The 55927-nt window shown below is 66.5% G+C and carries 52 protein-coding genes (2 of these 52 cut by a window edge); 30 read left to right on the top strand and 22 right to left on the bottom strand.

Annotated elements, in window-relative coordinates; all coding sequences use genetic code 11:
- On the top strand, positions 1–1167 hold the 3' portion of the coding sequence (locus AC1DNE_RS08920; RefSeq protein ID WP_476803804.1) for an ATP-binding protein. The gene continues 1791 nt to the left of window position 1, outside the view; 1167 of the gene's 2958 nt are visible here — the last part of the coding sequence; its start codon lies beyond the left edge, outside the window; its stop codon occupies positions 1165–1167.
- Positions 1168–1300: 133 nt separating this feature from the next.
- Here AC1DNE_RS08920 and mgtE read toward each other — a convergent pair whose 3' ends face one another.
- The gene (gene mgtE / locus AC1DNE_RS08915) at positions 1301–2668 is read right to left on the bottom strand and encodes a magnesium transporter (RefSeq protein WP_441468800.1); all 1368 of its coding nucleotides are present in this window, start codon (positions 2666–2668) and stop codon (positions 1301–1303) included.
- 336 nt (positions 2669–3004) lie between these two features.
- Here mgtE and AC1DNE_RS08910 point away from each other — a divergent pair, with 336 nt between their 5' ends.
- From AC1DNE_RS08910 to AC1DNE_RS08875, 8 genes are all read left to right on the top strand, one after another.
- Positions 3005–3667, top strand: a complete 663-nt coding sequence (locus AC1DNE_RS08910) for a glutathione S-transferase family protein (RefSeq protein ID WP_476809103.1) — start codon at positions 3005–3007, stop codon at positions 3665–3667.
- Positions 3668–3739: 72 nt separating this feature from the next.
- Entirely contained in the window at positions 3740–4666 is a 927-nt protein-coding gene (locus tag AC1DNE_RS08905; RefSeq protein WP_441468802.1) for a DMT family transporter, read from the top strand.
- A 126-nt stretch (positions 4667–4792) separates the two neighbouring features.
- Positions 4793–5779: a LysR family transcriptional regulator gene (locus AC1DNE_RS08900; RefSeq protein WP_441468803.1), complete on the top strand. Its 987-nt coding sequence runs from the start codon at positions 4793–4795 to the stop codon at positions 5777–5779.
- Positions 5779–6297, top strand: coding sequence for a tripartite tricarboxylate transporter TctB family protein (locus tag AC1DNE_RS08895; RefSeq protein ID WP_441468804.1), 519 nt, complete (start codon positions 5779–5781; stop codon positions 6295–6297). Before AC1DNE_RS08900 ends, AC1DNE_RS08895 begins: the two co-directional genes overlap by 1 nt.
- 3 nt (positions 6298–6300) lie before the next feature.
- Entirely contained in the window at positions 6301–7812 is a 1512-nt protein-coding gene (locus AC1DNE_RS08890) for a tripartite tricarboxylate transporter permease (RefSeq protein WP_441468805.1), read from the top strand.
- A 65-nt stretch (positions 7813–7877) separates the two neighbouring features.
- Positions 7878–8852: a tripartite tricarboxylate transporter substrate-binding protein gene (locus AC1DNE_RS08885; RefSeq protein WP_476841011.1), complete on the top strand. Its 975-nt coding sequence runs from the start codon at positions 7878–7880 to the stop codon at positions 8850–8852.
- 239 nt (positions 8853–9091) lie between these two features.
- Complete coding sequence (locus tag AC1DNE_RS08880) at positions 9092–9523, top strand: DUF1236 domain-containing protein (RefSeq protein ID WP_441468807.1); 432 nt, start codon at positions 9092–9094, stop codon at positions 9521–9523.
- A gap of 137 nt (positions 9524–9660) precedes the next feature.
- On the top strand, positions 9661–10086 hold the full coding sequence (locus AC1DNE_RS08875; RefSeq protein ID WP_441468808.1) for a DUF1236 domain-containing protein: 426 nt from the start codon (positions 9661–9663) through the stop codon (positions 10084–10086).
- Positions 10087–10238: 152 nt separating this feature from the next.
- Here the strand turns inward: AC1DNE_RS08875 and upp are convergent, their stop codons facing one another.
- From upp to AC1DNE_RS08845, 6 genes are all read right to left on the bottom strand, one after another.
- The gene (gene upp / locus AC1DNE_RS08870) at positions 10239–10880 is read right to left on the bottom strand and encodes a uracil phosphoribosyltransferase (RefSeq protein WP_441468809.1); all 642 of its coding nucleotides are present in this window, start codon (positions 10878–10880) and stop codon (positions 10239–10241) included.
- Between the two features lie 40 nt (positions 10881–10920).
- A complete protein-coding gene (locus tag AC1DNE_RS08865) occupies positions 10921–12138 on the bottom strand; it encodes a URC4/urg3 family protein (protein WP_476764903.1) in 1218 nt (405 codons plus the stop codon).
- Positions 12139–12169: 31 nt separating this feature from the next.
- Entirely contained in the window at positions 12170–13432 is a 1263-nt protein-coding gene (locus tag AC1DNE_RS08860; RefSeq protein ID WP_476764902.1) for a GTP cyclohydrolase II, read from the bottom strand.
- A 99-nt stretch (positions 13433–13531) separates the two neighbouring features.
- Positions 13532–13693, bottom strand: coding sequence for a Thivi_2564 family membrane protein (locus AC1DNE_RS08855; protein WP_091855869.1), 162 nt, complete (start codon positions 13691–13693; stop codon positions 13532–13534).
- Positions 13694–14054: 361 nt separating this feature from the next.
- A complete protein-coding gene (gene glyS / locus AC1DNE_RS08850) occupies positions 14055–16436 on the bottom strand; it encodes a glycine--tRNA ligase subunit beta (protein WP_476764901.1) in 2382 nt (793 codons plus the stop codon).
- Positions 16436–17353, bottom strand: a complete 918-nt coding sequence (locus AC1DNE_RS08845; protein ID WP_476841069.1) for a glycine--tRNA ligase subunit alpha — start codon at positions 17351–17353, stop codon at positions 16436–16438. The genes glyS and AC1DNE_RS08845 overlap by 1 nt, the downstream gene beginning before the upstream one ends.
- A 255-nt stretch (positions 17354–17608) precedes the next feature.
- On the opposite strand from AC1DNE_RS08845, the gene AC1DNE_RS08840 reads away from it, so the two are divergent.
- The 3 genes from AC1DNE_RS08840 (at position 17609) to AC1DNE_RS08830 (ending at position 18731) form a co-directional block, all read left to right on the top strand.
- On the top strand, positions 17609–17878 hold the full coding sequence (locus AC1DNE_RS08840; RefSeq protein WP_441468813.1) for a hypothetical protein: 270 nt from the start codon (positions 17609–17611) through the stop codon (positions 17876–17878).
- Between the two features lie 132 nt (positions 17879–18010).
- Entirely contained in the window at positions 18011–18286 is a 276-nt protein-coding gene (locus AC1DNE_RS08835; RefSeq protein WP_441468814.1) for a hypothetical protein, read from the top strand.
- A 154-nt stretch (positions 18287–18440) separates the two neighbouring features.
- Entirely contained in the window at positions 18441–18731 is a 291-nt protein-coding gene (locus AC1DNE_RS08830) for a hypothetical protein (RefSeq protein WP_441468815.1), read from the top strand.
- A 65-nt stretch (positions 18732–18796) separates the two neighbouring features.
- Here AC1DNE_RS08830 and AC1DNE_RS08825 read toward each other — a convergent pair whose 3' ends face one another.
- Positions 18797–19567: a tRNA1(Val) (adenine(37)-N6)-methyltransferase gene (locus AC1DNE_RS08825; protein ID WP_476764900.1), complete on the bottom strand. Its 771-nt coding sequence runs from the start codon at positions 19565–19567 to the stop codon at positions 18797–18799.
- Positions 19560–19784: a putative signal transducing protein gene (locus AC1DNE_RS08820; protein ID WP_441468817.1), complete on the bottom strand. Its 225-nt coding sequence runs from the start codon at positions 19782–19784 to the stop codon at positions 19560–19562. The genes AC1DNE_RS08825 and AC1DNE_RS08820 overlap by 8 nt, the downstream gene beginning before the upstream one ends.
- A 140-nt stretch (positions 19785–19924) precedes the next feature.
- Between AC1DNE_RS08820 and AC1DNE_RS08815 the strand changes: the two genes are divergently transcribed.
- Entirely contained in the window at positions 19925–20941 is a 1017-nt protein-coding gene (locus AC1DNE_RS08815) for a polyprenyl synthetase family protein (RefSeq protein WP_441468818.1), read from the top strand.
- Positions 20942–20958: 17 nt separating this feature from the next.
- On the opposite strand, the gene AC1DNE_RS08810 is transcribed toward AC1DNE_RS08815, so the two are convergent.
- From AC1DNE_RS08810 to AC1DNE_RS08800, 3 genes are all read right to left on the bottom strand, one after another.
- Positions 20959–21828, bottom strand: a complete 870-nt coding sequence (locus AC1DNE_RS08810; protein WP_476764899.1) for a 4-(cytidine 5'-diphospho)-2-C-methyl-D-erythritol kinase — start codon at positions 21826–21828, stop codon at positions 20959–20961.
- 36 nt (positions 21829–21864) lie between these two features.
- Positions 21865–23631 (bottom strand): tetratricopeptide repeat protein, encoded by a 1767-nt coding sequence (locus tag AC1DNE_RS08805; RefSeq protein WP_476764898.1) that lies wholly within the window; start codon positions 23629–23631, stop codon positions 21865–21867.
- Positions 23632–24068: 437 nt separating this feature from the next.
- A complete protein-coding gene (locus AC1DNE_RS08800) occupies positions 24069–25748 on the bottom strand; it encodes an electron transfer flavoprotein-ubiquinone oxidoreductase (protein ID WP_476764897.1) in 1680 nt (559 codons plus the stop codon).
- Positions 25749–25922: 174 nt separating this feature from the next.
- On the opposite strand from AC1DNE_RS08800, the gene AC1DNE_RS08795 reads away from it, so the two are divergent.
- Complete coding sequence (locus tag AC1DNE_RS08795) at positions 25923–26747, top strand: uracil-DNA glycosylase (protein ID WP_476764896.1); 825 nt, start codon at positions 25923–25925, stop codon at positions 26745–26747.
- 270 nt (positions 26748–27017) lie between these two features.
- On the opposite strand, the gene AC1DNE_RS08790 is transcribed toward AC1DNE_RS08795, so the two are convergent.
- On the bottom strand, positions 27018–28736 hold the full coding sequence (locus tag AC1DNE_RS08790; RefSeq protein WP_476841010.1) for an arylsulfatase: 1719 nt from the start codon (positions 28734–28736) through the stop codon (positions 27018–27020).
- 721 nt (positions 28737–29457) lie between these two features.
- Between AC1DNE_RS08790 and AC1DNE_RS08785 the strand changes: the two genes are divergently transcribed.
- From AC1DNE_RS08785 to ypfJ, 4 genes are all read left to right on the top strand, one after another.
- Positions 29458–30783, top strand: coding sequence for an MFS transporter (locus AC1DNE_RS08785; RefSeq protein WP_441468824.1), 1326 nt, complete (start codon positions 29458–29460; stop codon positions 30781–30783).
- 244 nt (positions 30784–31027) lie between these two features.
- Positions 31028–32458 carry a cytochrome ubiquinol oxidase subunit I gene (locus tag AC1DNE_RS08780; protein WP_476764893.1) on the top strand — a complete coding sequence of 477 codons (1431 nt, stop codon included), beginning with the start codon at positions 31028–31030 and terminating at the stop codon, positions 32456–32458.
- A 12-nt stretch (positions 32459–32470) separates the two neighbouring features.
- Positions 32471–33475 (top strand): cytochrome d ubiquinol oxidase subunit II, encoded by a 1005-nt coding sequence (gene cydB / locus AC1DNE_RS08775; RefSeq protein ID WP_441468826.1) that lies wholly within the window; start codon positions 32471–32473, stop codon positions 33473–33475.
- 106 nt (positions 33476–33581) lie between these two features.
- Positions 33582–34469 (top strand): KPN_02809 family neutral zinc metallopeptidase, encoded by an 888-nt coding sequence (ypfJ, locus tag AC1DNE_RS08770; RefSeq protein WP_441468827.1) that lies wholly within the window; start codon positions 33582–33584, stop codon positions 34467–34469.
- A 52-nt stretch (positions 34470–34521) separates the two neighbouring features.
- Here ypfJ and AC1DNE_RS08765 read toward each other — a convergent pair whose 3' ends face one another.
- Complete coding sequence (locus AC1DNE_RS08765; protein WP_441468828.1) at positions 34522–35334, bottom strand: universal stress protein; 813 nt, start codon at positions 35332–35334, stop codon at positions 34522–34524.
- Between the two features lie 67 nt (positions 35335–35401).
- Positions 35402–35887: a hypothetical protein gene (locus AC1DNE_RS08760; protein ID WP_441468829.1), complete on the bottom strand. Its 486-nt coding sequence runs from the start codon at positions 35885–35887 to the stop codon at positions 35402–35404.
- Positions 35888–36011: 124 nt separating this feature from the next.
- Here AC1DNE_RS08760 and AC1DNE_RS08755 point away from each other — a divergent pair, with 124 nt between their 5' ends.
- From AC1DNE_RS08755 to AC1DNE_RS08740, 4 genes are all read left to right on the top strand, one after another.
- Positions 36012–37205, top strand: coding sequence for a PA0069 family radical SAM protein (locus AC1DNE_RS08755; RefSeq protein WP_441468830.1), 1194 nt, complete (start codon positions 36012–36014; stop codon positions 37203–37205).
- A 189-nt stretch (positions 37206–37394) separates the two neighbouring features.
- Entirely contained in the window at positions 37395–38006 is a 612-nt protein-coding gene (locus AC1DNE_RS08750) for a ribonuclease HII (RefSeq protein WP_441468831.1), read from the top strand.
- Between the two features lie 326 nt (positions 38007–38332).
- Positions 38333–39535, top strand: a complete 1203-nt coding sequence (locus AC1DNE_RS08745; protein WP_441468832.1) for a site-specific DNA-methyltransferase — start codon at positions 38333–38335, stop codon at positions 39533–39535.
- A gap of 104 nt (positions 39536–39639) precedes the next feature.
- Positions 39640–40368 carry a peptidoglycan-binding protein gene (locus AC1DNE_RS08740; protein WP_441468833.1) on the top strand — a complete coding sequence of 243 codons (729 nt, stop codon included), beginning with the start codon at positions 39640–39642 and terminating at the stop codon, positions 40366–40368.
- Here AC1DNE_RS08740 and mutY read toward each other — a convergent pair.
- Both mutY and AC1DNE_RS08730 read right to left on the bottom strand, forming a co-directional pair.
- A complete protein-coding gene (gene mutY, locus AC1DNE_RS08735; protein ID WP_441468834.1) occupies positions 40347–41420 on the bottom strand; it encodes an A/G-specific adenine glycosylase in 1074 nt (357 codons plus the stop codon). The two genes, AC1DNE_RS08740 and mutY, sit on opposite strands and share 22 nt — an antisense overlap.
- Before the next feature lie 170 nt (positions 41421–41590).
- Positions 41591–42310, bottom strand: coding sequence for a nucleoside deaminase (locus AC1DNE_RS08730; protein ID WP_441468835.1), 720 nt, complete (start codon positions 42308–42310; stop codon positions 41591–41593).
- Positions 42311–42731: 421 nt separating this feature from the next.
- On the opposite strand from AC1DNE_RS08730, the gene AC1DNE_RS08725 reads away from it, so the two are divergent.
- From AC1DNE_RS08725 to AC1DNE_RS08690, 8 genes are all read left to right on the top strand, one after another.
- Positions 42732–43229 carry a DUF721 domain-containing protein gene (locus AC1DNE_RS08725; RefSeq protein ID WP_441468836.1) on the top strand — a complete coding sequence of 166 codons (498 nt, stop codon included), beginning with the start codon at positions 42732–42734 and terminating at the stop codon, positions 43227–43229.
- A gap of 94 nt (positions 43230–43323) precedes the next feature.
- Complete coding sequence (locus AC1DNE_RS08720) at positions 43324–43944, top strand: DsbA family protein (RefSeq protein ID WP_441468837.1); 621 nt, start codon at positions 43324–43326, stop codon at positions 43942–43944.
- Positions 43945–44100: 156 nt separating this feature from the next.
- Positions 44101–47556: a chromosome segregation SMC family protein gene (locus AC1DNE_RS08715; RefSeq protein ID WP_441468838.1), complete on the top strand. Its 3456-nt coding sequence runs from the start codon at positions 44101–44103 to the stop codon at positions 47554–47556.
- A gap of 244 nt (positions 47557–47800) precedes the next feature.
- The gene (locus AC1DNE_RS08710; RefSeq protein WP_441468839.1) at positions 47801–48151 is read left to right on the top strand and encodes an AtpZ/AtpI family protein; all 351 of its coding nucleotides are present in this window, start codon (positions 47801–47803) and stop codon (positions 48149–48151) included.
- 43 nt (positions 48152–48194) lie between these two features.
- Complete coding sequence (locus tag AC1DNE_RS08705) at positions 48195–48959, top strand: F0F1 ATP synthase subunit A (protein WP_441468840.1); 765 nt, start codon at positions 48195–48197, stop codon at positions 48957–48959.
- A gap of 61 nt (positions 48960–49020) precedes the next feature.
- On the top strand, positions 49021–49248 hold the full coding sequence (locus tag AC1DNE_RS08700; protein WP_038360954.1) for a F0F1 ATP synthase subunit C: 228 nt from the start codon (positions 49021–49023) through the stop codon (positions 49246–49248).
- A 133-nt stretch (positions 49249–49381) separates the two neighbouring features.
- Entirely contained in the window at positions 49382–49957 is a 576-nt protein-coding gene (locus tag AC1DNE_RS08695; RefSeq protein ID WP_441468841.1) for a F0F1 ATP synthase subunit B family protein, read from the top strand.
- A gap of 11 nt (positions 49958–49968) precedes the next feature.
- Positions 49969–50445, top strand: coding sequence for a F0F1 ATP synthase subunit B family protein (locus tag AC1DNE_RS08690; RefSeq protein ID WP_441468842.1), 477 nt, complete (start codon positions 49969–49971; stop codon positions 50443–50445).
- A 210-nt stretch (positions 50446–50655) separates the two neighbouring features.
- On the opposite strand, the gene AC1DNE_RS08685 is transcribed toward AC1DNE_RS08690, so the two are convergent.
- The 5 genes from AC1DNE_RS08685 to gcvT form a co-directional block, all read right to left on the bottom strand.
- On the bottom strand, positions 50656–51915 hold the full coding sequence (locus tag AC1DNE_RS08685) for a L,D-transpeptidase family protein (RefSeq protein ID WP_441468843.1): 1260 nt from the start codon (positions 51913–51915) through the stop codon (positions 50656–50658).
- 125 nt (positions 51916–52040) lie between these two features.
- Complete coding sequence (gene gcvPB / locus AC1DNE_RS08680; RefSeq protein ID WP_441468844.1) at positions 52041–53615, bottom strand: aminomethyl-transferring glycine dehydrogenase subunit GcvPB; 1575 nt, start codon at positions 53613–53615, stop codon at positions 52041–52043.
- Positions 53615–54955, bottom strand: coding sequence for an aminomethyl-transferring glycine dehydrogenase subunit GcvPA (gcvPA, locus tag AC1DNE_RS08675; RefSeq protein WP_441468845.1), 1341 nt, complete (start codon positions 54953–54955; stop codon positions 53615–53617). Before gcvPA ends, gcvPB begins: the two co-directional genes overlap by 1 nt.
- Positions 54956–55097: 142 nt before the next feature.
- Positions 55098–55472, bottom strand: a complete 375-nt coding sequence (gene gcvH / locus AC1DNE_RS08670) for a glycine cleavage system protein GcvH (protein WP_441468846.1) — start codon at positions 55470–55472, stop codon at positions 55098–55100.
- Between the two features lie 33 nt (positions 55473–55505).
- A protein-coding gene (gcvT, locus tag AC1DNE_RS08665; RefSeq protein ID WP_441468847.1) for a glycine cleavage system aminomethyltransferase GcvT crosses the window boundary here: on the bottom strand, positions 55506–55927 show its 3' portion. 733 nt of this gene lie beyond the right edge of the window; the window shows 422 of its 1155 coding nt (coding positions 734–1155); the start codon falls outside the window, past its right edge; the stop codon is at positions 55506–55508.

The raw sequence follows: 55927 nt of genomic DNA, 5'->3' as shown, positions 1-55927 counted from the left end.
GCGGAATCGGCCGCCCGCGTGGAAGCGCTCAGGCTCGACGCCGAAGCGCGCGACGGCCGCATCGCCGAGCTCACCGCCATGCTCGACACGGCGACCGACGGCGTCGTTACCGTCGACGATCGCGGGCGCATCCTGTCGCTCAACAAGGCTGCCGAAGCGCTGTTCGGCTACGACCAGCGCGAGGTCACCGGCGAGCTGTTCACGCTGCTCTTCGCCAGCGAGAGCCATGCGCCAGCACTCGATTACCTCGAGGGGCTCAAGGGCGGCGGCGTCGCCTCGGTGCTGAACGACGGGCGCGAGGTCCAGGGCCGGGTGCGCCAGGGCGGCAAGATCCCGCTGTTCATGACCATGGGCCAGATCGCGCATGGCACCGAGCCGCGCTTCTGCGCGGTGCTGCGCGACATCACCGCCTGGAAGAAGACCGAGGGCGAGCTCGTCGATGCCCGCAAGGCAGCCGAGATGGCGAGTGCGCAGAAATCGGATGTGCTCGCCAAGATCAGCCACGAGATCCGCACGCCGCTCAACGCCATCATCGGCTTCGCCGAGGTGATGGCCGAGGAGCGCTTCGGACCCATCGCCAATGAGCGCTACAAGGAATATCTGCGCGACATCCATCAGTCGGGCGGCTACGTCATCAGCCTCGTCAACGACCTGCTCGACCTCGCCAAGATCGAGGCCGGCAAGCTTGATCTCGACTTCGTCAGCGTCAACCTGAACGAGATCGCGCTGTCGACCGTGGCGCTGCTGCAGCCCGAGGCACAGCGCGGGCGCGTCGTACTGCGCTCCGGCCTGTCGCCGAAGCTGCCGCCGGTGGTCGCCGACGAGCGCTCGATCCGCCAGATCGCGATCAACCTGCTGTCGAACGCGGTGAAGTTCACCGATGCCGGCGGGCAGGTCATCATCTCGACCGCGCTCGGCGATCAGGGCGAGGCGATCCTGCGGGTGCGCGACACCGGCATCGGCATGGATGACGACGAGCTGAAGCTCGCGCTCGAGCCCTTCCGGCAGGTGCCGACGACGCGCCGCGCCGGCGGCACCGGCCTCGGCCTGCCGCTGACCAAGGCGCTGGTCGAAGCCAACCGCGCCGCGATGTCGATCACCAGCGTCAAGAAGGAAGGTACGCTGGTCGAGATCACCTTCCCGCCGCAGCGCGTTCTGGCCAGCTGATCTTACGTTTCAAACGCTCGTCATGCTCGGGCTCGCCCCGAGCATCTCGTGACCGGTAGGTGCAGGAACCTCTTCCTACCTGAGATTCTCGGGTCGAAGCTGCGCTCCGCCCGAGAATGACGGGCCTCTTCGGTTAGAGCAGCGTCCCGGTCAGGATCGCCGCAGCGACACCGAAGTAGATGATCAGACCGGTGACATCGACCAGCGTGGCTACGAAAGGTGCCGAGGCGCTGGCGGGATCGAAACCGAGCCGCTTCAGCGCGAAGGGCAGCATCGAGCCGGCGAGCGAGCCGAAGGTGACGATACCGACCAGCGCGCCGCCCACCGTCGCGGCGACAAGCATCCAGTGCGGTCCGTAGTCGTAGAGACCGAGCCACTGCCACACCATGATCCGAACCACGCCGATCACGCCGAGAATGGCGCCGAGCGTGAGGCCGGTCGGCAATTCGCGCAGTGCGATCCGCCACCAATCTTTCAGCGTGACCTCGCGCAGCGCCAGCGCCCGGATGATCAGCGAGGTCGCCTGCGAACCGGAATTGCCGCCCGAGCTCATGATCAGCGGGATGAACAGCGTCAGCACGATCGCCTTTTCGAGCTCGCCCTCGAAGTATTGCATGACCGAGGCGGTCAGCATCTCGCCGACCAGCAGGATCGAGAGCCAACCGGCGCGCTTGCGGATCATCGAGAGGAAGCCGATCTCGTTGTACGGCTCGTCGAGCGCCTCCATGCCGCCGAGCTTCTGCACGTCCTCCGTCGTCTCGGCGATCATGGCGTCGATCACGTCGTCGAAGGTGACGATGCCGATGATGTGCTCGTCGGCGTCGACGACGGGAACGGAGAGCAGGTCGTATTTCGTGATGAGCCGCGCCACATCCTCGCGATCGACCTCGGGGGCAACGGTGATCGGCTTGTGCGCCGGAACGACCGACTCGACCGGCGCCTCGGGATCGCCGGCGATCAGGCGCCGCAGCGAGACGGCGCGGACCAGCTTGCGCGTCACGGAATCGAGCACGTAGATCGCATAGACCGTCTCGCGCGAGCGCTCGACGCGGCGGATATGGTCGAGCGTCTGCTGCACCGACCAGTTGTTCGGCACGCTCACGAACTCGGTCGTCATGATCGAGCCGGCGCTGTGCTCGGGATAGGCCAGCAGCTTCTTGAGATCGGAGCGGGTCTGGCGGTCGATGCGGCCGCTCAAGCGCTGACGTGTCTCCTCGTCGAACTCCTGGAAGACGTCGGCCGCGCGGTCCGCCGACATGGCCGACAGCAGCGCGCCGGCGCGCCCATCCGGCAGCAGCGCCAGCGCCTCGGCGGCAGCGGTGAACTCGGGCTGATCGAGCACCTCGACGGCACGGTCGAAAGGCAGCTCCGCCAGGACATGGGCGATCGTCGCCTCGTCCTGTTCGTTCAGCGTCTCGACGATGTCGGCGACGTGCTCTTGCGCCAGCGTCTGGGCCAGCGTCACGGCGAGGAGGTCCGTCGTGGCGACAGTATCATTCATGGCTCTGTTCCTTGCGATCGGGCCGTCATGGCCGGATCGCAGGCGAGCCGGACAACCCGGTCAGGCGCGCGAGGCGGCGGCAGACGGCTTCGACTGTCGGCTGGGACTGTCGCTGGGCATCGGGTTGAGGTTTCCTGTGAGCAGCCGGCCACGCGGGCCGGGAGCAGGAGGGCCAATGCACCCGCAAAGCGCCCGCGTCAAACGGTTTTTTGCATGCGGCAATCGGGGGCTTCCGCATTGGCGCAGCGCGATCCCGCGCCTAATGTCGCAGCGACGGAATCGGCGCCTTCGCCGGCTCAAGTCGCCAGCTCGCCATCTCTCACCGGAATCCCGCCGATGTCCCTGACGATCTACGGTTGCTATCGTTCGCGCGCCACGCGCGTCATCTGGCTCGCCAACGAGCTCGGTCTGCCGTTCACGCACGTGCCGGTTATCCAGGCCTATCGCGTGCCGGATCAGAACGCACCCGGCGTGCCGCTGCATACCCGCAGCGCCGAGTTCCTGAAGATCAACCCGAATGGCCACATCCCCAGCATCGACGATGACGGCTTCAAGCTGCACGAATCGCTGGCCATCAACCTCTATCTCGCGCGCAAGCATGGCGGGCCCCTGGCACCGCAGAACGCGCAGGAGGAAGGCCTCGCGGTGATGTGGTCGCTCTGGGCGGCGACGGAGTGCGAGACCCACGCGCTCAACCTGCAGTTCCACCTCGCCGCCTATCCGCCGGAGAAGCGCAAGCCGGAGCTGGTCGAGGCGGCGCTTACAGCCCTGCCCGGCCCCTTTGCGGTGCTCGACAAGACGCTGGCCGAGGGCAACGGCTATGTGATGGGCGGCCGCTTCACCGTCGCCGACATCAACGTCGCCGAGATCATCCGATATGCGAAGCCCGCGACGCAGCTCTTCGACGCCGCTCCGCGGGTCAAGGCCTGGCTCGATGCCTGTCAGGCGCGGCCGGCCTTCCAGGCGATGTGGCAGGCGCGCGACGCCGAAGCCGCCTGAAACAGAAAACGGGTGGAGAACGAGCCGGGGCGAGCCTATCGCTCCGGCTCGTTCCTTTTCAGCAGGCTCGCCATGTCCTCCTCCCCCACTTCGCAGCCTGCCATGGATCTCAGCGACTGGCTGCTGCTCCTGCTGCTCTCGGTGCTGTGGGGAGGCGCCTTCTTCTTCGGCAAGATCGCCGTCGCCGAATGGCCGCCGCTGGCCGTCGTCCTCGCGCGCGTCGGCATGGCCGCAGCGGCGCTGCTCGTTGTCGTCAGGCTGTCGGGGTTGTCCATGCGCGTCGGCAGTCGGATGTGGCTCGCTTTCTTCGGCATGGGTCTGCTCAACAACCTGATCCCGTTCGGACTGATCTTCTGGGGCCAGACACAGATCGCCAGCGGCCTCGCCTCGATCCTCAATGCCACGACCCCGCTCTTCGGCGTGGTCGTCGCCCATCTCTTCAGCCAGGACGAGAAGGCGACGGGGCTCAGGTTCGCCGGGGTCGGCGCCGGCATCGTCGGCGTTGCGATCCTGATGGGCCCTGATGCCGTCGGCGGCCTGTCGGGAGCGCTTCTGCCGCAACTCGCCTGCCTCGCGGCCGCCCTGTCCTATGCTTTCGCAGGCCTTTTCGGCCGGCGCTTCCGCGGCCTGCCGCCCCTCGTCACGGCGGCCGGGCAGGTCAGTGCCACGACGCTGATGGCCATCCCGCTCGTGCTTGCCTTCGACCCGCCCTGGCAGCTGCCTACCCCAAGCACCCGGGTCGTGCTCTCGCTTGTCGGACTCGCACTGCTTTCGACAGCTCTCGCCTATGTCATCTTCTTCCGGATCATGCGCCGCGCCGGCGGCACCAACGTCATGCTGGTGACGTTCCTGATCCCGGTCAGTGCGATTCTGCTCGGTTCGCTTTTCCTCGGCGAGGCACTGCAGCCGCGGCATTTCCTGGGGATGGCCGCTATCTTCGCCGGGCTTGCCCTGATCGATGGAAGGCTGTTTCGGAAGGCACGGACACGGCCGGCATGAGCCGAAGAGTTTATTGCCAAAAAATTATGAATTGCAGTAGGGTCGACTTGTCGGCTGGAGGCGCTAAGGGCACGTGCCACTGACAGAGATATCGCGGGAAGCGATACTGGGGAACAGGGGACGGCCATGGACGTGCGGCAACTGCGATGTTTCATCGCGGTGGCAGAGGAGCTGCATTTTGGCCGCGCGGCCGAGCGGCTCGGCGTCGCGCCTCCCGCCCTGTCACGCCAGATCAGCGCGCTCGAAGACGAGCTCGGCGTCAGCCTGCTGACGCGTACCACCCGCCAGGTCGCGATGACCCGCGCCGGGTTGATCATGCTCGAGGAAGCCAAAAGCATTCTCGTCAAGATGGAGCATGCATCCCGGGCCGTGCGCGAGGCCTCTCTTGCCTCGGGCAAGGTGCTGCGCGTCGGGGCGATCGACGCAGCCTCGTCCAGCTTCGTCCCTGAAGCGCTGGTAGCCTTCCGCGCCCGCTTCCCCGGCATCGAGATCAAGTTCGTCGAAGCGATGACGGCTGCGCTGGTGCAAATGCTCGAGTCCGGCAAGCTCGACCTCGCGCTCACCCGCCCGCCGCGCAAGCCGACGGACTGCGCCTTCGAGATCCTGCGAGTGGAGCGCCCGCTCGTAGTGCTCAACGAGGCCCATCCACTCGCCGCCCGCGAGCACCTGACGATGCTCGATCTCGTCGGCGAGCCCTTCGTCGTGCCGTCCAAGCGCATCCGCCCCTACGCCTACGATCTCGTCATGGCCTATTTCGAGAGCGTCGGCGCGGTGCCCAACGTCACCATCGAGGCAACCGAGAAGCCGGCGATGATGTCCGCAGTCGCGGCCGGGCTCGGCATGGCGCTGGCGCCGGACTGGGTCTCGCGCCTCTCCTTCCCCGGGGTGACGATGCGGCGGCTACGCGGCGCGCTGCTCGACCCGCCACCGCCAGGCGCGCTGGTCGGCGTGGCCTGGCGTCCCCAGCAGAAACTGCCGGCGCGCGACGATTTCCTGGCGATCCTGCGCGAAAGCGTGACCTTGCTCGACGAGCGCCACAGCGTTCCCCTCTCCCCTTCCCCCAAAACGCAGAAACGGACCGCCCGCCCCGGGTCGCCAGTCGGAGGAGCCTGATGAGTCTCAATCAGATAGAACGGGCGCAGGGTTTGCGCATACGATCGACGCAGGATCTGGCCGGCGGCCTGTTCATGGTGGTGCTGGCGATCGGCGCCTACATCTTCTCCTGGGATCTTCCGGTTGGAACGCTGCGCCAGCTCGGCCCGGGCATGCTGCCGAAGGCCTTCGCGGTGATCTGCGGTGCGCTCGGCATCATGCTCGCGCTCGCCTCGCTGCGCTACAACGGCGAGAGCCTCTCGGGCTGGTCTTGGAAGGGCATCTTCTTCGCACTCGGCGGCGCCTGCCTGTTCGCGCTGACCATCCGCGGCTTCGAATTCGGCCCGATCCAGGTCCCGGCGCTCGGCCTGCTCGTCGCCGGGCCGCTGCTCATCTTCATCTCCGGGCTGGCCGCGGATGACCGCAAGCTCAAGGAACTGCTGATCTTCGCGATCGCGATGTCGGCGGCCTGCATTCTTCTCTTCAAATACGCGCTGAGCCTGCCGATCCCGCTCGCGCCCTGGCTCCTGGGTATCTGAGCGATGATGGAGACGATCTCCCACCTTGCACTTGGCTTCGGCGTCGCGCTCACGCTCAAGAACATCGCGCTTTGCTTCGTCGGCTGCCTTGTCGGCACGCTGATCGGCGTGCTGCCCGGCGTCGGCCCGATCGCGACGATCTCGATCCTCCTGCCGATCACTTTCGGCCTCGACCCGACCGGTGCGCTGATCATGCTGGCCGGCATCTACTACGGCGCCCAGTATGGCGGCTCGACCACCGCGATCCTGGTCAACATCCCCGGCGAGGCAACCTCGGTCGTCACCACGCTCGACGGCCACCAGATGGCCAAGCAAGGGCGTGCGGGCGTGGCGCTGGGCACGGCCGCGATCGGCTCCTTCGTCGCCGGCTGCGTCGCCACCGTCATCATTGCGGCACTCGGTGCGCCGCTCACCAAGATGGCGCTGCTGTTCGGCCCCGCCGAGTATTTCTCGCTGATGGTGATGGGCCTGTGCTTCGCAGTGGTGCTGGCGCGCGGCTCGATCCTCAAGGCCTTCTGCATGATCATGCTGGGGCTGCTGTTCTCGACCGTCGGCACGGATCTCGAAACGGGTCAGGAACGGCTCACCTTCGGCATTCCCGCGCTTGCGGACGGCATCGACTTCTCGGTTCTGGCGATGGGTGTGTTCGGATTCGCCGAGGTGCTGCGCAACCTCGAGAGCCCGGAAGCCCGCGACGTGGTGAAGGGCAAGATCGGCCGGCTGCTGCCCGGTTGGGAGGACATCAAGCAGTCGGCAGCGCCGGTGCTGCGCGGCACCTTCATCGGCAGCATCCTCGGCATCCTGCCCGGCAACGGCGCGGTGCTCGGCCCCTTCGCCAGCTACACCATCGAGAAGAAGATCGCCAAGGACCCGTCGCGCTTCGGCAAGGGCGCTATCGAGGGCGTGGCAGGACCTGAATCCGCCAACAACGCCGGCGCCCAGACCGCCTTCATTCCGCTGCTGACGCTCGGTATCCCGCCGAACGCGGTGATGGCGCTGATGGTCGGCGCGATGACCATCCACGGCATCATTCCCGGCCCGCAGGTGATGACCCGCAACCCGGACCTGTTCTGGGGCATGATCGCCTCGATGTGGATCGGCAACCTGATGCTGCTCATCATCAACCTGCCGCTCGTCGGCATGTGGGTGAAGCTGCTCCAGGTGCCCTACCGACTGATGTTCCCGGCGATCCTGATCTTCTGCTGCATCGGCATCTACTCGGTGAACAACCAGCCGCTCGACGTCGCCTTCACGGCACTGTTCGGCCTGTTCGGCTACCTTCTGATCAAGCTCGGCTTCGAGCCGGCGCCGATGCTGCTCGGCTTCGTGCTCGGCAAGCTGATGGAGGAGAAGCTCCGGCAGGCGCTGATCATCTCGCGTGGCTCGTTCTACACCTTCATCGACTATCAGAACCGGCCGATCTCGCTCGGCCTGCTGATCGTCGCCGTCCTCGTGCTCGCGATCGCCCTGCTGCCCTCGATCTCGAAGAAGCGCGACGAAGTCTTCACCGAATGACGGGGTTGCCGCCACGGCGGCAATCCCTCCAATTTCGTTTCAAGCAATCTCTGGGAGGAATGCTGATGAAGAAGTTCGTTCTCGGCCTCGCCGCAGCTGCGGCGCTGGCCTTAACCGGTGGCGCACAGGCGCAGAGCTATCCGACGAAACCGATCACCATGATCGTACCCTTCGCGGCCGGCGGGCCGACCGACATCATCGCCCGCATCGTCGCCGATCACATGTCGAAGACTCTCGGCCAGCAGATCGTGATCGAGAACGTCGCTGGCGCCGGCGGCACCACCGGCATCGCGCGCGCCGTCACGGCCGCGCCCGACGGCTACACCATCGCGATGGGCCATCTCGGCACCTTCTCGGCGGCCCCCGCCACCTATCCCGGCCTGAAATACGACCCGATAAACGGCATGCAGACGATCGGTCTGGCCGGCGGGACGCCGATCCTGATCGTGGCGCGCAAGAATTTCGAGCCGAAAGACCTCAAGGAATTCGCCGCCTATGTGAAGGCGAACCCGGACAAGGTGAACGAAGCCCATGCCGGCCTCGGCTCGGTCTCCTGGACCACCTGCACCCTCCTCAAGGGCGTCCTCGGCACGCCGAAGATCAACGCCGTCGCCTATCGCGGCACCGGGCCTGCGCTGAACGATCTCGTTTCCGGTCAGGTCGACTTCATGTGCGACCAGATCGTCTCCGTCGCCGAGCAGGTCCGCGCCAACTCGATCAAGGCCTATGCCGTCGCCTCGGCGCAGCGCTCGCCGGCCCTGCCCGACGTGCCGACCACGAAGGAAGCCGGCCTGCCGGACTACCAGATCGAGGCCTGGAACGGGATCGCCGGCCCGAAGGGCATGCCGAAGGAGGCCGTCGACAAGCTGGTCGACGCGCTGAACAAGGCGCTCAACGACGAAGGCACCAAGAAGCRCCTGCTCGACCTCGGCACCGTTCTGCCGACGGCTGAGGAGCGCACCCCGGCAGGCTTCGCTGCTCTGATCAAGCGCGATGCCGACAAGCTGACGCCTGCGCTTTCGGCAGCCCCGAAGCAGTGAGATAAGGCCAATTCCATCGTCTTCGCGGCGGGCCTCGTGCCCGCCGTTTTCATTTCCAGCGAACATCCGCGCCCGGCGAGCGCCCCTCCGCCCCTCCGCAATGAACTGACAAGTCGTTGTTGCGCCTCATCTTCTCGACACTGATTGCAAACGTTAACATCTCGTGACCCCGTTTTTGGGGAACTGTTTCGGCTTGCTGCGGTTTTCCTTCCCGAAGTTCACTTCGAAAGGAGAACGTCATGCTCAAGAAGCTCGCTCTTGTTACCGTATTGACCATTACTCCGGCGATTGCCTTCGCCCAGAGCCAGCCTTCGGGCGGTGCGGTCGGCGGTGCGACCAGCGGTGCAGCTGCCGGCGCCGTCGGCGGCGCCGTGGTCGGCGGCCCTGTCGGAGCAGTTGTCGGCGGCGTCGGCGGCGCCGTGGTCGGCGCGATCGTCGGCGATGCTGCGGAGCCGCGCTTCCGCACCTATGTCGTCGAGCAGCGCGTCCCGTCCTATGCCTATGCCGAGCCGGTCGCGGTCGGCACGGTCTTGCCGGCGCAGGGCGTCGTCTATCACCGCGTACCGGCCGAGTACGGACCGTCCGCCTCGCGCTACAACTACACGGTGGTGAATGATCGCACGCTCATCGTCGAGCCGCAGACGCGCCGCGTGGTCCAGATCATCGAGTGACGCTCGTCTCTCGGCACAGAACGGCCCGCTCCAGCAACGGGGCGGGCCATTCTCGCTTTTGTGATCGTCGAGGCACGGAACTGCCGCAGAAGGCCCGCATTCTCGTACCGGGGCTAGGCAGATATCGGAGGTCGATCATGATCAAGCGGATTCTACTGGCTGCCGCTTTTGCAGCCATTCCCGCAACCGTTTTCGCACAGAGCATGGGACCTATCATCCGCGACCCCGCCAGCGGCGGCTTCACTCATGACCCGGCCCTCGTCGGCACCGAGACGAATATGATGCCGTTCGACGTATTCGCTCCGCCCCTCAGGCGGGATCCCGCCGGCGGTACGATGATCAACGACGACGCAGGGTTCCGGACGTATGTGATGGGACAGCATATGCGGTCGTATCGCTATGCAGAACCGATCGGGGTCGGCACCGTGCTACCGGCGCGGGGCGTGGTCTATCACAACGTGCCGGCGGCATATGGCGCGCCCGGCTATCGCTATACGATCGTGAACGGCGAAGCCGTCGTCGTCGAGCCGCGCACCCGCCGCGTGGTCGAAATCATCGAATGACGCTCGATCGCCGCGCGCCCCGTCGGACGCGATGGCGGCGATCCATCTATTTGTTGTCGCATCGGACTTTCCGAAAAGGGGATGCTGCTTTTCGGGCCGATGCCATAGGCGGCAAAGGCCCGTGCCAGTGACGGCATGGGCCTTTTCGGCGCTCAGCGCGTACCGAACATGCGATCGCCCGCATCCCCGAGACCCGGCATGATGTAGCCGTGCTCATTGAGGCGTTCGTCGATAGCGGCGGTCCAGATGCGGACATCGGGATGCGCGCTGCGCAGGTGAGCGATGCCCTCCGGCGCCGCCAGCAGGCAGACGAAGCGCAGATCCCGGGCGCCCCGCTCCTTGAGACGCTCGACCGCAGCCACGGCGGAATTGGCGGTGGCCAGCATCGGGTCCATCACCACGATCATGCGGTCGGCGATGTCCGACGGTGCCTTGAAATAGTACTCGACCGCCTGGAGCGTATCGGGATCGCGGTAGAGGCCGATATGGGCGACGCGCGCGGCCGGCACCAGCTCCAGCATGCCGTCGAGGAAGCCGACGCCCGCCCGCAGGATCGGCGCGAAGACCAGCTTCTTGCCGGCGATGACCGGCTGCATCGAGGTCGTCAGCGGCGTCTCGATCTCGATCATCTGGGTCGGCAGATCGCGCGTCACCTCATAGCAGAGCAGCATGCCGATCTCGTTGAGAAGCTGGCGGAAGCTCTTGGTGGAGCGGTCCTTCTGGCGCATCAGCGTCAGCTTGTGCTGGACCAGCGGGTGATCGACGACAGTGACGCCGTCCTGGCTCGAAGTCATACGCCGGCTACCCCTTTATCTCTCGCATCTTTGCTCACCGTCAAAATACCGTGCCATCGCTGACAATGGTCAAGGGCGGACCGCCATCCACACGCTTTTCACGCGCGATCCGCCGGCCCGCGGCCCAGGTCCCGCCTTCGAGCACCTTGGCAAGCGGCAAATCCTCGCGCGAGCGGCCGAGGCGCTTGCGGATCAAGAGGCCGATCTCGTCGAGCAACGCCACCGTCAGCGCCCGCCATTCGACGACCAGCGGCGATGCGACCTCATGCGACTTCGTTCGATCCGCCTCGTCCCTCAGCGCGATCACGCCGCTGTCGAGGAAGAGCCCGCCATTGCGATACTCGGGCAGGCCGGTGAGATCGTCGATGTCGATGACGGCAATGCCGGCCCATTGCAGCGGCTCGATCAACGAGTAGGTCAGCCATTGCGACAATTTGTGGAAAGGTACGAGCCCTTCCGTCACCTCGCCGGGCGCGATCAGGGGGTGACGCCAGGTATCGCCGAGCGCGACGCCGGCGAGCGTCAGGCGCGAAGGCCAGATGCCACCGAAGGTCGCGAGCACCTCGCCGAGCATATGCGCGGCTCGCAGCGTGCCGGTGTCGGCGGCGGCTTCGAAACGATCGAAGAGTTCGCCGGGGCGCGACAGGCCCTGCTTTTCCAGTTCCTCGCCGAGGCGGTTAAGCAGGGCGGCACGCCCTTCGAGCGCGAGCAGCGGATTGTCCGGCCCCGCCTGGAAGCCGCGCGCCAGCGTCGCCGCATCGAGGTGCTTCAGCCCGGCCGCATCGGCGCGCAGCGGATCGGCCGGATCGCTGGAGAACAGGCCGGCGGCGAACATGTCGAGCGAAGCGAGCGCCAGACCTTCGGAACGGCCGATCTCGCGGCCCGTCGCGGCGTCGCGATAGCGCCAGTCCTGACCGGCACCGGCATCGAGCAGGACGCTGACCACGGCAAGATCATAGGCGGCGCGGCCACGGGCCGCCGGGTCCGGGAAGCCCCTCGCCTGATCGAGTCGCTGCCAGCGATCATCGCCTGCGACCACGAAATGGCGCCAGCGCGCATGGAAGGGGATCTCGAGCGTGGGATAATTCGCGCGGATGGTTTCCAGCACGTAGTCGGCGCAGGCTTCCAGCCGCTCGGGCTGGACGCTGAAATGGAAAAGCTTGCCGGCGAGCCCCAACTCGAGCATCTCCCGCGCACGCTCACGCACGGCGGCAGGTTTCAACAGGGCGCGGAACGCCTCGGAATCGCGGTCAGGCATCGTCAACTCGGGGGACGTGAGCGGGGCGGGATCAGAACTTGTCGAGGTCACGGCCGACCGTGGCCTTGAGCGCATTGTCGCCGGGCGTGCCTTCCGGCGAATAATAGCCGGCGGCCTTCTTGGCCTCGATCTCGACCGAGGCGTCGGGTGGAATCAATTCGGGCGGGATGGCGACGCGCTCGCCGATGGTAATGCCGCTCTCGACCATGGCGTCGTACTTCATGTTCGACATCGACATCAGCCGGTCGATATGGGTGACGCCGAGCCAATGCAGCACATCCGGCATGAGCTGCTGGAAACGGGCATCCTGTACGCCGGCGACGCATTCGGTGCGCTCGAAATAGGTCGCGGCGGAATCGCCGCCCTCCTGGCGCTTGCGGGCGTTGTAGACGAGGAACTTCGTGACTTCGCCGAGCGCCCGGCCCTCCTTGCGGTTGTAGACGATCAGCCCGACGCCGCCGCTCTGCGCCTCCCGCACGCATTCCTCGATGCCGTGGATGAGGTAGGGCCGGCAGGTGCAGATGTCCGAACCGAAGACGTCCGAACCGTTGCACTCGTCATGGACGCGGCAGGCGATGCGTGTTTTGCGGTCGGCAAGGCCGGAGACCTCGCCCATGACATAGGCGGTGATCGAGCCGATCGGCGGCAGAAAGACCTTGAGGTCCGGCCGTGTGACCAATTCGGGATACATGCCGCCCGTCTGCTCGAAGAGCGTGCGGCGCAATTCGTTCTCCGTCGTGCCGAAGCGCTCGGCGATGCCGGGCAGGTACCAGACCGGGTCGACCGCGATCTTGGTGACGGAAATGTCGCCGGAGGGATGCAGGATGTTCCCGTCAGCCGCCAGCCGGTGCGCGGCCATGGCCGCGAGAATCTCGGGCAGGTTGAGCCTGGCCTTGGTGATGGCAATCGAGGGGCGGATGTCGATCCCCTCGCTGATCAACTTGCCGAAATCCTGCGCCACCGTATGGCCGAAAGGATCGAGCGAGACGATCTTCCTGGGATCGGCCCATTGCGGCTGCGGCGCGATCTCGGCCGTTGGGTAGGTGTTGGTGAGGTCCGGGCGCTGCGAGGGGTTCATCGCGCGGGCCGAGATCGCCAGCGCACGGTAGACCGAATAGGAGCCGCCATGAGCGCCGATGACGTTGCGGTCGCCCGGGTTGGTGGTCGAGGCGATGATCGGGCCGCGTTCGGCGGCGGTGGCTGCGCCCCATCGGATCGGAAAGCGAACGGCGGCGCTGCCGGGCTCGGGATGGGAGGTCAGCCTGATGTGGCCGGTACGGTTCGGCGCGTTCATGGTCTTGCCCTGAAACAGGAAAGGGCCCCGAGACGGGAGCGTCCGGGGCCCTCTGGACCTATTCAAGTCTGTACCAGCGCGCGGGCGCCGTCAATCGCCTTAGAAAACAGCGAGATAGCGCAGCAGCGAGATGATGCCGATCACGATCACGATGATCTGCACGACGTTCTTGATCTGCCCGTCAAGCGGCAGCATCCGCACGAGATAGAGCACGAGGCCGATGACGAGAACGGTGATCAGCAACGAGATCAGAATGGACATGCTTTCAGCCTTTTATCTCGGCCGGTGGCCGGCCCCCCGGGAGCCCTGCCGCGACGGATTCGCGACCTGTCAGCCCCCGCGGACAGAACGTCGCAGGGTGGGAATAGGTTCCGGTGAGGGGTTTGCCGGCGAAGGGGCGGGCGGGCTCGCCAGGGTAGCGCCCACCGTCATGGTCGGGCTTGTCCCGACCATCCAGGTCTTCCTCCGTCGAAACCGTCAAGACGTGGATGCTCGCCACAAGGGCGAGCATGACGCGCGCCCCTCATTCTCGGGCGGAGCACAGCGTAGACCCGAGAATCTCAGGATCAGAAGGCGCTGGTTTCCGAGATGCTCGGGTCAAGCCCGAGCATGACGGCGGGCGTCAGCCCGCGATGCGATCGAAATCCGCGACCGCGCGGGTCGCCTGGCGCAGCTGGTTGAGCAGCTTCAGGCGGTTGGCGCGCTGGGCCGGATCGGGATCGTTGACCGTGACCTTGTCGAAGAAGGCATCGACCGCCGGGCGCAATTCGGCGAGCGCCGCCATGGCGCCCTCATAGTCCTCGGCGGCGACGGCGGCCTCGGCCTTCGGCGTCGCCTGCGCCAGCGCTACGGCGAGCGCCTTCTCCTCGATGAGGCCGGCGGCGGCGATGAGGTGCAGGTCCGGCGCGCCAGCAAAGGCGCCCTCCCCGTCCTTCTTCTCCTCGGCCTTGAGGATGTTGGCGGCGCGCTTGTAACCCGCGAGCAGATTCTTGCCGTCCTCGGTGTCGAGGAAGCGGCCGAGGGCGGCGACGCGGCGGGTGATGAGGAGGAGGTCGTCGTTATCCGACGGGCCTTCGCCGATCACCGCATCAACGAGATCATGCCGCGCGCCCTGTTCGCGAAGCATGACCTTCAGGCGGTCGTGGAAGAAGGAGAGGAGATCGGCTGCAACTTCCTTGGGTCGGCGAAAAGCCCATTTCTCACCCAATACAATCTGCATTTTGCTGCCGGACGGGTCTGTAGAAAGTCTGTTGGTCCCGAACTGAATTCGGTCGATGTAAAACGAGCTATTCGACGCGGCAGCCTTTGCGACCTCACGCTGAGAACCGACTTCTGGGAAGTCTTCAGAGTGCCAGCCTAACATGAAGCGATCAGGCTGTAGTGCGGCCACGAACAAGCTCTCGATAACCTGCCCGACATAGGCGACAGGGCTAAAGCGCACTCCATTCTCAACCACCAACCGGATCACACCCAGGGCCGCTCGCCTCAGCGCGTAGGGGTCCTTGCTGCCGGTCGGCTTCTCGTCGATGGCCCAGAAGCCGACGAGCGTGTCGAGCTTGTCGGCCAGCGCCACCGCGACCGAGACCGGATCGGCCGGGACGCGGTCGGATGGGCCGAGCGGCTTGTAGTGCTCCTCGACCGCAGCAGCGACCGAAGCGTCCTCGCCCTGCAGCTCGGCATATTTCCGGCCCATCAGGCCCTGCAATTCCGGGAACTCGCCGACCATCTCGGTCGGCAGGTCGGCCTTGGCGAGCTTGGCGGCGCGCTCGGCCTTCTCGGGATCGGCACCGACGATGGGCGCCAGCTCCCTGGCCAGCGCAGCGATACGCTGGACGCGCTCGCCTTGCGTGCCGAGCTTGGCGTGGAAGACGACGCCGAGCTTGTCGAGCTTGGCCATGCGCTGGTCGAGCGGCTTGGCCAGATCGAGACCGAGCTTTGCAGCGCTCTCTTCGAAGGTGCCAAGGTCCGGCAGCGAGCCTCGGTCGGTCTGCCAGAAATAGGCGGCGTCCGAGAGGCGGGCACGCACGACGCGGCCGTTGCCGGCGGTGATCGCCACGCCGCCATCGCTGGCGAGGAGGTTCGAGACCAGGATGAAGCGATTGGCAAGATCGCCTGTCGCGGGGTCGCGCAGCACGAAGCATTTCTGGTTGGCGCGGATGGTGGCGCGGATCGCCTCGCCGGGAATGTCGAGGAAGCGTTCCTCGAAGGAGCCCATCAGCACGACCGGCCATTCGACGAGGCCGGCGACCTCCTCCAGCAGCCCCTCATCCTCGACGAGATCGAGTCCCTGCGCGAAGGCGAGGTTGCGGGCGTCGGTGAGGATGATCTCCTTGCGGCGGTCGGCGTCGAGCACGACCTTCGCCTTCTCCAGCGAAGTCACATAGTCGTCGAGCCGTTTCACCGTGATCGGGCCGGGCGCGTGGAAGCGGTGGCCATGGGTGACGTTGCCCGAGACGATGCCGTCGACTTCGAAGGGCACGATTTCCGGGTCCTCGGTCTCGGCGCCGAAGGTGCAGAGGATCGAGTGCAGCGGACGCACCCAGCGCAGGCTGGCGCCGGCGGCCGAGGCCTTGCCCCAGCGCATCGATTTCGGCCAGGGGAAGGAGCGGATCACGGCCGGGACGATCTCGGCGATCGCCTGAACGGTCTCCTGCCCGGGCTTCTCGATGATGGCGACGTAGCTGTCGCCCTTCTTCGGATCGCTGACGATGGTTGCCTGATCGAGCGAGGTCAGCCCTGCCGCCTTGAGGAAGCCCTGCACGGCGGCATCGGGCGCGCCGACGCGCGGACCTTTTCGTTCCTCGCGCACGTCGCGGCCGCGCACGGGCAGGCCGGCGATGTGCAGCGTGAGGCGGCGCGGCGTCGCGAAGGCCTTGGCGCCCTCATAGACGAGACCGCGCTCGACCAGCGCGTCGGTGACGAGCTTCTTGAGGTCCTCGCCGGCCTTGCGCTGCATGCGCGCGGGAATTTCTTCCGAGAACAGTTCGAGCAGAAGATCGGGCATCACGCAGCTCCCCCGCCGGCGGTCTTCAGCCAGGCCGCGCCGCAGGCCTTGGCGAGTTCACGCACGCGCAGGATGTAGCTCTGCCGCTCGGTGACCGAGATCACGCCGCGCGCGTCGAGCAGGTTGAAGATGTGGCTCGCCTTGATGCACTGGTCATAAGCCGGCAGGGCGAGCTGGTGGCGAGGCTGGTTGGCGCCGGAAGCCGGCTCGCCGGCTGCGAGCAGCGCCTTGCACTCGGCCTCCGCATCCGAGAAATGCCGAAACAGCATCTCGGTATTGGCATGCTCGAAATTGTGCCGCGAATATTCCTGCTCGGCCTGCAGGAAGACGTCGCCATAGGAGATGCGGTCCTCGCCATCGAGGCCATTGAAGTTGAGGTCGTAGACGTTCTCAACGCCCTGAACATACATCGCCAGCCGCTCGAGCCCGTAGGTCAGTTCGCCCGCGACCGGCGCGCATTCGACGCCCGCGACCTGCTGAAAGTAAGTGAACTGGCTGACTTCCATGCCGTCGCACCAGCATTCCCAGCCGAGGCCCCAGGCGCCGAGCGTCGGGCTCTCCCAGTCGTCCTCGACGAAGCGCACGTCATGCAGGCCGAGATCGACGCCGATCGCCCTGAGCGAGTCGAGATAGAGCTGCTGCAGGTCCGGCGGCGACGGCTTCAGGATGACCTGGAACTGGTAGTAATGCTGCAGGCGGTTGGGGTTCTCGCCGTAACGACCATCCTTGGGGCGGCGCGAGGGCTGGACATAGGCCGCCTTCCATGGCTTCGGCCCGAGCGCGCGCAGCGTCGTCGCCGGATGGAAGGTGCCGGCGCCAACCTCCATGTCGTAGGGCTGGAGCACCACGCAACCTCGCTCGGCCCAGAAGCGCTGCAGCGTCAGCAACAGCCCCTGGAAGGAGCGGTTCGGGTCCATCGCCGGGGAGGAAGCCGGGATGGTGGAAAGCGAGTGTGGCACGGGGGCGGACAAATGCCTGCAACCTTCCAATAACAAAGGAATGGCGGTGATTAGGGTTCGGGCCAGCCATGGTCAAGCGCGGGCCGGAACCGGAACCGGACAGATTTCGTTCATACCCGGTCTGCTAACCACGAGACGACCGCATGGTCCGCAATGTTCGGGGGCGAGCATTTGATGGCGGGCCAGCGGCTGGATTAACAAAGGAGTACGCCCATGTTGACAACCCGCATCATTGCCGCCGCCTTCGGCGCAGCAACCTTGCTCGGTGCCGCCATGAGCAGCGCCCCGGCCTCCGCAGCCCCGATTTCGGCCGGTTCGGCCCTGGGTGCGGGCGCCGAGACCGGTCTCGTCCAGCAGGCCTGGCACCGGGGTCGCCCGCATTACGGCCCGGGCCGCCCGCATGCTCGTCGCTGCTGGACCGAAACCCGCCGCGTCTGGAACGGCCACCGCTGGATCGTGCGCCAGCACCGCGTCTGCCGCTAAGCCGGCCACCCGCCTCGATGAAGGCAAGCTGAACGGCGCGGTTTCGCGCCGTTCAGGTGAAACGGCCCAAGTTCCTTGTAGGGACGACAAGTCGTCCATCGGCACGGCCGATGGCTATCGATGGAGAACACGATGTTCCGGACAACGCTTCTCGCGGCTGCCGTGACAGGCGCGCTTGGCGGCTTCGCCATGATGGCCGCCCCGGCCTCGGCCGCTCCGATCGCAGCTCCGGCCGGGCAGACTGCGCAAGCCGGCCAGGGCCTAATCGAGCAGGCTCAATACTACTATCGCGGCCCGCGCCGCTATTATGGCCCGCGCCCCTACTACCGTCCGCGCTGTTTCTGGTCGGAACGCCGCGTGTGGAACGGCTGGCGCTGGGTGATCCGCCCTGTACGGGTCTGCCGCTGAGGCTGACGCATTGCGGCCATGATTGGCCGCTCAATGAAGGCTGGCTGAACGGCGCGGTTTCGCGCCGTTCAGGTTAAGGGGGATAGTTTCCCCTCCCATGGACGGCGTTGGTCACCGCAAGCCATGACCGCCGACGCCATCGCAGGAGGATATCATGTTCAAGACGATGCTTCTCTCCGCCGTGACGGTCGGCACGCTGGGCGTTGCAGCCCTGAGCGCCGCCCCGGCCTCCGCCGCGCCGGTCGCGGCTGCGCCGCTGGTCGATGCTGCCGGCGGCATGGTGCAGCAGGCCCAGTACTATTACGGCCCGCGCCGCTATTACGGCCCGCCGCGCCCCTATTACGGCCCGCGCTACTACGGCCCGCGCCGCTACTATGGTCCGCGCTACTACGCCCCGCCGCCGCCTCCGCCGCTCTTCGCGCCGCCGCCGCGCTACTACTGGTAAGCCGCCAGGTCACCGCTATCGCATCGGATTATTCCGAAAAGTGGATTCCACTTTTCGGTCCGATGCTAAAGGCGCGCCTGCCCGCGATGCACGGCCTCGCTCTCCGCCGTGAAGCGGCCGTCGAGCCCGTTGATCACGAAGGCCGGCAACAGCTCTGCCGGCCTTCTGCTGTTCAGCACCGCCGTGACGACAACCCGAATCGCCGGCCTGTCGGCGACGCCATGGACGGGCCGGATCGTGACAGTGCCGAAGCCTGAGCCCAGGCCCGCAAGCAGATCCGGCAGCGCCTCGGCCCGATGGATGATCGCGAGCAGGCCGCCGGGCTTCAGTGCCCGCCGCGCGGCACGCAGCCAGGGCTCGAGATCGCCCTCCGCCACATGAGCCGCCCGGCGGTTGGGCGTCGGCGAGGCGCGCGTTCCACCCTGCGGATAGAAGGGCGGGTTCATCGCGACCGCATCGAAGGAAGCCGGCTTCAGGCCCGCCGATTCCAGTTGCGCCGACGGCGCGGTGACATCGGCCGCGATGACAATCCCGCGACCGGCCATGCCGTTCAGCGCGATGTTCTGCCTCGCCAAGGTCGCCAGTTCGGGATCGCGCTCCAGCAATGCGAAGCGCAAGGCAGGGCGCAACAGCGCAGCAGCGAGCCCCACCGTCCCTACGCCCGCGCCGATATCGAGGAGCGTTCCGCCATCGAGCTCGGGCAGCGCCGCCGCGAGCAGGATGGCGTCGGTGCCGGCGCGGTGGCCCTTGCGCGGCTGGTGGAGGCGAAGCCGGCCGTCGAGCAGCCGATCCTCGACGATTTCGCCCAACGCAAGCGGCGTTTTCACCTCACTCATCGCGCAGCTCGGCTCCGTAACCGGCTTCGATCAGAAGAGCCCGCGCCCGGCGCTTGTCCGCGGCGCGCACCAGCAGCCGGCGTGGAAAGGCGCCGGTCATGCCCTCCAGGGCGCTCATATGCTGGTCCGCGATCAGGCAATCCAGCCCGGCTGATTCCAGCAGGGCCTCGACGGCGCCGAGCAGGATGAGGTCGTTGGTGCGCATGAGTTCGTGCATCGCCCCATGGAGCCCGACCCGCCCCCTTCGCGCAAGCTGCGGCGTCGCGACGGTTTGCAGGGGGCTGGCGTCCCATGCAACGGTTGTGGCATGGCTGCGGGGCGTCGCCCTGGCGCGAGAATCTGATCCGGAGTGCTTCAGTGGGTGTCGTCGTCTCCCTCGAGGAACGGGAATCGAATCAGGCGAGCATCGAGCCGCTAGTCGCGCTGGCGCGCGCCGACATGGAGCGGGTCAATGCGATGATCCTGTCGCGCACCGGCTCCGAGGTCACGATGATCCCGGAGGTCGCGAACCATCTGATCTCCTCGGGCGGCAAGCGCCTGCGGCCGATGCTGACGCTCGCCATGGCCGATCTCTGCGGCTACCGGGGCGAAGGCCACGTCAAGCTCGCGGCGTCCGTCGAGTTCATGCACACCGCGACACTGCTGCATGACGACGTCGTCGACGAGAGCGACATGCGCCGCGGCAAGCTCGCCGCACGCATGCTCTGGGGCAACGAGGCGAGCGTGCTCGTCGGCGATTTCCTGCTGGGCCAGGCCTTCAAAATGATGGTCGAGGTCGGCTCGCTCAGGGCGCTCGACATTCTCTCCACGGCCGCGGCGGTGATCGCCGAGGGCGAGGTTCTGCAGCTCTCCGTCGCCAAGAACACCGAGACGACCGAGGACGAGTATCTCTCGGTCATCCGCGGCAAGACGGCGGAGCTCTTCGCCGCCGCCTGCGAGGTCGGCCCGGTGATCGCCAATTCCTCAAAGGCGGACGCCGCCGCCTGCCGCAGCTACGGGCTCAATCTCGGCATCGCCTTCCAGCTCATCGACGACGCGCTGGACTATGGCGGCGTCGCGGCGAAGCTCGGCAAGAACACCGGCGACGATTTCCGCGAGGGCAAAATCACCCTGCCCGTCGTGCTCTCCTTCCGCCGCGGCGACGAGGCGGAGCGCGCCTTCTGGAAGCGCACCCTTCAGGACGGCGAAATTCGCGACGGCGATCTGGAAGAAGCGCAAGCGATCATGCGTCGGCACAAGGCGCTGGACGACACCATCGCGCGCGCCGAACACTATGCCCGCATGGCCAAGGATGCGCTCGGCCTGTTCCCGGCCTCGCCGATGAAGCAGGCGCTCAACGCCGCCGTCGATTTCTGCGTGGCGCGGGCACACTGAAGCCGCGCCGGCGCGGCTCAACGCAGCAGCGTCGGCTTCACCCACCAGTCCGGACGAGCCTTCGCCAGCGCGCGCGCAGCCTCGGCGCTGGCCGAGCAATCGTCGAACAGCGCAAAGCAGGTCGCGCCCGACCCGGACATGCGCGCAAGCCGGCAGCCCGGCAAGCCGGCCAGCCGCTCCACCACCTCGTCGATCGCCGGTGCGACACGCCGGGCAGCCGCCGCCAGATCGTTCTGGGAGGCGGCGAGCGCCTCGAAGAACTCCCCTCTCGGCACCAAATCAGGCGCGGTACGCGAGACTGTCTTTTTTTGCCCCGGCTCCAGCCCCAGGGTGCGAAAGACCGCGACCGTCTCGACCGCCACGCCTGGATTGGCCAGCACGGCGAAAAGCGGCGGCAGGTGCAGCACCGGCCCGAGCCGCTCGCCGACGCCGGCCATCAGCCGCGCCCGCGAATCAAGGCAGACCGGCACGTCGGCGCCGACTTTCGCGGCGACGCCCAGCAGAGCCTGATCGGTTTGAGCAATGCCGTTCAGGCGCGCGACCAGACGCAGCGCCGCGGCCGCGTCAGCCGAACCGCCACCGATTCCCGAAGCGACGGGCAGTCGCTTGACGAGATGGAAGCGCCCCAGACGCAGGCCGGGACGGACTGTCGCGAGCGCGCGCGCAGCACGCAGGACGAGGTTGTCGTCCTCGGCAGACAGCCCCGCCGCGCGCGGACCGGCGAGGGACAGAGAGAGCGGCGCATCCGGCTCCAGCGTCAGCTCATCCCCGACCCCGGCGAAGGCCACCAGGCTTTCGAGCTCGTGATAGCCGTCCTCGCGCCGGCCCAGGACCCGCAGGTCGAGATTGACCTTGGCGCGCGCGCGCGTCGTCAGCGGTAGAGCCACAGCCGCTCCCGGTTCAGCCCAGCGCGGTGATCAGCGTCAGCCGCCGTCCTTCTTGGCCTCGTCGACCACATTGGCCGAAGGATCTTCCAGCCCGCGCTCGATCTTGCGCTGGATCTTCTCGAGATCCTCGGGCTCGGGCTTGAGATCGCGGGCATGGTTCCACTGATACTTCGCCTCGAGCTGGCGGCCCGTGCGCCAATAGACATCGCCGAGATGGTCGTTGATCACCGGGTCCGAGGGGCGCAGCTCAGCCGCGCGCTCGATCTCGCGAGCGGCATCCTCGTAACGGCCGAGCCGGTAATAGGCCCAGCCGAGCGAGTCGATGATGTAACCGTCGCGTGGGCGCAACTCGACGGCGCGGCGCAACATGCTCAGCCCCTCGTCGAGCTTGAGGTGCTTGTCGACCAGCGAATAGCCGAGATAGTTCAGCACCAGCGCGCGCTCGCGGCCGAGAGGATCGGGCAGCAATTCCAGCGCCTTGCGCAGATCGGCCTCGGCCTCCGGCCACCGGTTGATACGTTCCCGGGCGATGCCGCGGAAATAGTAGAGATCCCAGTTGGCGCGGCCGGGCGAGGCGAGCTTGTCGATGGCCTTGTCGTAGGCGGCGGCCGCCTCGGCGAACTGCTTGCGCGAGCGATAGATATTGCCCAGCGCGGCGAGCGCGTCGACATCGTCCGGCCGTTCCGCGATGACCTTCTGCAGGTGCTTCACGGCCTCGTCGGGCTTGCCAAGGTTCTCCAGCGCGAGGCCCGCCTGGATCTCGGCGTTCGAGCGCAGCGGCGAGGAGGCTGGCATCTTGTCATAGACCGCGACCGCATCCTCGGGCTGGCGAGCCCGCTCCAGGATGTCGCCCAGCGTCAGGATGGCGAGGTCATGACCGGGATCCAGATAGATCGCCATGCGCAGGTAGAGGAGAGCAGCGGCCTCGTCGCCCTGGCGATTGCCGGCGCTGGCGAGCCCGTAGAGCACCTCGGCCGCGCCCTGCTGCGGCGTCTGGATCTGGCGCGGCGGCGCCTCCTTCTTCGAAACCAGCGACATTCCTTCGCGGATGATCGGGTGGTTGGGCAGCAGCCGGTCGAAATCGGCGTAGGTCGCAGCCGCGCCGGCATAGTCGCCGCTGCGGGCCTGGAAGCGCGCCCAGAGATCAACGAGGCGCAACGTCGTCTTCTCGGCGTCGTAGGCGGCCTTCAGCCGCTTTTCGGCCTCCGCCTTGCGCCCGGCGGCGTCGAGAATCAGGCCGGCATGATAGTCGCGGAAGAGGTTGTAGGAAGGCTCGCCCTTCAGACGCTCCAGCGTCTCGATGGCGCGTTTGGAGTTGCCGGATCCAAGATAGGACCAGGCGGAAAGGAGCGTGGCCGTGATGTCGGCCGCCCGGCCGCGACCGCCGCGCTGGAGATGATTGCGGGCGGTCTGGTAGCTCTTCTGCTTGATCGAGCGGATGCCGATGACAAGCTGCGCCAGGCCATTGCTCGGATCCTGCTGGATCAGCTTGTCGGCAGCGCGGAAGGCGTCAGGCATGGCGCCGTCGGCGAGAAAGGCGACGAAAGCGCGCTCCAGCAACTCGCTGTTGCGCGGGTCTTCCCGCACGGCTTCGCGCAGATAAACCGAGGCCGCGCCGAGATCGCGCGAGGCGCCCGCCACGATGGCGGCAAGATAATTCCCTTCGAGGCTGTCGGCCGGCTCCAGCGAATCAGACGAACGCGGCGCGGTCGCTCCCTGGGCCGCGGCGGCCACCGGCAGAACCATCAACAACGACAAGGCAGCAGCCGTACCGGAGGCACGCACCTTCTTCAGAAATGTCACGACTGCTCTTCTCCCTCGGTCCGCCGCCCAATGCTCCGGGCGCTCATTCGGCGGACCGTGATGGCTCGCGTAGGCCGCCAAGATGGCGGTTTCCGGGCGAGCCGGCAAGCGGGGCTCAGCGCGAATGCGGCGGCTTCGTAGCGGCGGCGCAACAGTCCCAACGAACCCGTTTTCCCCGCAGGGTTCAGCGAGAAAACATTGGTCATCGGCAAAGGATACCGAGTCTATATTTCGTCTGCTCGCAGTGCACGCAGCAACATTATGGGGATCGTTCCAATGAAGAAGATTGTTCTGAGCTTTGCCGCAGTCACTCTTCTCGTCGGCTTCGCCAAGGACGAGCCGAAGCCGAGGCTCCGGTCGTGCGCAATGGCTGACAGCCTTTTCCAAAAGACTAAAGGGCGCGCCTCCCGGCGCACCCTTTTTCCTGAATCAGCCGATCACATATTCGCGTAGCCGGGCCCGCCGCCGCCTTCCGGCACCGTCCAGGTGATGTTCTGGGCCGGGTCCTTGATGTCGCAGGTCTTGCAGTGGACGCAGTTCTGCGCGTTGATCACGAAGCGCGGATTGCTCTTCGTCTCGGCATTCTCGTAGACGACCTCGTAAACGCCCGCCGGGCAGTAGAGCCGCGCCGGCTCGCCGTAAACCGGCAGGTTCTTCCCGATCGGGATCGAGGGGTCGGTGAGCTTCAGATGCGCCGGCTGATCCTCCTCGTGATTGGTCGAGGAGAGGAAGACCGAGGACAGCTTGTCGAAGGAGATCTTGCCGTCCGGCTTCGGATAGGTGATCGGCTCGACCTCGGCGAGCGGCTTCAGCGTCGCGTAGTCCGGCTTACCGTGCTTCAGCGTGCCGAAGGGCGACCAGCCGAAGAGCTGGTTCAGCCACATGTCGATGCCGCCGAGCCCGATGCCGACCAGCGTGCCGAACTTCGACCAGAGCGGCTTGACGTTGCGGACGAGCTTCAGGTCCTTGCCGATGGCGCTGTCGCGCCAGCTCGTCTCGATCTCGACGACCTCGTCATGGCTGCGGCCGGCCTGCAGCGCCGGGACGAGCTTCTCCGCCGCAAGCATGCCGGATAGCACGGCGTTGTGGCTGCCCTTGATGCGGGGAACGTTGACGAAGCCGGCGGCGCAGCCGATCAGCGCACCGCCCGGGAAGGTCAGCTTCGGCACCGACTGGAAGCCGCCCTCGGTGATGGCGCGCGAGCCATAGGCGATGCGCTTGCCGCCCTCGAAGGTGTCGCGGATCAGCGGGTGGGTCTTGAAGCGCTGGAATTCGTCGAAGGGCGAGAGCGTCGGATTCTGATAGTTCAGATGCACGACGAAGCCGACGGAAACCAGATTATCGTCGAAATGGTAAAGGAAGGAGCCGCCGCCGGTGCTGTTGTCGAGCGGCCAGCCGAAGGAGTGCTGGACGCGGCCCTTGTGGAACTTCTCGGGCTTGACCTGCCAGAGCTCCTTGAGGCCGATGCCGTATTTCTGCGGCTCGCGGCCGGCGTCCAAACCAAACTTCTTGATCGCGATCTTTGAAAGCGAGCCGCGCGCGCCCTCGCCCAGCAACGTATAGCGGCCGCGCAATTCCATGCCGCGGGTGAAGCGCTCGGAGACTGTGCCGTCCTTGGCGATGCCCATGTCACCGGTGGCGATGCCGGCGACCGAGCCGTCCTCGTTAAAGAGCAGCTCCGCGGCGGCGAAGCCCGGGTAGATTTCGACGCCGAACGCCTCGGCGCGGGCGGCCAGGAACTTCGCCACCAGCCCGAGCGAGCCGACGAAGTTGCCGTGATTGTTCATCAGCGAGGGCATGCCGAAATTCGGCAGGCGGATGCCGTTCGGCTGGGTGAGGAAATAGAAGACGTCTTCCTTGACCTCTGTGGTCAGTGGGCGGTCGGGATCGTCGCGCCAATCCGGCACGAGGCGGTCGAGGCCGATCGGATCGATGACGGCGCCGGAGAGAATGTGAGCGCCGACCTCGGCCCCCTTCTCGACCACGACGACCGAGATGTTCTCGTCGAGCTGCTTCAGCCGGATCGCAGCCGCCAGACCCGCAGGGCCCGCGCCGACGATGACGACGTCATAGTCCATGCTCTCGCGCGGTTCGCTCTGCGCTTCCTTGAGATCCATCCTGCCCTCCGCCTTGGCAACCCGCATCGCGCGATTAGTTTATATATGAACTGTTTCGCCGACTCGTTCAACGCTCGGCTTCCATCCAGTCTGGAACCCCTCTATCCAAGCGCCCGTTCCATTTTGCAACTGCGTTGGCTCGCGAAGCGGCTTTGCAGCGTATAGGATGCGCGGATGAGCCTGTCCGATACAGTCGGCCCCGACGCGCCAGACCCTTACGAGCTTTTGAGCTGGTACGCCGAGATGGGCGTGACCGAGGCGCTCGACGAGACGCCGCGCAATCATTTCGCCGAACCGCCCCCCTCCGCCGGCGCCGGCCAGCCGCGCCTGCGCCCGCTGCCGGGCCGACCGGCCGCCCCTGCCCGGCCGATCGCGGCGGCAGCCACCGCGCCTGACGACGCGACAGTCAGCGCTCGTGCGCTCGCCCGCGAGGCACGCACGCTCGACGAGTTGAAGGAAGCGCTCGCCAAGTTCGAAGGCTGCGCCCTGAAGGCGACGGCCAAGAACCTCGTCTTCGCGGACGGCAACCCGCAGGGACGGGTGATGATGGTCGGCGAAGCCCCCGGTGCCGACGAGGATCGGCTCGGCTTCCCCTTCGTCGGCCGTTCCGGCCAATTGCTCGACCGGATGCTGGCGGCGATCGGGCTCAGCCGCCAGAACGACGTCTACATCGCCAACCTCCTGCCCTGGCGGCCGCCGGGCAACCGCACGCCGACGCCGCAGGAGGTCGCGATCTGCCTGCCCTTCATCCAGCGCCAGATCGAGCTCGCCGACCCCGACATCCTGGTCTGCGTCGGCGGCCCCTCCGCGCAGGGGCTGCTCGGCTTCAGCGGCATCCTGCGCTCGCGCGGACAATGGGTGGAGTACGACACCGGCTCCCGGCGCATCCGCGCCATCGCGACGCTGCACCCGGCCTATCTGCTGCGGCAGCCGCTGCAGAAGCGCCTCGCCTGGCGCGACCTGCGCGCCCTCAAGGCCGCGCTTGCGGCAGGCTCCTAGAACCGAAGCCAGGCCTCCAGATTGGCGGTGGTGGGCGGGCAAGCGGAAATCTCGTTTCGGTCCTGCTTCGAACCGTCAGTGAGCGGCAGCGGCCCCCGAGCCCATAGTCCTGCCGCGGCTGCTGGTTTGCCGGTGGTGCGAGATCGATCCTCAGCGGCCATCCCTAAACACCGCGCGTATTCTGGATGACCTCGCACCGACTGGCGGGCGGCCCTGTCCGAGCCGCCCGCCGCGATGAGCCTCACTTCCTGCAGTCTGCCATGGCCATCCTTACTTGGCCATCGCCGCTTGGGCGGCCTGGATTTTCGCCTTCACGGCATCAAGATTGAAGCTTGCGCCCTTCTGCATCGGCGGGAACTCGATCGCCGTCATGGCCAGCTTCTCGACCTGGTCCTGCACGAATACGAAGCGCCAGAATTCGTATTTGAACCACTGGAAGTATTCCTGCGATCCGGACTTGGTACCGTTTTCCGGCCAGCCCGTGCGCTCGAACGGATCGAGGCGAAGGTTGGTCAGATAGGGCACGTCCGCCTTGGTCTTGTCGCCGAGCCAGCCGTCGGGCTGGTCGATGAAACGATACTTGTAGTCGCCGATACGCACCGCTCCGAGCTCGCTTTCCCCGAAGTACCAGATCTCGTTTCGGTTCGACGGGCCCTTGCCGGTGATCAGATCCATCTGATTGTAGCCGTCCAGATAGACCTTGTAGGTGCGGTCACCGATTTGCTTACCCTTTTTCAGCTCCTCGGCGATGTTCGGGTTGCCGGCCGCGGCCAGCAATGTCGGGAACCAGTCGAGCCCGGAAACGATGCCGTTCTCGACCTTGCCCGCCGGCACCTTGCCCGGCCAACGGATCATCGCCGGTGCACGGAACCCGCCTTCCATGATCGTGCCCTTGCTCTGCRCAAATGGCGTCTGTCCACCGTCCGGCCAGGTGAACGCCTCGGTGCCGTTGTCGGTGGTGAAGATGACGATGGTGTTGTCATCCACGCCCATGTCCTTGAGCTTCTTCATCACCAGGCCGACGTCGTCGTCGAGCTGAGCCATGCCGGCTTCGTGAATGCTCCAGCCGTTGGTCGAGTTCCGCATCGCCTCGTATTTGGGCGACAGATGCGTGACGATGTGCATGCGTGTCGGATTGAGCCAGAGGAAGAACGGCTTGTTGTCCGCCTTGGCCTTGTCGAGGAACCTGAAGGAAAGGTCGCGGATTTCATCATCCACGGTTTCCATGCGCTTCGGGCACAGTTCGCCCGCGTCCGCGATCGACTGCTTGCCGACCTTGCCCCAACGCGGATCGACCGTCGGGTCGTCGTTGGTCGTCGCGAACGTGTGAAGCATGTTGCGAGGCCCGACCTGCGACCTGAGGTTCTGCGGGTAGTTCGGATGGCAGGGGTCTTCCATCGCATCGAGGTGATAGAGATAGCCGAAGAACTCGTCGAAGCCGTGCACCGTCGGCAGAAATTCGTTCTTGTCGCCAAGGTGGTTCTTGCCGAACTGGCCGGTGGCGTAGCCCATGCCCTTAAGCGCGGTGGCGATCGTCACGGCTTGGGCAGGCAAGCCGATGGGTGCTCCCGCTTGTCCTACCGTGGTCATCCCGGTGCGGATCGGCAGCTCGCCGGTGATGAAGTTGGCGCGTCCGGCCGTGCAGCTCGCCTCGGCATAGTAGTCGGTGAACAGCATGCCCTCGGCAGCAAGCTTGTCGAGATTCGGCGTGCGGCCCGCCATCATGCCGCGGTGGTATGCGCCGATGTTCCAGATGCCGATGTCGTCGCCCATGATGACGACGATGTTGGGCCGTTGCTGCTGCGCGGGCGGCTGAGCAGGCGCTTGCGCGATTGCCGGGCCGGCCAAGGCCAGCGATATCAGCGCTGCCGTGCCGAGCAGCGCGGCGCTGGATCGCGCGCGCCAACCGTTCAATGCTTGTTGCAGGCCTTCTCGAGTGGTCGTCGGTATTCCGTTCGGTTCACAACTAGATACCATGTGACCCTCCAATACTTGGCAGACCCCATTCCCCAAAGACATGCGCGAGCGACTTCTCGCCGAATGCGGCGAGAACCGATTTCGTCGTACGAAATTAATCGGTTAGCTAACGCAAGCAGTATTGGCCTGCGGACCCGTCGGAAGGCTTCAACATTCCAGGCAGAAAAAATTGAACGGATGCTTCAGACCGTCTTGGATGCTATCCCAGCTCGCACGCTCGTGGCCAGCATAATCTCAGGAAATCTCGATGCAGAACGGAATTGAAAGATGCGAGATGACGGCCGCCGAGTCGCGTTTGCAGTCGCGGCGCCCGGACCGGGCCTGCCAAACCAGCGATCACCAAGCGTCCTGAGCGGGATCAGAGGCCGTTAGCGACGATGGGCAGGCCGGAATGGCGCGGAGAGCATTGGAAACCGGCCATCTCCGGGGCGACCGCTTTACCTTAAGGCATCCCCGGCGTGAATGCCTCAAGACCGCAACCACCTCCGCGTCATCGGGAACGAAAGCGAAGCAACCCGGAAGGGCTCGCGCCGTAGCCCCTGGATTGCTTCGCGTTGACGCTGCTCGCAATGCCGGTGGCCTCCGCCGGGAACCACGGGACGGTCGATCAACTTGAAGCGATTGCCCAACCGCCAGCGCTTGAGAAAATGGCCATTTCCGACAATTTGCGATATAATATTGTTTGATTTTGCAGCGGCCTGCGCAGCGGACCATCGATGCTTGGAGGCTGACCATGGCAGCCATCGATTTTGGCGTCGGCACGTTGTCCGAAGAAGAGCATGGCAGGCAACTTCGACGTGCCATCGTCGCAAGCACGATCGGGACCGCGATCGAATGGTATGATTTCTTCCTCTACAGCACGGTGACCGGCCTGGTCTTCGCCCGGCTGTTCTTCCCGCGATCGGAGCCGCTCGTCGGCACGCTGGAGGCCTTCGCCATCTATGCGGTCGGTTTTCTCGCCCGGCCAGTCGGCGCGGCGATCTTCGGCCATTATGGCGATCGCGTCGGCCGCAAATCGACGCTCATCGCCACGCTCATGCTGATGGGAATCGCGACCTTCCTCGTCGGACTCGTCCCGACCTACGAGAGCATCGGCATCTGGGGCGCAATCATCCTGACGGTGTTGCGCTTCGTCCAGGGCGTCGGGGTCGGCGGCGAATGGGGCGGTTCCGTACTACTCTCGATGGAATGGGCGCGGACATCCAACCATCGCGGCTTCATCGCGTCCTGGCCGCAGTTCGGCGTGCCTTGCGGCCTCTTCCTCGCCAATCTCGCGGTCCTCGCCTTCAGCTGGCTCTCCGGCGATCAATTCCTGACCTGGGGCTGGCGGGTTCCATTCCTGCTGAGCCTCGTGCTCGTCGCGATCGGCCTCTGGATCCGGCTCGGCATCATGGAAACGCCGATATTCCGCAGGCTCGTCGCCGAAAACAAGGTTGAGCGCGCGCCGATGCTGGAGGTGGTTCGGCGCCAGCCCAGGGAGATTCTGCTCTGCGCGCTCCTGCGCATGGCGGAGCAGGCGCCCTTCTACATCTTCACCGCCTTCGTCTTCGCCTATGGCGTCGGGACACTGAAGGTCTCGCGCGACTTTCTGCTCGTCGCCGTGCTGGCGGGCTCGATCCTGTCGTTCGTTTCGATCCCACTCTTCGGTCACATCTCCGATCTGATCGGACGCAGGCGCATGTATATGATCGGCGCCGCAGCTACCGGCGCCTTCGGCTTCATCTATTTCGGGATGCTGAATACCGGCTCGGCGGCGATGATCTTCCTCGCCATCGTCATCTCGCTCGTGCCGCATGACATGATGTATGGACCGCAGGCGGCGCTGATCGCGGAATCCTTCACCGGGCGCCTGCGCTATAGCGGCGCCTCGCTCGGCTACCAGCTCGCCTCGGTGATCGCCGGCGGCCCGGCTCCGCTCATCGCCGCCTGGCTGTTCGCCAAGTATGGGACGGCCTATGCGATCTCGTTCTACATCCTCGCCTGCGCCGTGCTCAGCCTGATCGCGACGGCGCTGATGACGGACTACACCGGCAAGGATATCGAGGGCGAATACGAGTAGCGCGAGGTCCCCGCAGGGGCGAGAGGGGCATTCCGTTTCGAGCAAGCGGGCGCGGAGCCTGGCGCCCATCCGTCACCGGCGGAGGCTGTGGATTTTCCGCCCCTGCGACAACGCGGCCCGGCGCCTGCGACATTGCCGCGCCTCGCCGGGCTTCGAATTTGACTAATCTGGGCAAGAGCGACGATGCTGCCTCAGAAGAGTCGTTTCGAGCCGCCCCAAGGCGGCAGCCGGCCGGAGCCTTGCGATGGAACTCGACGCTTTTCTGCTTTCGCGCATTCAATTCGCCTTCACCGTTTCCTTCCACATCGTTTTTCCCGCCTTCACCATCGGGCTTTCCGCCTATATCGCGACGCTGCTCGGCCTCTGGCTGAAGACCGGCGATCAGAAGTTCCACCTGCTCGCCCGGTTCTGGACCAAGATCTTCGCGGTCTCCTTCGCGATGGGCGTGGTCTCGGGCATCGTGCTGTCCTACCAGTTCGGCACCAACTGGAGCCGGTTCTCGACCGCGGTCGGCAATGTCGTGGGGCCGCTGATCGGCTACGAGGTGCTCTCGGCCTTCTTCCTCGAAGCCTCCTTCCTCGGCGTGATGCTGTTCGGCTGGAAGCGGGTGCCGGCCTGGCTGCACTTCACCTCGGCGCTGATCGTCGCGGGCGGCACGGCACTCTCGGGCTTCTGGATCCTCTCGGCCAATAGCTGGATGCAGTATCCGGCTGGACATGAGGTGCGCGACGGCATCGCCTATCCGGTCGACTGGGTGAAGATCGTCTTCAATCCGACATTCCCGCTGCGTTTCGCCCATATGATGACCGCGGCCTATCTGACGACCGCCTTCGTCGTGCTGGCGACCGGCGCACGTCATCTGCTCGCCGGGCACCGCACCGAATCGGCCAAGACGATGGTGCGGATGGCGATCCTGATGATAGCGCTGACCGCGCCGCTGCAGGCGGTGATCGGCGATTTCCACGGCCGCGACACCGCGACCTACCAGCCGGCGAAGCTGGCCGCGATCGAGGCGCACTGGGATTCCTCGAAGCCCGGCGCTCTCGTGCTCTTCGCCTGGCCCGACGAGAAGGCCGAACTCAACCGGTTCGAGATCTCGATCCCCGGCGTCGCCAGCCTCGTCACCCATGGCAGCATGAACGCGCTCTTCCCGAGCCTGAAGGATTTCGCCGTGCAGGACCGGCCGCCGGTCCTGATCCCCTTCTTCGCCTTCCGCTCGATGGTGGGCATCGGCATGCTGATGATCCTGTTCGGCTGGATCGGCGCCTGGCTCTGGCGCAAGGGCACGGTGTTCGAATCGCGGCGCTGGCTCTGGATCGCGCAGTATTCCTGGCCCGCCGGCTTCCTCGCCATCCTGTCGGGCTGGTTCGTCACCGAGGTCGGCCGCCAGCCCTGGCTGGCGACGGGCATCATCCGCTCGGCCGATGCAGTCTCGCCGGTCACGGCGACGCAGGTCGCGATCTCGCTCATCCTGTTCGTCTGCGTCTATTCGGTGGTGTTCACGGCCGGCATCCTCCTGATCAACCGCCTGATCGACAAGGGACCGGACGAAATCGGCGGCGCAGACGCTCCCGAGCAGCCCTCGAAACGCACGCTCAAGGCCGTGCAGGGGGAGGCCGCCACGATTTTCGGCGACGGCCGCCCCAGCGACGACAAGATCCAGCCGGCGATCTGAGGAGCCACGACGATGGAATGGTATCTTCCGGTCATCTGGGCCGTGCTGATCGGCACCGCCGTGATGCTCTACGTCGTGCTCGACGGCTTCGACCTCGGCATCGCCATCCTGTTCCCGACGACGAAGGACGAAGGCGAGCGCGACCAGATGATGAACTCGGTCGCCCCGTTCTGGGACGGCAACGAGACCTGGCTGGTACTGGGCGGCGGCGGCCTCTGGGTCGCCTTCCCGCAGGCCTATGCCATCATCATGCCGGCCTTCTACATCCCGATCACGCTGATGCTGCTGGCGCTGATCTTCCGCGGCGTCGCCTTCGAATTCCGCTGGGTCGCCAAGCCGCACCATCGGCGCTGGGACTTTGCCTTCTGGCTGGGCTCGACCGTCGCCGCCTTCTCGCAGGGCCTTGTGCTCGGCGGGCTGATTCAGGGCGTCACCGTCAAGAACGGCCAGTTCGCCGGCGGCCCGCTCGACTGGCTGACGCCCTTCACGGTGATGTGCGGCGCCGGTGTGATCGTCGGCTACGCCCTGCTCGGCGCGACCTGGCTGCTCTACAAGACAGACGGCCCGGTCGCCGAACGGGCGCGGCGGCAGGCGAAGACATTGCTGCTGGGATTGCTGGCCTTCGCGGTGCTGGTCTCGCTGTGGACACCCTATGCGCATCCGCGCATCGCCGAGCGCTGGTTCACCCCGGCCAATCTCGTCTGGCTCTGGCCCTTCCCGGTGCTGACGGCGCTCTGCGGCTATCTCGCCTGGCGGCGGCTCCATGGCGCGCATGAGTTCACGCCCTTCGCGCTGACGGTCGCGATTTTCCTGCTCTGCTTCCTGGGGCTGTCGATCTCGAACTTCCCCTATCTGGTTCCGCCCGGCGTCACGATCTGGGATGCCGCGGCGGCGCCCTCCTCCCATATCTTCGTGCTGATCGGCGTCTCGTTCCTGCTGCCGATGATCCTGTTCTACACCGCCTTCGTGTACTGGACCTTCCGCGGCAAGGTCAGGGCCGACAGCGGCTATCACTAGGCAAGCCGGAGGCCGTCAGGCTTCGTTCAGCCGGAACCTGCAATGACGGCTTGAGTTCCCTGCATCTCCCGGCGAGATTGCGGGGAGTTTCGTCGAGGAACCGTCCATGCAGTGGGAAGATTATCGCCAGTCCGAGAATCTCGAGGACCGGCGCGGCGGCGGTGGTGGCGGCGGCTTCGCCGGCATGCCCGGCGGGCGCGGCGGCATCGGCATCGGCACCATGGTCGTGCTCGGCCTGCTCGGCTGGGCGCTCGGCATCGATCCGCGCCTGCTGATCGGCGGCGCCGAGATGATTGGTGGCATCGGAGGACGCGAACAGACGCAGGAAACCCGCCGCTCCTCCGGACCACCGCAGGACGAGATGGGCCGCTTCGTCTCGGCCGTGCTGGCACAGAACGAGGACGTTTGGACGAAGATCCTGCCGCAACAGGCCAATATCCGCTACCAGGCGCCGCGGCTCGTGCTGTTCTCCGGCGTCGACCGTTCAGGCTGCGGCACCGCTCAATCGGCGATGGGACCGTTCTACTGCCCCGTGGACAAGAAGGTCTATCTCGATACTTCCTTCTTCCAGGAGATGCAGCGCAAGCTCGGCGGCGGCGGCGATTTCGCCTATGCCTATGTGATCGGCCATGAGGTCGGCCACCACATCCAGAACCTGCTCGGCATCCTGCCCAAGGCCAACCAACTCCGCGAGCGCTCGTCCGAGCGGGACGCCAACGCCATCTCGGTGCGGATCGAGCTGCAGGCCGACTGCTTCGCCGGCGTCTGGGCTCACAACATCCAGGCCATGGGCCGCCTCGACCAGGGCGATATCGAGGAGGCGATCCGCACCGCCTCCGCGATCGGCGACGACAAGCTGCAGAGGGCGGCGCAGGGCGTGGTCGTGCCGGATTCCTTCACCCACGGCTCCTCGGCCCAGCGGACGAAGTGGTTCAACACCGGCTTCCAGTCGGGCTCGATGCAGAGCTGCGACACCTTCCGCAACCAGGTATAGGCATCCTCGCACGGCCTGCCCGAATCCGAGCCCGGTTAGCTCATATGGATGATCAGGCGCCGGGCGCGATCAGGATGTCGGCCCGGACCGTGCCCAAGATCGTTTCGGCGGTGCTGCCGATCACCGTTTCGGAAAAGCCGCCCTGGCCGTAGCGGCCGACGACGACCAATTGCGCTCCGGCCGCGGCGCGGCAGCGCTCGATGGCCGCAGTGGCATTACCTTCGACGACCTGCGTATCGAGGCGTGCGCTGAGGCTCGCCGGAAGCTTTGCCGCGTCGAGGAAGGCCGTCATCCCGGCCTCGGCCTCAGCCCGCAGGAAATCGCCCTTGCCTTGGAAATCGGTCCTGGGGCCGGGGCCGGGATAGGCATGGACCAGAAGCAGGCGCGCCTGCGGGAAGAGCTCCGCCGCCGCCAGCAGAGCCCGGCGCGAGCCCTCCGAGAAATCCGTGCCGACGACGATCGCCCCGTAAGGGCGGTCGGCGCGCCGGCGGACGATCAGCACCGGAACAGCCGCCCTGCGAACGATATAGTCAACGGCGGTGCCCACCACGTAGTCGCGGACGTCGTTGTAGCGAGCCACGCCGGTCACGATCAGCCCGCTGCCACGCTCGGCGGCCAGTTCTGCCAGGACATCCGGCAATGAGCCGCTGCGAACCAGCAGTTCCGCTTCGCCCGCTGCCAACGGCAGCTCGTCCCGCCACGCCGCCATCGCAACGGCGGAACCGGCCTGCTCCGCTGCACTCACGACATGCAGAATCGCAAGTTTCGCATGCCATTCCCGCGCCAGCAGCAGCGCGCGATCCGCCGCCCTGTCGGTGCGCGAGGAAAGATCGCTCGCCAGAAGAATCTCGCTCGGTATCGTCATGTCAGCCTCCCGACAGCTCCAGCCTAGGAGGAGTACGACGCGATGTCATGCCGGCCCGGCCATTGCCCTACCCGGCCCGCTCGCGCCACACCGGCAACCGTTGCGGCGCCTGGTCGAGGCGCCCTTCCATGACCATCGCCTTGGGCAGCACGAGCCCGGACCGGAGCCTGAGCCCGGCAAAGGACAGCGCGACGCGCTCGAGCAGCGCGGCGCGGGCGGCGTGCAGCGGTATCAGGGCCGGCACCTCCGGCGTGACGAGCAGATGGCGCTCGACCACCAGCGCCCAATGTGCCTGTGGCACGTCGCCGGCCTCGAACAGCACGAGCCGATCGCCGCGCGCCACGGTGGCTCCTCCCTGCCAGGCCTCGGCCGGGCCGATGCGCAGATAGCAGGCGCCGGTCGTGTCGGCGACGCGCTCGAAATCGGGAGCGCCCACTGTGTCGACGATCACCGCATGGCCGAGCAAGCCTTCCGCCACCGCCGGGATCAGCACGGCCAGCGTGGCGGCGAGAGCTCGCGGGGAACCATCGGCGCGGATCACGGCTGTGAGCATACGCAGTGTTCTATGCCGCAGCGCAGCACGTCGCAATGCAGCTCTTGCCTTTTGTTCCTGTTATGTTCACTCTATCTGAGACCAGAGCGTGCCGATTCCCGGCACATGAACCGGTTCGAAAGCCATGCCCCAGGCCAGACCCACCGAAAGGCCCTATCCGGCGGCTCAGCCGCTGCGCCGGCACGACAGGGAGCCGACCGTCTCGGCGCCGGTCGTCGCGCCGGCCGATCCGCTCGCCTATGCCGGTCATCGCATCGACCCGGAGCGGCGGCGCGGACGCGGCGCCACGGTCAATCCCGGCGGGCGCTACGAAGCGGAGCAGCGCGTCACCGAAGATGACGGCTGGGGCTCTCTGGAAGAGCTGCCGCCGTTCAAGACCGAGATCGCCTACGAGAAGGCGCGCAGCATCATCACGCGCAACGACTCGCCGGACATCTCCTTCGACCGCTCGATCAATCCCTATCGCGGCTGCGAGCATGGATGCGTCTACTGTTTCGCGCGGCCGACCCACGCCTATCTCGGGCTCTCGCCCGGCCTCGACTTCGAGAGCAAGCTGACGGCGAAGCCCGATGCCGCGGCCTTGCTGGAGAAGGAGCTTTGCTCCCCCTCCTACCAGCCGCGCACCATCGCCATCGGCACCAACACCGATGCCTATCAGCCGATCGAGAAGAAGCTCAGGATCATGCGCCAGATCCTGGAGGTGCTCTCGAAGTTCAACCACCCGGTCGGCATCGTCACCAAATCGGCGCTGGTCCAGCGCGACATCGATATCCTTGCGCCGATGGCGGAGAAGGGGCTGGTCAAGGTCGCGATCTCGGTGACGACACTCGATCCGAAGACGGCGCGGGGCATGGAGCCGCGTGCCGCTTCGCCGCCCAAGCGGCTCGAGACGATCCGCAAGCTGTCCGAGGCCGGCATCCCGGTGACGGTGCTGGTCGCGCCCATCGTGCCGGCGATCAACGAGCACGAGATCGAGCGCATCCTCGACGCTGCCAAGGCGGCGGGCGCACAGGAGGCCGGCTATGTACTGCTGCGGCTGCCGCTCGAAGTGCGCGACATCGTGCAGGAATGGCTGCTGGCGCACCATCCCGACAAGCTCAGGCATGTGATGTCGCTGATCCGCTCGACGCGCGGCGGCAAGGACTACGATTCGCAATGGGGTCAGCGCATGGTCGGCTCCGGCCCCTATGCCTGGATGATCGGGCGGCGCTTCGAGCTGGCGGCCGAGCGCATCGGCTTCAACACCGCGCGCCGGCGGCTGCGGACGGACCTGTTCGTGAAGCCCGAGAAGGAGAAGGCGCAGCTGAGCCTGTTTTGAATGGACACGCGCGGAGGTCATCCCGGGCGCAGCGAAGCGTGGACCAGCGATCGATTCCGGAGCCCCTCTTATTAAAGGCTCGGGCATGGATCCCGGATCGGCGCCGCCCTGGGCGGCTTGTCCGGGATGTCGGTGGAGGAGGACGACAGCGGTCTAGCTCGAAACGGCACTCTGTTGCATAAGCCCGCCATGCCCGCTGATTTCAGCCGCGAGACACACGCCATCGCCAACAGCCTCTGGCCGCTGGCCGGCATCGATGAGGTTGGGCGCGGGCCGCTCGCCGGTCCGGTCGTGGCTGCGGCCGTCATCCTCGATCCGGCCCGCGTGCCGCATGGCCTCGACGATTCGAAGAAGCTGCCGGCGCCGATCCGCGAGGAACTCTTCGGCGAGATCATGGAGCGAGCGCTCGCCGTAGCCGTCGCCAGCGCCACGGCAGTCGAGATCGACGCGCTCAACATCCGCCAGGCGACGCTGCTGGCGATGCGCCGGGCGGTGGCCGCTCTGCCACTCGCGCCGCTGCATGTGCTGGTCGACGGCAACGATCCGCCGCAGCTGAGCTGCGGCTGCGAGGCGATTATTCAGGGGGATGGCGCCGTGGCCTCCATCGCGGCTGCCTCGATCGTCGCCAAGGTTACGCGCGATCGGATGATGGCGCGGCTGTGTCGGCGCTATCCTGCCTATGGCTTTTCGGGCCATGTCGGTTATGCGACGCCGCAGCATCGCAAGGCCATCGCCGAACACGGCCCCTGCCCCGAGCATCGCTATTCCTTCGCTCCCGTGAAGGGCGTCTGGTTCCGGTAGGGTTCTGGCGGTCTCCGCCGTCATTGCGAACGTCGCGAAGCCATCCAGGGGACTGGGTTCAACGGCCCACCCACTCCACCTGGATTGCTTCGTCGCTCTCGCTCCTCGCAATGACGGGAGCGGCGACCGTCGTCCCACGCCCTCGGCACCTGCCCCAAGGACAGGTCCAGACGTTAATTGCCGTTAGGAATTTCCCTTCATCTCCAATGATGTAGGCAAAATCTGCAGCCCCAAAACGGGACGCATTTTTTTCAAAGCGGAAACCCGGCCTTTACCCTGTCCGGCCAATATCGCGCTCGTTGAAGTTGCGTAACGGTCTTGGCGTCATGGGTATCTCGCGTACCGGGACCGCCAGCGCTCCCGTCCGGATTCAGGTTTCGCGTACCGGACGGCCAGCGCTGGGGGCTCGGATGAAGGCCAGGAGCCTTCCCGAACAAATCGGCGTTCCGCAGGAACTGCCGCTCGATCAGATCCTCGTCGGCGACTGCGTCGCGGCGATGAACGCCTTGCCGCCGGCGAGCGTCGACCTGATCTTCGCCGATCCACCCTACAACCTCCAGCTTGGTGGCGATCTGCGCCGGCCCGACGACAGCCTCGTCGACGCCGTCGACGACGACTGGGACAAGTTCGCCTCCTTCTCGGACTACGATCGCTTCACCCGCGACTGGCTGTCGGCCGCACGCCGCATCCTGAAGCCGGACGGGGCGCTGTGGGTGATCGGCAGCTATCACAACATCTTCCGCGTCGGCGCGACGCTGCAGGATCTCGGCTTCTGGATGCTGAACGACATCGTCTGGCGCAAGGCCAATCCGATGCCGAATTTCCGCGGCCGGCGCTTCACCAATGCGCATGAGACGCTGATCTGGGCCGCCCGCGGCGAGAGCTCGAAATACACCTTCCATTACGAGGCGCTGAAGGGCGGCAATGACGACCTGCAGATGCGCTCGGACTGGTATCTGCCGCTGTGCACAGGCGATGAACGCCTGAAGGACGAGAGCGGCGCCAAGGTGCACCCGACGCAGAAGCCGGAAGCGCTGCTCGCCCGCGTGCTGCTCTCCGCTTCCAATCCCGGCGACGTGATTCTCGATCCCTTCTTCGGCACCGGCACGACCGGCGCCGTCGCCAAGGCGCTGGGCCGCCGCTTCATCGGGCTCGAACGCGATCCGGTCTATGCCAAGGCGGCGCGCGAGCGCATCGATGCAGTGACGCCGCTGGCACCGGAGGCCTTCTCCACCGCGCCCTCCAAGCGCAGCGAGCCGCGCGTGCCGTTCCTCAGCCTGGTCGAAGCCGGGCTGGTGAAGGCCGGCGAGACGGTCCATGACGAGAAGCGGCGCTACAAGGCCGTGATACGCGCCGACGGCACGCTGATCCTCGGCCCGGCAGTCGGCTCGATCCACAAGGTCGGCGCGCTTGCCCAGGGCCTGCCGGCCTGCAACGGCTGGACCTTCTGGCATGTCGAGCGCGAGGGCGGACTGACCGTGCTCGACGCGCTGCGCGGCGAGATCAGGGCGCAGATGGCGGCGGCGTAAGCGCCCTTCGGCCATAACTCCACCCCTGCAATCATTCGTTCGGAGGATGCGTGCGCCGAGGGTGCGCGCCCATTCTCGGCGCATGAGATCGCAGCGGGGATGCCATGCCCACGATCCTGAAGAACGGCTCCCGCGGTCCTGAGGTCAAGAAGCTTCAGGAAGCGCTCAACGCCAAGCTGAAGCCGCTGCCCCCGCTCGTCCCCGACGGCCAGTACGGCAACCTGACCCGCAGCGCAGTCCTCGCCTTCCAGCACAAGAACTGGCTGGTCGAGGACGGCGAAGCCGGGCCGGCGACGCAATCCTGCCTCTATGGCACCGAAGCCTTCGCACCGATCCTGCACAAGGTCTCCTTCATCGCGCAGCCGACGAACACGACCTGCTGGGCGACATCGACGGCGATGATGAAGAACTCGACGGTGCCGATCATCATAGCCAAGACACCGCCGGACATGATCGCCTCCGATGGCGGCCTGCTGAATTCCTCCGAAAGCGACCAGGCGATCGTGACAGGACAACGCTATGCACGCATCCACGGGCTGCGCTGCAACGCGCCGATGTCGTGGTCGGTCGAGCTGCTGCGGCAGGCCCTGTCGCGCGGGCCGCTGATGTTCGACATGCTCTGGCGCGTGGACGAATACACCGCCGGGCGCGGCAGCCCCGGCCACATGATCGTCGTGGTCGGCATGCGCGGCGACGGCAATCCCGACGGCACCGGCACGACGCTGCGCATCCACGATCCCTGGCCGCCGCGGCGCGGCAAGATCTACTCCAAGGGCTATTTCAAATGGTCGGTCGATCTGCCGACGATGACCTACCGCGTCTTCGAACGGTAGAGCCCGGCGCGCTCGACGACCTTCAGCATGACGCTCGGCAGCGGCTCGCCGGCGAGTTTCGCCAATGGCGTGAAGCGCATGCCGGGCGGGGCGAGCGTCCGGTCCGGAACGCTGCCGGTGAACACCGTCAGCTCCAGTGGAAAATGCGTGAAGACGTGGCGCACTGGCTCGGGCAGCCGCGTCCAGCGCAGCGGCAGCGGCGCGTCCTGCGCGGCGCCGTCGATCTCGTAATCAACACGCCATTCGCTGGTCGGCACCTCTGCCATACCCCCGAGCAGCCCCTTGGCCGGGCGCGTACGCAGCAGGATCGCGCCGTCGGGTCGGGTCAGCACGAAGGCGGCGCCGTAGCGGGTCTGGCCCGCCTTCTTGGCGACCTTGCGCGGGAAGCGCTCCTGCGTGCCGTCCACCCGCGCCCGGCAGGGCTCGCGCCAGGGACAGAGCCCGCAGGCCGGGTTGCGCGGCGTGCAGATGGTCGCGCCGAGATCCATCAGCGCCTGCGCGAAATCGCCGGGGCGATCCGTCGGCAGCAGCGCCAGGACCTTCTCGCGGATGAGCGGTCGTGCGCCCGGCAATTCATCCGCAATCGCAAAGAGCCGCGTCATGACGCGCTCGACATTGCCGTCGACTGCCGCGGCCGGCTGGTCGAAGGCGATGGCCGCCACGGCGCCGGCCGTGTAGGCGCCGATGCCCGGCAGAGCCCGCAGCCCCTCCTCCGTATCGGGGAAGCGACCGGCGTGATTCTCCATGACCGCGCGGGCGCAGGCATGGAGGTTGCGGGCGCGGGAATAATAGCCGAGCCCGGCCCAGGCCTGCATCACATCCTCGGAAGGCGCTTCGGCGAGGGCCTTCACCGTCGGGAAGCGCGCCATGAAGCGCTCGTAATAGGGCTTCACCGCGGCGACCGTGGTCTGCTGCAGCATGATCTCGGAGGCCCAGACGCGATAGGGATCAGGGCGCTCGCCCGCGACGGCACGCCAGGGCAGCGCGCGGCGATGGCGGTCATACCAGGCGAGAAGGTCGGCGGCGCGGGCCATCGGAACGGAGGCGTCCATGCGCCCGGTGTAGCGCGAGGAGCCGAAGTTGCGAAAGGCCGAACCGTTGCGGGGATTGAATCCAGGCGTCTGCTATGGCGCCCGGCCCCGCTTCGGCGAGGGCCGGGTCATTTTTCGTCTCGGCTTCCAGCCTTCGGCAACCGCATAGCTGCCGATCTCGGCCTCGCGCCTCAATAAGGGTGGCGATCCTTCTTGTTCGTCCACGCCTCATAGGCTTTGAGACCAACCTCTCGCTCGAAGTTCTCGGTCACCTTGATCCGCCTGTCGCCCCACGGCTTGGCGAAATCCTCGTACTGGAAGGCGTCGTCGAACCCGATTGCGCTGGTGTCTTTCAGGCTGGCGGCGAAATAGACGTGGTCGATGCGAGACCAGTAGATCGCGCTCATGCACATCGGGCAGGGCGCGCCGTTGATGTAAATCTCGCATCCCTTGAGCATGCGCGCGCGCTCCGGCACCGGATCGGGAGAGCCCGCCTCGCGGGGGATCATTTCCAGGATTGTGCCCGCGTTGTATTCACTGCCCAGCAGCGCCTTGGGATTGAGGCGCGCCGAAGCATCCATGATCGCGGTGATTTCGGCATGAAAGACCGGAATGCCCGTGAGAAGCACGCGGTTCTGCCCGCGTCCGATGATTTCGCCGTCTTTGACAATAACGGCGCCAAACGGGCCGCCCCATCCCTTCTCGACCGATTCTATGGCCAGCCGCGTCGCCTCTTCCATGAATTTCCGCTTTTCGGGCGAAGGCGTGGCGGCGACAGCCTTGACGGCAGGCAGGCCCACCGCTCCGGCTGCGCCCAAGGCAACGGCCGCTGTGAAGAATTGGCGGCGGCTCGGATCATCAGGAGCATCGCAGCCGAACGTATGAACAGTGGTGCAGGAGCAACTCGGCATCGTATTCGAACCTTCAGTCGTAGGCCCAACCCAAGCCGAGTCCGCCGACGCGCTCGGCGACAGCCCCCACAGGAGCTGCCATTGCGCCATTTAGTGCTGAAATGCTGCGGGCGAGTTAATTTCAACTCCTGGTTTCAACCCAGCGGAGCCGAATTGGTCCGCCAAGCGATCTCGATCGCCAAAGGCTATCGGCGCATGCCGCTCCGGTTCAAACGACCGGCATTCCATTTCCCGACAATCAACTGTGAACACGAGCGCCACACATGTTTTGCCGGATAGCCTGTCGAGCATCCCCGCGGTCCGCCAAGGGGTGGTGAGCGGGCACCTGCGAACGTCTCCGACGGCCTCGCCTTCGGACACGACAACGCCCCTGCCGCGCAACCGACTTGCCAGGCCGCCGGCCACTCGCGCAAACTGAGCCATGGCCGCAAAACCTCTCGCAGAGCTGATCGACGACTGCATCGCGCCCGCGCTCGCCGCGCAGGGCTTTGCCGGACGCGCCATCGTCTCGCTCTGGCCGGAGATCGTCGGCGAGCGACTGGCGGCGCGCTCGCGCCCGCTCAAGATCGACTGGCCTCGCCGCCGGCCTGCCCCCGGCGAGGCGACGGAGCCGGCGACAATGGTCGTGCGCGTCGAGAGCGCCTTCGCGCTGGAGATGCAGCAGCTCGGCCCGCTGGTGATCGAGCGGGTCAACACCCATCTCGGCTGGCGCGCCGTCGGCAAGCTCGTGCTCAAGCAGGGGCCGGTCGCGGCGCCTGTGACTGCGAAGCCAGCGCCGAAGCTCGACGGCGCGGCCGCCGCGCGGATCGACGAGCAGGTCGCCGGCGTTGCCGACGAGGGCTTGCGCGAAGCTCTGGCGCGGCTCGGCCGGGCTGTAGCGCTCAGCGCGAAAACGCGAGACCATGACACGGCTTCGTGAGGAGACCGCCCAGCGGCACGATGTGCTCTTGCCACAATCGCGCTGGCCTCTATAGCTCCGCAACCGCTTTTGGACCTTTCGGGGATTTCTCACGATGACGAACAGGCGACAGCTCCTGACCGGCGCGGCCGGCATCGCCGCTGCCGCGCTCGCCGGCGTTAGCGCCGCGCGGGCCCAGACCAAGCTTCCCGACGCCGGCCCTCTGGGCGATGTCTGGCTGGGATCCCCCGACGCCAAAGTCACCATCGTCGAGTACGCCTCGATGACATGCTCGCACTGCGCCCATTTCCATCAGGCGACCTGGCCGGAGCTGAAGAAGAAGTACATCGACACCGGCAAAGTGCGCTTCACGCTGCGCGAGTTCCCGCTCGATCCGCTGGCGACAGCGGGCTTCATGCTCGCCCGCTGCAACGGCAACGACAAGTACTTCCCGATGACGGACCTGCTCTTCGCGCAGCAGCGCAACTGGGCCTTCACCGACAAGCCGGTCGATGCGCTGGCCGCGCTGGTGAAGCAGGCCGGTTTCACACAGGAATCCTTCGAGGCCTGCTTGAAACGGCAGGATATCTATGACGCCGTCACGGTCGTGAAGGATGGCGGGGCCAAGGCTGGTGTGGATTCGACGCCGACCTTTTTCATCAACGGGCAGAAGCGTTCCGGTGCGCTCACGATCGCCGAGTTCGACAAGATCCTGGAGCCGCTCCTCGGCAACTGAGGGGGCGCGTGCTCTTTCCTTCTCCCCTCGGGGGAGAAGGTGGCCCGGCGAAGCCGGGTCGGATGAGGGAGGGATGGCAGAGCGGTCCATGACCGCCCTCATCCGTCCGCTTCGCAGACAGCTTCTCCCCCGAGGGGAGAAGGACATGGTGGCGCAATGCATCTGACGCGCCTCAAGCTCGCCGGTTTCAAGACCTTCGTCGAGCCGACCGAGTTCCTGATCGAGCCGGGGCTGACCGGCGTCGTCGGGCCGAATGGCTGCGGCAAGTCCAACCTTGTCGAAGCCCTGCGCTGGGTGATGGGCGAAAGCTCGTTCAAGAACATGCGCGGCTCGGGGATGGACGACGTCATCTTCGGCGGCTCGAACGAGCGCCCGGCCCGCAACATGGCCGAGGTCTCGCTCACCCTCGACAACAGCGACCGCAAGGCGCCGGCCGCCTTCAACGAGGCCGATGTCCTCGAGGTCACGCGCCGGATCGAGCGCGAGGAAGGCTCGACCTATCGCATCAACGGCAAGGAAGTGCGCGCCAGGGACGTTCAGCTCCTCTTCGCCGATGCCGCGACCGGCGCGCGCTCGCCAGCCCTCGTCCGGCAGGGGCAGATCAGCGAGATCATCTCGGCCAAGCCGCAATCGCGCCGGCGCATCCTGGAGGATGCCGCCGGCATCGCCGGCCTGCATAGCCGCCGCCATGAGGCGGAGCTGAGGCTGCGCGGCGCCGAAGACAATCTGACCCGGCTGGAAGACGTGCTCGGCGAGATCGACGGGCAGATCGACGCCCTGCAGAGGCAGGCGCGGCAGGCCGGGCGCTACCGCAGCCTCGCCGCCGATATCCGCCGCGCCGAGGCAACCCTGGCGGTGATTGCACTGCACGATGCCCGCGCCCAGGAAGCGCAGGCCTCCCGGGTGCTGGAAGAGGCGGTGCGCGGCGTCGCCGACCAGACCGGCATCCAGGCCGAAGCCGCCAAGCGGCAAGCCATCGTCGCCCATGAATTGCCAGCACTGCGCGAGGGCGAGGCGACAGCCGCAGCCGCTCTGGTTCGCCTCAAACGCGGCCTCGACGAGCTCGAAGCCGAGAATCGCCGCGCCCGGCAGCGAGCAGAAGAACTCGGGCGCCGTCTCGCGGAATTGCAGGCCGACCTCTCAAGGCAGGACAATATCGGCCGCGATGCCGCCGAAAGCCTTGCCCGGCTATCGGAGGAAGATGTCGCGCTCGCCCGCGAAGGCGAAGGCGCCGGATCAGGCGCGGAGGCCGCGACGGCAGCGCAGCGTACGGCCGAAGCCGCCCTCGCAGCGGCCGAAGCCGAACAGGCCGCCGCCCAGGCCGCACTGTCCGACCTCGCCGCGCGACGGGGCGCGCTGGAGCGTTCGTTGCGCGAGGCGCGCGAGCGGCAGGACCGTGCGGGCGGCGAGCGCGACAAGCTGCGCCGCGAACTCGACACGCTCGATGCTTCCGATACGAAGACGCTGCTCGACAAGCTGCGCGAAGCACTTGCGACGGCCGAGAAGGCGGTGAAGGCGGCAGAGGCCGATGTCGGTGCGGCGCGCACGGCGGTCGCGGCAGCGCGCGAGCGTGAAGCGGAGCTGCGTGGTCCGCTTGCCGAGGCGGACCGCCGGGCGCAGCGCCTCGACACCGAGATCGGCACGCTGCGCAAGCTGCTGTCCCCTGCCGCGGGCGACCGCTGGCCGGCGATCCTCGAAGCGGTCAGCGTCGCCAAGGGCTACGAGGTCGGGCTCGGTGCGGCGCTCGGTGACGATCTCGACGCTTCGACCGAAGCGGCAGCCCCCGCGCATTGGGACGATACCGGAGAAGGAAGCGGCGATCCTGGCCTGCCGAAAGGTGCCGAATCGCTGCTTGCATACGTCAAGGCACCCGCGGCCCTGAGGCGACGACTGGCACAGATCGGCGTCGTCACACGCGGCGAAGGCGAAATCCTGCGGCGAGAACTGAAGCAGGGCCAGATCCTGGTCTCGCGCGAAGGCGATCTCTGGCGCTGGGACGGCTTCACGAGTGCGGCCGATGCCCCCTCGCCCGCCGCCCGACGGCTCTCGGAGAAGAATCGCCTCGTCGATCTCGAACGTGAGGCACAGGCCGCGCGCGAGGCGGCGGACGCCGCCCGTAAAGTGCTGGATGCCGTCGGCGCCGAGGCGCGCAATGCGGCGCAGGCAGAAACCGCTGCGATCGAGGCCTCGCGGCTGGCGCGCCGCACTGTCGATCAGGCCCGCGAACAGCTCACCGCCGCCGAGCGCAAGGCGGCTGAGACGCTGGTCAAGCGTTCGACCCTGGCCGAGGCGATCAAGCGGCTCGGCCAGGCCGTGTCCGAGGCCTCTCAGCAAGCTGCAGCACAAGAAGCAGGGCTCGCCGCCCTGCCCGCCTCTGCCGAGCTCGAAAACACGCTGCTCAAGGCCCGCGTGCTGCTGGGCGAGGCCCGCGCCGCCGCCTCCGATGCGCGCGCTCGCGTTCAGACCCTGGCCCGAGAAGCCGAACTGCGCACCCGGCGCCGTGCCGCTATCGCCGCCGACATCAAGGCCTGGAAGGAACGAACGACGGCCAGTCTCCAGACCGCCGAGGAGACGCGGCACCGGATCGAGGTCGCCAGCGCCGAGCAGAAGACGCTGCTGGAAGCGCCCGACACCTTCCTGACCGAGCGGCGCCGGCTCGTCGCCGAGATCGAGCAGGCCGAGGGTGCGCGCCGCGCGGCGGCCGACAAGCTTGCCTCCGGCGAAACCGCGCTGGCGGAGGCCGACCGGCAGGCACGCATCGCCCTCGAAGGGCTGTCCGGCGCGCGTGAGCGCCGCGCCTCGGCAGAGGCGAGGCTGGACGCTGCGCGCCAGCGGGTCGCCGACATCACGCGCCAGATCGAGGACGGGCTCGAGACCGGGCTCGACGGGCTGCAGACCATCGCCGGAATCAAGCATGGCGATGCGCTGCCGGAGCCGGAGACGGTCGAGCGTCGGCTCGCCAATCTCAAGGGCGAGCGCGAGCGACTCGGCGCCGTCAATCTGCGAGCCGAGGACGAACTGGCCGAGGTGAAGGCCAAGCGCGAGGGACTTTCCGGCGAGCGCGACGACCTGACCGAAGCGATCCGCCGGCTGCGGCAGGCGATCGGGGCGCTGAACCGCGAGGGGCGCGAGCGGCTGCTCGCCGCCTTCGAGATCGTCAACGGCCATTTCCAGAGGCTCTTCGGCGTGCTGTTCGGCGGCGGCGAGGCGGAACTCAGGCTGGTCGATTCGGAAGATCCGCTCGATGCCGGGCTCGAGATCTTCGCCCGCCCTCCCGGCAAGAAGCCGCAGGTGATGACGCTGCTCTCGGGCGGCGAACAGGCGCTGACCGCGACCGCGCTGATCTTCGCGGTATTCCTGACAAACCCCTCGCCGATCTGCGTGCTCGACGAGGTCGACGCGCCGCTCGACGACGCCAATGTCGAACGCTACTGCGACCTGCTTGTCGACATGGCGCGAAACACCGAAACGCGCTTCATCCTGATCACCCACAACCCGATCACCATGGCACGGATGGAGCGGCTCTTCGGCGTGACCATGGCCGAGCGCGGCGTCAGCCAGATGGTTTCGGTCGACCTGGCCACCGCCGAGCGCATTCGCGACGCCGGCTGAGGACGCCGTTCTCCCGGCTGAAAAAATGCCACAATCGGCACCGCATTGCGGCAAGAATGTCGCACCTAGCCCGAATTTCCAAATATTCCAATGTGTTAGGTGTTATCCACGTGCCTTGACAGCGCCGGGGGCTGTCAATAAAGGAGGCCGTGCTGACGACGGCTCGATGCGCGGGTTTGATCGTGGTTATAGTGGTTTTTCGCTGGATCGCGGCGTAAACGCGGTCAAGACGGAGGCCAAGACCATGTCCGAACCCGACCCAAACGCCTCAGACTCGGAGTTGCGCGCAAGACTGGGTTCCCTGAAGTCCGCGATCAAACGGGCGGAAGAGACCGAAAAGCCGGGCGCGGGCCCGGCTGGAGAGGACAAAGCCCTCGCGGGTGCGATGTCTTCAGGCTTTCGCGCCGCGACGGATCTCGCAGGCGGCATCATCGCAGGCGCCCTGATCGGGTACCTCGGCGACCGGTGGCTGGGAACGTCCCCGTTCCTGCTGATCGCCTTCCTGGTGATCGGAGCCATCGCGGGCTTCAGATCCGTCTATCGGCTCGGTTCGCGTCCGACCTCAGGGTCGAACGGCGGCCCGAAGGCGAATTGATCGAAAGGCGGCCCCTCCGGGCCGCGCGACGAGGTACGAGACCATGGCGGCCGGCGGCGGAATCGATCCGATCCACCAATTCCACATTGCTCCCATCGTGGAGCTGAAGCCGTTCGGCATCGACCTCTCCTTCACCAACACCTCGCTGTGGATGGTGATCGTGCTCGCCGTCGTCTCGGCGATCATGATCTACGGCTCGAGCCAGCGTGCGGTCGTTCCCGGCCGCCTGCAGTCGCTCGCCGAGATGATGTATGAGTTCGTCGCCTCGACCATGACCGGCGTCATGGGCAAGGAGGGGCTGAAGTTCTTCCCCTTCGTGTTCTCGCTGTTCACCTTCGTGCTGGCGAGCAATCTGCTCGGCCTGCTGCCCGGCTCCTTCACCGTCACCAGCCAGATCATCGTCACCGCCGCCCTGGCGCTGCTCGTCATCAGCATCGTGGTGATCTACGGCGTCGTGAAGCACGGCACCCATTTCTTCGGCCTCTTCGTGCCGTCAGGCGTGCCCGGCTGGCTGCTGCCCTTCATGGTGCTGATCGAGGCGGTCTCCTTCCTGTCGCGGCCGGTTTCGCTCTCGCTTCGTCTGTTCGGCAACATGCTCGCCGGCCACATCGCCCTCAAGGTCTTCGGTGGCTTCGTCGTCGCGCTGCTCGGCTCGGGCGCCGTGCTCAGCTACGCCATCGCGCCGCTGCCGCTGCTGCTGGCGGTTGCGCTCACCGCGCTCGAGGTCCTCGTCGCGGCTCTGCAGGCCTACGTCTTCGCGATCCTGACCTGCGTCTATCTCAACGACGCGCTGCACCCGGGCCACTGAGCCCAAGCCGCGCTCGCGAGAGTTCAACCCGCCCTTTAGCCTTCCACACTGGAGAAACATCATGGATCCTGTTGCAGCCAAGTTCATCGGCGCTGGTCTCGCCTCGCTCGGCATGGGCCTTGCCGCCATCGGCGTCGGCACCATCTTCGGCAACTTCCTCTCGGGCGCCCTGCGCAACCCGTCGGCCGCTGACGGCCAGTTCCCGCGCGCCTTCATCGGCGCGGCGCTCGCCGAAGGTCTGGGCATCTTCGCGTTCGTCGTCGCGCTCGTCCTGCTCTTCGTGGTCTGACGTTTTCGTCGACCGCTTTCTCGTCGCGCGCGCCGGCCATCTTTCGGCCACGTGCGCGGCGGTTCCTTTTCTCTGCGCTGAAAGGCACCCCATGCCGGTTCGATCTTCAGGGTTCGTCGGACAAGGATGGCCGGTGGCTGTCGCCTCGTTCGCCACTCTGCTGGCTGGCGCGGCGCAGGCTGCCGAGCAGCAACACGGCCTGAGCGGCGAGAAGGCGTCTTTCCCGCCCTTCGACCCGGCTCACTTCGCCAGCAACCTGTTCTGGCTCGCCATCACCTTCGCAGCTCTCTACTGGCTGATGTCCAAGGTCGCGCTGCCGCGCCTCGGCTCCATCCTGGAGGAGCGCGCGGAGACGATCGGCCGCGATCTCGATCAGGCCACGCAGATGCAGGCCAAGGCCGAGGACATGGCGCAGGCCTATGAAAAGGCCCTCGGCGAGGCTCGCAAGAACGCCCAGGGCATCGCCCAGACGGCGCGCGACACCGGCGCCAAGGCCAGCGAGGCCCAGCGCCACGCGACCGAGGCAGAGCTTGCCGCCAAGCTCGCCCAGGCCGAGGCGGCCATCGCCAAGACCAAGGTCGATGCCATGAGCAATGTGCGCGATCTCGGCGGCGACATTGCCGTCGCCATCGTCACCAAGCTCACCGGTCAGGCTCCCAGCGCCAACGAGGCGTCGGCTGCTGTCGACCAGGCCCTGACCCGCGGCTGAGGAGAGATCAGATGGATACTTTCTGGGTCGGCGTCGCGCTCGTCATCTTCCTCGCCATTCTGGTCAAGTTCGGCGTGCCGGGCGCGATCGTGAAGGCTCTCGACGCTCGCGGCGAGAAGGTCGCGCAGGAGCTGGCGGAAGCCCGCCGCCTGCGTCAGGAGGCTGAGAAGCTGCTCGCCGAGTACGATGCGAAGCGCAAGGCCGCCGAGGCCGAGGCTGCCGAGATCGTCTCTTCCGCCAACGAAGAGGCCAAGCGTCTCGCGGCAGAAGCCGAGGCCAAGCTTGCGGATTTCGTCTCCCGCCGCACCAAGGCGGCCGAGGAGAAGATCGCCCAGGCCGAAAGCCAGGCCGAGGCCGAGGTTCGCGCCGCCGCTGCGGAGGCAGCCACCAAGGCGGCCGAGACCATCCTGCGCGGCCAGATGGCCGGCAAGGCTGGCGAAGCCGCCTTCGCTGCGGGGCTGAGTGAGATCAAGGCCAAGCTCAACTGAGCTCAGCCGGATCGCTCAAAAGTTCGACGCCGCGCTCTTCGGAGCGCGGCGTTTTCATTTTGACGCCTGGCAAGAGCGAGTGACGCATCATCTCGGGCTTGCCCCGAGCATCTCATGCCGAAGCAGCCTCTTGCGCCGGTTCCGTCTCGAGATTCTCGGGTCTACGCTCCGCTTCGCCCGAGAATGACGCAGGCATGCATCAGGCCGCCTTCAGTTGCTGGCGGTTGTCGCCGGGCCAGGAGCGCTGCCTGCCGCGGTCACCGGGCGGATCGCCGGTCGCGCCGGAGGAGCGGCGGCCGCCTTCGGCTTCGGCTTGCGCGGCTGGATCGTCGAGGTGACGATGCCCTGCGGGGTATCGAGCCCATAGATATCGTCGCGGAACTGAACCTGCCCGTCCGCGCCCTGCCAGCCGGTGAGATAGACCCAGGCGACCGGCACGGATTTCTTGAGCGGGATGTTCTTGCGCTCGCCCTTGGCGATCTCATCCTCGATCGCCTGGCGGTTCCATTCCGAGCCTTCCAGCAGCCAGGCTGCGAGATCCCGGACGCCCTCGATGCGCGCACAGCCAGATGAATTGAAGCGCACGTCGTTGCGGAACAGCGTCTTCTTCGGCGTGTCATGCATGTAGACCGCATCGCTGTTGGGCATGTCGATCTTGAGCTGGCCGAGCGAGTTGGTCGGCCCAGGCTCCTGACGCACGTAGAAATAAGGGTTCGTCAGGGTCGACCAGTTGACGCTCTTGGGGTCGATTTCCTTGTTCTCCGCACCGAGCAGCTTCATGTTCGACTTGGCGATGAAACCCGGATCCTTGCGCATATGCGGGATCACGTCGGCCTTCACGATCGACATCGGCACCGTCCAGTACGGGTTGAGATTGACCGAGGTGATGTTGGCCTGGATCACCGGCGAAGGCCGGTCCGGCCGGCCGACGATGGCGAGATGGCGCTGAGCGACCGTGCCGTTCTCGACCGCCTCGACGCTGGCGCCGGGGATGTTCACCACGACATAGCGGCTGGCGAAGTTGAAGCCGTTGCCCTTGAGGCGCTCCAGTGTCGCGGTGAGCTGGTTCAGGCGCGCTTCGACCGGCGTGTTCATGGCCTTGAGGGTCAGGCGCCCGACCGTGCCGAGATCCGACAGGCCGTGGCGGCGCTGGAAGCGCTTCACGGCCTCGGTTACGACTGCGTCATAGCTGTCGCCCGCCATGGCTTCCGGCGCGAGATCGCCGCTGGCGAGCAGCCGCTGCTTCAGCGCGATGACATCCGCGCCCTGCGAATCCGGTTTCAGGGCGCTGGCGCTGCCGGGCACCTTGGGCCAGCCACCGCGGCTGGCGACATCCTCATGGGCGATCAGCGCTTCGAGCGTGCGGTCATAGGTGTTCGGGCCGTAGCTCGGCTCGTTCGCACGCACGATCGCCGTCGAGGCCAGCAGGAGCGCGGCCGCCGCGGCGAGGATGGAGGGACGCATAGACATGAAAACCCCCGGGCCGCAGAGAGCGGCACCGGGGGATCATTCCTCGACATGGTCAAGGAATGTTTAAGAAGTGGCCGTCGTCCTTCACCATGCTGACGAATGCCGTCAGCATGGGCTGGAGCGCCTTACTCCGCAGCCTTCGCCGGGGCCGGCTTTTCCCACTTCAGCACCGGCTGGCGGGCGGCGCGGGTCTCGTCGAGGCGACCGATCGGGGCATGATGCGGCGCGCTCGTGAAGCGCTCCTTGTCGTTGCCCTTGGCCGACATGGCGAGGTCGCGGAGCGTCGCGATGAAGAGGTCGAGCGAGGCCTTCGATTCCGACTCGGTAGGCTCGATCAGCATGGCGCCGTGGACGACGAGCGGGAAATAGACCGTCATCGGATGGTAGCCCTCGTCGATCATCGCCTTGGCGAAATCGAGCGTCGAGACACCGGTGCCCTTGAGCCACTCGTCGTCGAACAGCACCTCGTGCATCGACGGATGGTCCGGGAACGGCAGCGACATCAGGTCACTCAAGCCGGCGCGGATGTAGTTGGCGTTCAGCACCGCATCCTCGGAGGCCTGGCGCATGCCGTCCGAGCCGTGGCTGAGCATATAGGCGAGCGCGCGGACATACATGCCCATCTGGCCGTGGAAGGCGGTCATGCGGCCGAAGGGCTTGTTCCCTTCCGGCGCTTCCTCGCGCGTCTCGATCAGATGCAGCCTGCCATCGTCCTCGACATGGATGAAGGGCACGGGCGCGAAGGGGGCCAGACGCGCGGAGAGCACGACCGGGCCGGCACCGGGACCGCCGCCGCCATGGGGCGTTGAGAAGGTCTTGTGCAGGTTGATGTGCATGGCGTCGACGCCGAGGTCGCCCGGACGCGCCTTGCCGACGATGGCGTTGAAGTTGGCACCGTCGCAGTAGAAATAGGCGCCCGCCTCATGCATCGCCGCAGCGATCTCGACGATCTGAGGCTCGAAGATGCCGCAGGTGTTCGGGTTGGTCAGCATGATCGCGGCGATGTCCGGCCCGAGCAGGGCCTTCACATCCTCGACCGCGACGGTGCCGTCCGGACGGGCCGGAACGGCCTTCACCGAGAAGCCGATCAGCGCCGCGGTCGCCGGGTTGGTGCCGTGGGCCGATTCGGGGACGAGCACGACGTTTCGGGACGCGCCCTCCCCCTTCGCCTCGATCGCAGCCTTGATCGCCATCATGCCGCAGGCCTCGCCATGGGCGCCGGCCTTCGGGCTGAGAGCGACGGCCGGCATGCCGGTCAGCGTCATCAGGTAGCGGGCGAGCTCCAGCATCAGTTCGAGCGCGCCGGGCACGGTCGAGAACGGCTGCAGCGGATGCACGTCGGAGAAGCCCGGCAGACGCGCCATCTTCTCGTTGAGGCGGGCATTGTGCTTCATCGTGCAGGAGCCGAGCGGGAAGAGCCCGGTGTCGATGCCGTAGTTCTTCTGGCTGAGGCGCACGTAGTGGCGCATCGTCTCGGGCTCGGAGAGGCCGGGCAGGCCGATCTCGCCCTGGCGGGCGTGCTTGCCGAGGCGCGACTTGAACGGCGCCGGCTTGTCGATGTCGACGCCGGTCGCCTCGTGATGGCCGATCTCGAAGATCAGCGGCTCGATCTGCTGGAGGGCCTTGTTACCGGTGAAGGTGGCGCGCTCCTCATGCGAGGCCGCGCCGGCCTGGGTGGGACGTCCCTGACGGTTCAGCATCACAGCACCTCCGCGAGCGCCTTGGCGAAGGCCGCCCGGTCATCATCGGTATTCACTTCGGTAGAGGCGACGAGCAAGAGATCGTCGAGCCCGGCATCCGGCATCAGCCGCGAGACCGGCACGCCGGCCAGGATGCCCTTCTGCACGAGAGCCTCGACCACTTCAGCTGCAGGCTTCGGCAGCTTCACGGTGAACTCGTTGAAGAAGCTCTCGTTGAGCACCGAGACCCCCTTCACGCCCGCAAGCAGGTCGGCGAGCTTCACGGCATTGGCGTGGTTCACCTCGGCGAGGCGGGCGAGACCGGTCTGGCCGAGCAGCGTCATGTGGATGGTGAAGGCCAGCACGCAGAGGCCAGAATTGGTGCAGATGTTCGAGGTCGCCTTGTCCCTGCGAATATGCTGCTCGCGGGTCGAGAGCGTCAGCACGAAGCCGCGCTGGCCGGTCGAATCGACCGTCTCGCCGCAGAGCCGGCCCGGCATCTGGCGGATATATTTCGACTTGGCGGCGAAGAGGCCGACATAGGGCCCGCCGAAATTCAGCGCGTTGCCGATCGACTGGCCCTCGCCGACGACGATATCGGCATCCTGCGCGCCCGGAGGCACGACGGCGCCGAGCGAGACGACCTCGGTGAAGACCGCGATCAGCAGTGCGCCATGGGCGTGGGCCTTCTCGGCGATCGGCTTCAGGTCGCGCAGGTTGCCGAAGACATCCGGCGACTGAACGACGACGCAGGAAACGCTGTCGTCGATCTGCGAAAGAATGTCCTCGCCGGCCGAGACGTCGGGCTTTAGCGCCACGACCTCGTCATTCGCCATCTCCGAGAGCGTCTTCACCACTTCGGTGTAGTGTGGGTGCAGGCCACCGGAGAGCACCGCCTTGCGGCGCCTGGTGACGCGGTGCGCCATGAGGACCGCTTCGCCGGTGCCGGTCGAGCCGTCATACATCGAGGCGTTGGCGACCTCCATGCCGGTCAGCGCGGCGATCTGCGTCTGAAACTCGAAGAGATACTGCAGCGTGCCCTGCGCGATCTCGGGCTGGTAGGGCGTGTAGCTGGTCAGGAATTCCGAGCGCTGGATCAGGTGATCCACCGTCGCCGGGACATGGTGCTTGTAGGCGCCGGCGCCGACGAAGAACGGCACAGCGGAGGCGGCAATGTTCTTGCCGGCCATCTTGCCGAGAATGCGCTCGACCTCGAGCTCGCCCTTGGCGCGGGGCAGATCGACCGGGGCCGTCAGGAGCTTTCCGGCGGGCACATCGCTGAACAGTGCATCGATGTCGGAGACGCCGACCCGCGCGAGCATGTCCTCGCGGTCGGTATCGGTGAGCGGGAGATAGCGCATGGGGGTTCCTATTGTGCTCTGCGCGGTTTTCAACGACGCCATGCTCGGGCTTGACCCGAGCATCTCTTCAACCAGCATCTTCTCGTCATGAGATTCCCGGGTCGCCGCTTCGCGCCGCCCGAGAATGATGTGCCGCTCGTACTCAGAGCGTCTTCACGTAGTTCTGGTACTCTGCCTCGTTCATCAGCCCGTCGAGTTCGGCCGCGTCCTTGATCTTGATCTTGAGGAACCAGCCCTTGCCGGCCGGGTCCTCGTTGACGGTGCCCGGCGCGCCTTCGAGCTCGGCATTGACCTCGACGACCTCGCCGGAAACCGGGGCGTAGACCTCGGAAGCGGCCTTGACGCTCTCGACGACGGCGGCCTCGCCGCCCTTGGTCAGCGCCTTGCCGACCGTGGGCAGCTCGACGAAGACGACGTCGCCGAGCTGGGACTGGGCATAGTCGGAGATGCCGACAGTGCCGACGTCGCCTTCGATGCGGATATATTCGTGGTCCTTGCTGTAGCGGGTCTCGGCCATGGTTTCCTCCTGGCGAAAAATCGAAAAATCAGATCAGCGCTTGTAGCCGTTGGGAACGAAAGGCATCGGCGCCACCACCGCCGGCAGCGGCTTGCCGCGCACGATGAGGTTGAGCTTGGTGCCCGGCGCGGAATGGGTCTTGGCGACATAGCCCATCGCGCAGGGGCCGTTCAGCGTCGGGCCGAAGCCGCCCGAGGTGACGGAGCCGATCACCTCGCCTTCCGGCGTCGCGATCTCCGTCCCCTCGCGGGCCGGGGCACGACCTTCCGGCAGCAGGCCGACGCGGATGCGCGAGACGCCCTCGGCCAGTTCGCGCTGGATGCGCGCTGCTCCGGGGAAGCCGCCCTCCTCGCGGCGGCGCTTCTGGATCGACCAGTTGAGCGCGGCCTCGATCGGGGAGGTCGCGGTGTCGATGTCGTGGCCGTAGAGGCACAAGCCCGCTTCGAGCCGCAGCG

Source organism: Allobosea sp. 05L423 (assembly GCF_056397745.1).
The sequence above is the reverse complement of the archived record's forward strand: the minus strand, read 5'-3'. Positions and strand labels throughout refer to the sequence as shown.

Coding starts and splice junctions, on each gene's coding strand:
- ypfJ (WP_441468827.1), top strand. CDS start 33,582: ATGCAGTGGGAAGATTATCGCCAGTCCGAGAATCTCGAGGACCGGCGC.
- AC1DNE_RS08760 (WP_441468829.1), bottom strand. CDS start 35,887: ATGCTCACAGCCGTGATCCGCGCCGATGGTTCCCCGCGAGCTCTCGCC.
- AC1DNE_RS08685 (WP_441468843.1), bottom strand. CDS start 51,915: ATGTCTATGCGTCCCTCCATCCTCGCCGCGGCGGCCGCGCTCCTGCTG.
- AC1DNE_RS08905 (WP_441468802.1), top strand. CDS start 3,740: ATGTCCTCCTCCCCCACTTCGCAGCCTGCCATGGATCTCAGCGACTGG.
- AC1DNE_RS08890 (WP_441468805.1), top strand. CDS start 6,301: ATGATGGAGACGATCTCCCACCTTGCACTTGGCTTCGGCGTCGCGCTC.
- AC1DNE_RS08830 (WP_441468815.1), top strand. CDS start 18,441: ATGTTCAAGACGATGCTTCTCTCCGCCGTGACGGTCGGCACGCTGGGC.
- AC1DNE_RS08690 (WP_441468842.1), top strand. CDS start 49,969: ATGGATACTTTCTGGGTCGGCGTCGCGCTCGTCATCTTCCTCGCCATT.
- AC1DNE_RS08725 (WP_441468836.1), top strand. CDS start 42,732: ATGGCCGCAAAACCTCTCGCAGAGCTGATCGACGACTGCATCGCGCCC.
- AC1DNE_RS08855 (WP_091855869.1), bottom strand. CDS start 13,693: ATGTCCATTCTGATCTCGTTGCTGATCACCGTTCTCGTCATCGGCCTC.
- AC1DNE_RS08865 (WP_476764903.1), bottom strand. CDS start 12,138: ATGCCTGACCGCGATTCCGAGGCGTTCCGCGCCCTGTTGAAACCTGCC.
- AC1DNE_RS08730 (WP_441468835.1), bottom strand. CDS start 42,310: ATGCCGAGTTGCTCCTGCACCACTGTTCATACGTTCGGCTGCGATGCT.
- mutY (WP_441468834.1), bottom strand. CDS start 41,420: ATGGACGCCTCCGTTCCGATGGCCCGCGCCGCCGACCTTCTCGCCTGG.
- upp (WP_441468809.1), bottom strand. CDS start 10,880: ATGACTTCGAGCCAGGACGGCGTCACTGTCGTCGATCACCCGCTGGTC.
- glyS (WP_476764901.1), bottom strand. CDS start 16,436: ATGCCCGATCTTCTGCTCGAACTGTTCTCGGAAGAAATTCCCGCGCGC.
- AC1DNE_RS08795 (WP_476764896.1), top strand. CDS start 25,923: ATGAGCCTGTCCGATACAGTCGGCCCCGACGCGCCAGACCCTTACGAG.
- cydB (WP_441468826.1), top strand. CDS start 32,471: ATGGAATGGTATCTTCCGGTCATCTGGGCCGTGCTGATCGGCACCGCC.
- AC1DNE_RS08745 (WP_441468832.1), top strand. CDS start 38,333: ATGGGTATCTCGCGTACCGGGACCGCCAGCGCTCCCGTCCGGATTCAG.
- AC1DNE_RS08910 (WP_476809103.1), top strand. CDS start 3,005: ATGTCCCTGACGATCTACGGTTGCTATCGTTCGCGCGCCACGCGCGTC.
- AC1DNE_RS08880 (WP_441468807.1), top strand. CDS start 9,092: ATGCTCAAGAAGCTCGCTCTTGTTACCGTATTGACCATTACTCCGGCG.
- AC1DNE_RS08710 (WP_441468839.1), top strand. CDS start 47,801: ATGTCCGAACCCGACCCAAACGCCTCAGACTCGGAGTTGCGCGCAAGA.
- AC1DNE_RS08825 (WP_476764900.1), bottom strand. CDS start 19,567: ATGAGTGAGGTGAAAACGCCGCTTGCGTTGGGCGAAATCGTCGAGGAT.
- AC1DNE_RS08785 (WP_441468824.1), top strand. CDS start 29,458: ATGGCAGCCATCGATTTTGGCGTCGGCACGTTGTCCGAAGAAGAGCAT.
- AC1DNE_RS08700 (WP_038360954.1), top strand. CDS start 49,021: ATGGATCCTGTTGCAGCCAAGTTCATCGGCGCTGGTCTCGCCTCGCTC.
- AC1DNE_RS08895 (WP_441468804.1), top strand. CDS start 5,779: ATGAGTCTCAATCAGATAGAACGGGCGCAGGGTTTGCGCATACGATCG.
- gcvH (WP_441468846.1), bottom strand. CDS start 55,472: ATGGCCGAGACCCGCTACAGCAAGGACCACGAATATATCCGCATCGAA.
- AC1DNE_RS08740 (WP_441468833.1), top strand. CDS start 39,640: ATGCCCACGATCCTGAAGAACGGCTCCCGCGGTCCTGAGGTCAAGAAG.
- AC1DNE_RS08860 (WP_476764902.1), bottom strand. CDS start 13,432: ATGAACGCGCCGAACCGTACCGGCCACATCAGGCTGACCTCCCATCCC.
- AC1DNE_RS08820 (WP_441468817.1), bottom strand. CDS start 19,784: ATGCACGAACTCATGCGCACCAACGACCTCATCCTGCTCGGCGCCGTC.
- AC1DNE_RS08800 (WP_476764897.1), bottom strand. CDS start 25,748: ATGGATCTCAAGGAAGCGCAGAGCGAACCGCGCGAGAGCATGGACTAT.
- AC1DNE_RS08715 (WP_441468838.1), top strand. CDS start 44,101: ATGCATCTGACGCGCCTCAAGCTCGCCGGTTTCAAGACCTTCGTCGAG.
- AC1DNE_RS08755 (WP_441468830.1), top strand. CDS start 36,012: ATGCCCCAGGCCAGACCCACCGAAAGGCCCTATCCGGCGGCTCAGCCG.
- AC1DNE_RS08835 (WP_441468814.1), top strand. CDS start 18,011: ATGTTCCGGACAACGCTTCTCGCGGCTGCCGTGACAGGCGCGCTTGGC.
- AC1DNE_RS08720 (WP_441468837.1), top strand. CDS start 43,324: ATGACGAACAGGCGACAGCTCCTGACCGGCGCGGCCGGCATCGCCGCT.
- AC1DNE_RS08705 (WP_441468840.1), top strand. CDS start 48,195: ATGGCGGCCGGCGGCGGAATCGATCCGATCCACCAATTCCACATTGCT.
- AC1DNE_RS08840 (WP_441468813.1), top strand. CDS start 17,609: ATGTTGACAACCCGCATCATTGCCGCCGCCTTCGGCGCAGCAACCTTG.
- AC1DNE_RS08900 (WP_441468803.1), top strand. CDS start 4,793: ATGGACGTGCGGCAACTGCGATGTTTCATCGCGGTGGCAGAGGAGCTG.
- gcvPA (WP_441468845.1), bottom strand. CDS start 54,955: ATGCGCTATCTCCCGCTCACCGATACCGACCGCGAGGACATGCTCGCG.
- AC1DNE_RS08875 (WP_441468808.1), top strand. CDS start 9,661: ATGATCAAGCGGATTCTACTGGCTGCCGCTTTTGCAGCCATTCCCGCA.
- AC1DNE_RS08780 (WP_476764893.1), top strand. CDS start 31,028: ATGGAACTCGACGCTTTTCTGCTTTCGCGCATTCAATTCGCCTTCACC.
- AC1DNE_RS08765 (WP_441468828.1), bottom strand. CDS start 35,334: ATGACGATACCGAGCGAGATTCTTCTGGCGAGCGATCTTTCCTCGCGC.
- gcvPB (WP_441468844.1), bottom strand. CDS start 53,615: ATGCTGAACCGTCAGGGACGTCCCACCCAGGCCGGCGCGGCCTCGCAT.
- mgtE (WP_441468800.1), bottom strand. CDS start 2,668: ATGAATGATACTGTCGCCACGACGGACCTCCTCGCCGTGACGCTGGCC.
- AC1DNE_RS08750 (WP_441468831.1), top strand. CDS start 37,395: ATGCCCGCTGATTTCAGCCGCGAGACACACGCCATCGCCAACAGCCTC.
- AC1DNE_RS08845 (WP_476841069.1), bottom strand. CDS start 17,353: ATGGACCCGAACCGCTCCTTCCAGGGGCTGTTGCTGACGCTGCAGCGC.